At 60.2% G+C, this 57,671-nt stretch carries 48 protein-coding genes (1 of these 48 running past the window's edge); 21 read left to right on the forward strand and 27 right to left on the reverse strand.

The annotated features are described in order from the left end of the window. Nucleotides 1-26: 26 nt before the first annotated feature. Complete coding sequence (locus N645_RS0108910) at nucleotides 27-1,370, reverse strand: MFS transporter (protein ID WP_024461162.1); 1,344 nt, start codon at nucleotides 1,368-1,370, stop codon at nucleotides 27-29. Between the two features lie 114 nt (nucleotides 1,371-1,484). Between N645_RS0108910 and N645_RS0108915 the strand changes: the two genes are divergently transcribed. After that, a complete protein-coding gene (locus N645_RS0108915) occupies nucleotides 1,485-3,833 on the forward strand; it encodes a fatty acid cis/trans isomerase (RefSeq protein WP_036160728.1) in 2,349 nt (782 codons plus the stop codon). Between the two features lie 4 nt (nucleotides 3,834-3,837). Here the strand turns inward: N645_RS0108915 and N645_RS0108920 are convergent, their stop codons facing one another. From N645_RS0108920 to purE, 6 genes are all read right to left on the reverse strand, one after another. Continuing rightward, nucleotides 3,838-5,514 (reverse strand): bifunctional diguanylate cyclase/phosphodiesterase, encoded by a 1,677-nt coding sequence (locus N645_RS0108920; RefSeq protein WP_024461164.1) that lies wholly within the window; start codon nucleotides 5,512-5,514, stop codon nucleotides 3,838-3,840. 177 nt (nucleotides 5,515-5,691) lie between these two features. Continuing rightward, the gene (locus N645_RS0108925) at nucleotides 5,692-5,967 is read right to left on the reverse strand and encodes a helix-turn-helix domain-containing protein (RefSeq protein ID WP_024461165.1); all 276 of its coding nucleotides are present in this window, start codon (nucleotides 5,965-5,967) and stop codon (nucleotides 5,692-5,694) included. Nucleotides 5,968-6,144: 177 nt separating this feature from the next. Further along, a complete protein-coding gene (locus N645_RS0108930) occupies nucleotides 6,145-6,963 on the reverse strand; it encodes a zinc-dependent peptidase (protein WP_024461166.1) in 819 nt (272 codons plus the stop codon). A 46-nt stretch (nucleotides 6,964-7,009) separates the two neighbouring features. Then, nucleotides 7,010-8,401, reverse strand: coding sequence for an oxygen-independent coproporphyrinogen III oxidase (hemN, locus tag N645_RS0108935; protein WP_024461167.1), 1,392 nt, complete (start codon nucleotides 8,399-8,401; stop codon nucleotides 7,010-7,012). Between the two features lie 322 nt (nucleotides 8,402-8,723). Continuing rightward, nucleotides 8,724-9,788 (reverse strand): 5-(carboxyamino)imidazole ribonucleotide synthase, encoded by a 1,065-nt coding sequence (gene purK / locus N645_RS0108940; RefSeq protein ID WP_024461168.1) that lies wholly within the window; start codon nucleotides 9,786-9,788, stop codon nucleotides 8,724-8,726. 5 nt (nucleotides 9,789-9,793) lie between these two features. Next, nucleotides 9,794-10,303 carry a 5-(carboxyamino)imidazole ribonucleotide mutase gene (gene purE, locus N645_RS0108945; protein ID WP_024461169.1) on the reverse strand — a complete coding sequence of 170 codons (510 nt, stop codon included), beginning with the start codon at nucleotides 10,301-10,303 and terminating at the stop codon, nucleotides 9,794-9,796. Between the two features lie 194 nt (nucleotides 10,304-10,497). On the opposite strand from purE, the gene senA reads away from it, so the two are divergent. The 3 genes from senA to selD all read left to right on the forward strand — a co-directional run bounded on the left by senA (nucleotide 10,498) and on the right by selD (nucleotide 15,204). Then, on the forward strand, nucleotides 10,498-11,835 hold the full coding sequence (gene senA, locus N645_RS0108950) for a selenoneine synthase SenA (protein WP_024461170.1): 1,338 nt from the start codon (nucleotides 10,498-10,500) through the stop codon (nucleotides 11,833-11,835). A gap of 20 nt (nucleotides 11,836-11,855) precedes the next feature. Beyond that, nucleotides 11,856-12,602, forward strand: a complete 747-nt coding sequence (locus N645_RS0108955) for a putative 4-mercaptohistidine N1-methyltransferase (protein ID WP_024461171.1) — start codon at nucleotides 11,856-11,858, stop codon at nucleotides 12,600-12,602. A 325-nt stretch (nucleotides 12,603-12,927) separates the two neighbouring features. Next, entirely contained in the window at nucleotides 12,928-15,204 is a 2,277-nt protein-coding gene (selD, locus tag N645_RS0108960; protein WP_024461172.1) for a selenide, water dikinase SelD, read from the forward strand. Between the two features lie 123 nt (nucleotides 15,205-15,327). On the opposite strand, the gene N645_RS0108965 is transcribed toward selD, so the two are convergent. The 3 genes from N645_RS0108965 to N645_RS0108975 form a co-directional block, all read right to left on the reverse strand. Further along, complete coding sequence (locus N645_RS0108965) at nucleotides 15,328-15,765, reverse strand: hypothetical protein (protein ID WP_024461173.1); 438 nt, start codon at nucleotides 15,763-15,765, stop codon at nucleotides 15,328-15,330. Nucleotides 15,766-15,790: 25 nt separating this feature from the next. Continuing rightward, nucleotides 15,791-16,675: a hypothetical protein gene (locus N645_RS16840; protein WP_024461174.1), complete on the reverse strand. Its 885-nt coding sequence runs from the start codon at nucleotides 16,673-16,675 to the stop codon at nucleotides 15,791-15,793. Nucleotides 16,676-17,151: 476 nt separating this feature from the next. After that, nucleotides 17,152-17,694, reverse strand: a complete 543-nt coding sequence (locus tag N645_RS0108975; RefSeq protein ID WP_024461175.1) for a bacterioferritin — start codon at nucleotides 17,692-17,694, stop codon at nucleotides 17,152-17,154. Between the two features lie 265 nt (nucleotides 17,695-17,959). Here N645_RS0108975 and N645_RS0108980 point away from each other — a divergent pair, with 265 nt between their 5' ends. The 3 genes from N645_RS0108980 to N645_RS0108990 are packed head-to-tail and all read left to right on the forward strand — an operon-like array spanning nucleotide 17,960 to nucleotide 22,040. Continuing rightward, on the forward strand, nucleotides 17,960-19,240 hold the full coding sequence (locus N645_RS0108980) for a cytochrome c (protein ID WP_024461176.1): 1,281 nt from the start codon (nucleotides 17,960-17,962) through the stop codon (nucleotides 19,238-19,240). Between the two features lie 6 nt (nucleotides 19,241-19,246). Continuing rightward, nucleotides 19,247-19,741 carry a (2Fe-2S)-binding protein gene (locus tag N645_RS0108985; protein ID WP_024461177.1) on the forward strand — a complete coding sequence of 165 codons (495 nt, stop codon included), beginning with the start codon at nucleotides 19,247-19,249 and terminating at the stop codon, nucleotides 19,739-19,741. Then, nucleotides 19,734-22,040 carry a molybdopterin cofactor-binding domain-containing protein gene (locus N645_RS0108990; protein WP_024461178.1) on the forward strand — a complete coding sequence of 769 codons (2,307 nt, stop codon included), beginning with the start codon at nucleotides 19,734-19,736 and terminating at the stop codon, nucleotides 22,038-22,040. Before N645_RS0108985 ends, N645_RS0108990 begins: the two co-directional genes overlap by 8 nt. 385 nt (nucleotides 22,041-22,425) lie before the next feature. Here N645_RS0108990 and N645_RS0108995 read toward each other — a convergent pair whose 3' ends face one another. Then, the gene (locus tag N645_RS0108995) at nucleotides 22,426-23,019 is read right to left on the reverse strand and encodes an NTP transferase domain-containing protein (RefSeq protein ID WP_024461179.1); all 594 of its coding nucleotides are present in this window, start codon (nucleotides 23,017-23,019) and stop codon (nucleotides 22,426-22,428) included. Beyond that, entirely contained in the window at nucleotides 23,009-23,977 is a 969-nt protein-coding gene (locus N645_RS0109000) for an XdhC family protein (RefSeq protein WP_024461180.1), read from the reverse strand. The genes N645_RS0108995 and N645_RS0109000 overlap by 11 nt, the downstream gene beginning before the upstream one ends. Nucleotides 23,978-24,231: 254 nt before the next feature. Between N645_RS0109000 and N645_RS0109005 the strand changes: the two genes are divergently transcribed. Then, nucleotides 24,232-25,143, forward strand: coding sequence for a histone deacetylase (locus N645_RS0109005; protein ID WP_024461181.1), 912 nt, complete (start codon nucleotides 24,232-24,234; stop codon nucleotides 25,141-25,143). Nucleotides 25,144-25,357: 214 nt separating this feature from the next. Then, entirely contained in the window at nucleotides 25,358-26,323 is a 966-nt protein-coding gene (locus tag N645_RS0109010) for a pectinesterase family protein (protein WP_024461182.1), read from the forward strand. 21 nt (nucleotides 26,324-26,344) lie between these two features. Here N645_RS0109010 and N645_RS0109015 read toward each other — a convergent pair whose 3' ends face one another. The 5 genes from N645_RS0109015 to senB all read right to left on the reverse strand — a co-directional run bounded on the left by N645_RS0109015 (nucleotide 26,345) and on the right by senB (nucleotide 31,314). Beyond that, nucleotides 26,345-27,268: a metal ABC transporter permease gene (locus N645_RS0109015; protein WP_024461183.1), complete on the reverse strand. Its 924-nt coding sequence runs from the start codon at nucleotides 27,266-27,268 to the stop codon at nucleotides 26,345-26,347. Next, nucleotides 27,265-28,476: a metal ABC transporter permease gene (locus N645_RS0109020; RefSeq protein ID WP_202960782.1), complete on the reverse strand. Its 1,212-nt coding sequence runs from the start codon at nucleotides 28,474-28,476 to the stop codon at nucleotides 27,265-27,267. Before N645_RS0109020 ends, N645_RS0109015 begins: the two co-directional genes overlap by 4 nt. Next, nucleotides 28,473-29,267 carry a metal ABC transporter ATP-binding protein gene (locus N645_RS0109025; protein ID WP_024461185.1) on the reverse strand — a complete coding sequence of 265 codons (795 nt, stop codon included), beginning with the start codon at nucleotides 29,265-29,267 and terminating at the stop codon, nucleotides 28,473-28,475. The genes N645_RS0109020 and N645_RS0109025 overlap by 4 nt, the downstream gene beginning before the upstream one ends. Beyond that, nucleotides 29,264-30,241, reverse strand: coding sequence for a metal ABC transporter solute-binding protein, Zn/Mn family (locus tag N645_RS0109030; protein WP_024461186.1), 978 nt, complete (start codon nucleotides 30,239-30,241; stop codon nucleotides 29,264-29,266). The genes N645_RS0109025 and N645_RS0109030 overlap by 4 nt, the downstream gene beginning before the upstream one ends. Nucleotides 30,242-30,330: 89 nt before the next feature. After that, nucleotides 30,331-31,314, reverse strand: coding sequence for a selenoneine biosynthesis selenosugar synthase SenB (senB, locus tag N645_RS0109035; protein ID WP_024461187.1), 984 nt, complete (start codon nucleotides 31,312-31,314; stop codon nucleotides 30,331-30,333). Between the two features lie 281 nt (nucleotides 31,315-31,595). Here senB and N645_RS0109045 point away from each other — a divergent pair, with 281 nt between their 5' ends. Genes N645_RS0109045 through N645_RS0109055 form a run of 3 tightly spaced genes read left to right on the forward strand, consistent with a single transcriptional unit; the run spans nucleotide 31,596 to nucleotide 34,610 of the window. Next, a complete protein-coding gene (locus tag N645_RS0109045; protein WP_024461189.1) occupies nucleotides 31,596-32,465 on the forward strand; it encodes a putative selenate ABC transporter substrate-binding protein in 870 nt (289 codons plus the stop codon). Continuing rightward, nucleotides 32,465-33,118 (forward strand): ATP-binding cassette domain-containing protein, encoded by a 654-nt coding sequence (locus N645_RS0109050; protein WP_024461190.1) that lies wholly within the window; start codon nucleotides 32,465-32,467, stop codon nucleotides 33,116-33,118. Before N645_RS0109045 ends, N645_RS0109050 begins: the two co-directional genes overlap by 1 nt. 19 nt (nucleotides 33,119-33,137) lie before the next feature. Then, nucleotides 33,138-34,610: an ABC transporter permease gene (locus N645_RS0109055; RefSeq protein ID WP_024461191.1), complete on the forward strand. Its 1,473-nt coding sequence runs from the start codon at nucleotides 33,138-33,140 to the stop codon at nucleotides 34,608-34,610. 134 nt (nucleotides 34,611-34,744) lie between these two features. On the opposite strand, the gene N645_RS0109060 is transcribed toward N645_RS0109055, so the two are convergent. The 5 genes from N645_RS0109060 to N645_RS0109080 form a co-directional block, all read right to left on the reverse strand. Further along, nucleotides 34,745-35,512, reverse strand: a complete 768-nt coding sequence (locus N645_RS0109060; protein WP_024461192.1) for a peptidylprolyl isomerase — start codon at nucleotides 35,510-35,512, stop codon at nucleotides 34,745-34,747. 174 nt (nucleotides 35,513-35,686) lie between these two features. Beyond that, the gene (gene narI / locus N645_RS0109065) at nucleotides 35,687-36,382 is read right to left on the reverse strand and encodes a respiratory nitrate reductase subunit gamma (protein ID WP_024461193.1); all 696 of its coding nucleotides are present in this window, start codon (nucleotides 36,380-36,382) and stop codon (nucleotides 35,687-35,689) included. Next, nucleotides 36,382-37,107 (reverse strand): nitrate reductase molybdenum cofactor assembly chaperone, encoded by a 726-nt coding sequence (gene narJ, locus N645_RS0109070; RefSeq protein ID WP_024461194.1) that lies wholly within the window; start codon nucleotides 37,105-37,107, stop codon nucleotides 36,382-36,384. The genes narI and narJ overlap by 1 nt, the downstream gene beginning before the upstream one ends. Before the next feature lie 11 nt (nucleotides 37,108-37,118). Next, complete coding sequence (gene narH / locus N645_RS0109075; RefSeq protein WP_024461195.1) at nucleotides 37,119-38,651, reverse strand: nitrate reductase subunit beta; 1,533 nt, start codon at nucleotides 38,649-38,651, stop codon at nucleotides 37,119-37,121. 9 nt (nucleotides 38,652-38,660) lie between these two features. After that, nucleotides 38,661-42,398: a nitrate reductase subunit alpha gene (locus N645_RS0109080; RefSeq protein ID WP_024461196.1), complete on the reverse strand. Its 3,738-nt coding sequence runs from the start codon at nucleotides 42,396-42,398 to the stop codon at nucleotides 38,661-38,663. A 359-nt stretch (nucleotides 42,399-42,757) separates the two neighbouring features. Between N645_RS0109080 and N645_RS0109085 the strand changes: the two genes are divergently transcribed. The 6 genes from N645_RS0109085 (at nucleotide 42,758) to gloA (ending at nucleotide 49,551) form a co-directional block, all read left to right on the forward strand. Further along, nucleotides 42,758-44,035, forward strand: a complete 1,278-nt coding sequence (locus N645_RS0109085; RefSeq protein WP_024461197.1) for an O-acetylhomoserine aminocarboxypropyltransferase/cysteine synthase family protein — start codon at nucleotides 42,758-42,760, stop codon at nucleotides 44,033-44,035. Nucleotides 44,036-44,097: 62 nt separating this feature from the next. Beyond that, nucleotides 44,098-45,918 (forward strand): histidine kinase, encoded by a 1,821-nt coding sequence (locus tag N645_RS0109090; protein WP_024461198.1) that lies wholly within the window; start codon nucleotides 44,098-44,100, stop codon nucleotides 45,916-45,918. Between the two features lie 21 nt (nucleotides 45,919-45,939). Then, complete coding sequence (gene chrA, locus N645_RS0109095; protein ID WP_024461199.1) at nucleotides 45,940-47,154, forward strand: chromate efflux transporter; 1,215 nt, start codon at nucleotides 45,940-45,942, stop codon at nucleotides 47,152-47,154. Between the two features lie 122 nt (nucleotides 47,155-47,276). Beyond that, entirely contained in the window at nucleotides 47,277-48,392 is a 1,116-nt protein-coding gene (locus tag N645_RS0109100; RefSeq protein ID WP_024461200.1) for an FAD-dependent oxidoreductase, read from the forward strand. 72 nt (nucleotides 48,393-48,464) lie between these two features. After that, nucleotides 48,465-48,983, forward strand: a complete 519-nt coding sequence (locus tag N645_RS0109105) for a beta-lactamase hydrolase domain-containing protein (RefSeq protein WP_024461201.1) — start codon at nucleotides 48,465-48,467, stop codon at nucleotides 48,981-48,983. A 37-nt stretch (nucleotides 48,984-49,020) separates the two neighbouring features. Next, a complete protein-coding gene (gloA, locus tag N645_RS0109110; RefSeq protein ID WP_024461202.1) occupies nucleotides 49,021-49,551 on the forward strand; it encodes a lactoylglutathione lyase in 531 nt (176 codons plus the stop codon). A 15-nt stretch (nucleotides 49,552-49,566) separates the two neighbouring features. On the opposite strand, the gene N645_RS0109115 is transcribed toward gloA, so the two are convergent. The 5 genes from N645_RS0109115 to N645_RS0109135 form a co-directional block, all read right to left on the reverse strand. After that, a complete protein-coding gene (locus N645_RS0109115; protein ID WP_036160735.1) occupies nucleotides 49,567-51,834 on the reverse strand; it encodes a molybdopterin cofactor-binding domain-containing protein in 2,268 nt (755 codons plus the stop codon). Nucleotides 51,835-51,845: 11 nt separating this feature from the next. After that, nucleotides 51,846-52,301 (reverse strand): (2Fe-2S)-binding protein, encoded by a 456-nt coding sequence (locus tag N645_RS0109120; RefSeq protein WP_024461204.1) that lies wholly within the window; start codon nucleotides 52,299-52,301, stop codon nucleotides 51,846-51,848. 58 nt (nucleotides 52,302-52,359) lie between these two features. Beyond that, complete coding sequence (locus tag N645_RS0109125; protein ID WP_024461205.1) at nucleotides 52,360-53,334, reverse strand: AraC family transcriptional regulator; 975 nt, start codon at nucleotides 53,332-53,334, stop codon at nucleotides 52,360-52,362. A gap of 175 nt (nucleotides 53,335-53,509) precedes the next feature. Continuing rightward, entirely contained in the window at nucleotides 53,510-53,968 is a 459-nt protein-coding gene (locus tag N645_RS0109130; RefSeq protein WP_024461206.1) for a nuclear transport factor 2 family protein, read from the reverse strand. A gap of 98 nt (nucleotides 53,969-54,066) precedes the next feature. After that, the gene (locus tag N645_RS0109135; RefSeq protein WP_024461207.1) at nucleotides 54,067-54,969 is read right to left on the reverse strand and encodes a LysR family transcriptional regulator; all 903 of its coding nucleotides are present in this window, start codon (nucleotides 54,967-54,969) and stop codon (nucleotides 54,067-54,069) included. A gap of 289 nt (nucleotides 54,970-55,258) precedes the next feature. Here N645_RS0109135 and N645_RS0109140 point away from each other — a divergent pair, with 289 nt between their 5' ends. The 3 genes in view from N645_RS0109140 to N645_RS0109150 are tightly spaced (at most 22 nt apart) and all read left to right on the forward strand, a layout consistent with a single transcriptional unit that may run on beyond the window. After that, nucleotides 55,259-56,401 (forward strand): carboxymuconolactone decarboxylase family protein, encoded by a 1,143-nt coding sequence (locus N645_RS0109140; protein WP_024461208.1) that lies wholly within the window; start codon nucleotides 55,259-55,261, stop codon nucleotides 56,399-56,401. A gap of 22 nt (nucleotides 56,402-56,423) precedes the next feature. Next, on the forward strand, nucleotides 56,424-56,912 hold the full coding sequence (locus tag N645_RS0109145; RefSeq protein ID WP_024461209.1) for a (2Fe-2S)-binding protein: 489 nt from the start codon (nucleotides 56,424-56,426) through the stop codon (nucleotides 56,910-56,912). Then, nucleotides 56,899-57,671, forward strand: the start of a protein-coding gene (locus N645_RS0109150; RefSeq protein ID WP_024461210.1) for a molybdopterin cofactor-binding domain-containing protein. 1,429 nt of this gene lie beyond the right edge of the window; the window shows 773 of its 2,202 coding nt (coding positions 1-773); its start codon is at nucleotides 56,899-56,901; its stop codon lies off the right edge, out of view. Before N645_RS0109145 ends, N645_RS0109150 begins: the two co-directional genes overlap by 14 nt.

The following is a 57,671-nucleotide window of genomic DNA, read 5'->3' on the forward strand; positions in this document are numbered from 1 at the left end:
TGCCTCTACAACAGGGGATCAGCGGTTCAGCCGCTGATCTCTTTCAAATTGAGTCCATACAGGGCGGCGATCAGGGATATCCCGCCCAGCAATGCAATCACACCCGCGACACCGATCCACGCGGTCAGCAGCCCTACGCTACCGAGGGCGAGCAGTGCCAGCCCGATCAGGGTGTTGCTGACCGCCACATATTGCGCGCGGGTCTGCGCGGTGGCCATATCGACAAGATAGACCTTGCGGGCCAAGCGTGCCCCGCCGTGACAGATACTGATACCAAAGAACAACAGTGCATGCACCCAGGGCGAGGTGAGCAGCGTCAGCTCCAGCCACGCCAGCAGTGCCGTCACGGCACAGAGTATCGCACCCCCAAAGGCCGCCAGCGCCATGGTCCAACGGCTGGAGCGGTCACTCAGTCGGCCCCACACCGGCGAGCTCAGACTGGCCGCCAGGCCACTGGCAATGATCATCAGCCCCAGCCCCGCCGCGCTGCTGCCGGCGTGCTCCTGAGCGAGCAACACAAAAAACGGCGGAACCAGCGCGATACTCAGCAACAGCCCCCGGGCGAGCACAAAGCGCCGAAAGTCCCGGTCGGTCAACACGATACCCAGACTGCGTAGGGCAACGCTGGCCGCATTTCCGCCGCCCTCCGTCGCCCCCGGCGCTTCCTGAATCTGGCTGAACGCGAGCAGAGACAGCAACCATAACGCCGCCGCGCCTCCGAGAAACAGGGTCAGATTGACCGGCTCGGCCCCCGTACCAAATTCCGCATACAGGCCCACCAGCAAGGTGGCCACCCCGGCCACGCTGGCCGAGTAGCCCATCAGCGCACCGCGCCGGGTTTTCGAGACAGTTTTTCCGAGCACATCTTTGGCGGCAACCGAGCAGAGTCCCCTAGCCAGGCTGTACACCACCAGGGCGCCGACGACGGCCCAGCCCACCTCGGAGCCCTGCAGCGTCCCGGCGGCCAGGGCCATGGCCGCCAGCGCCAGCATGGACAGAAAAGCACCCAACAGCCAGACCACTTTGCGCCGGGCCAGGCGCCGGATAAAAGCCGCGACCATCAGCTGCGGAATCAACACCCCCGCCTCGCGGATCGGCACCAGAAAGCCGGCGAACCCCGATGAGGCCCCGGCCGCGCCGAGCAGCCAGGGCAGGATCAGTCGGGCACTGGAGAGCTCATCCGCCACTTTACTGAAGGTGTTGGCGACCAGGTAGGCAAAAAAGTTGCGCGGTTGATGTCGGCAGGCGTCCTCGGGAATATCCTTACAGACCCGTGCATCCTCATCGTCGTTCAATTGTTCGTAAACCCGGCTCAGGCGAGGGTAATCGGGGTACAGAACCTCGGGCTTGGCAGGCTGGTGGTCACTCACAGGCACTTTCTCTCCGGTCTGGTGTAGGCCGCCGCTCAGTATCGGTGCTTATCCGAATGATGTAAACCACGGCCTGTTATACTCCCGGGATAATGCACGACCAAGGATCTTCCCATGGCAACCGGACACTGGCTGACCCGGGGCTCACTGGTGACGCTCATACTGATCGTCATTGGCTGCAGCGCGATCGGCCACCAACTGTGGAATCAACGCTATGGCGCCCCCACCCCGCGGGAGCCACTGCGCAATGCGTCGGAGGACGACCGGTTCCAGGAACATATCAAACCGCTGCTCGAGCACCGCTGTACCGTCTGTCACGGCTGTTACGACGCGCCCTGTCAACTGAAAATGGAAGCGCGGGAAGGCCTGTTCCGGGGCGCCCACGAGGACAAGGTGTACGACGGTACCCGCCTGATCGGTGCCAAGCTCACCCGGCTGTTTGAAGATGCGGACAGCACCGCGCAGTGGCGCGAGAAAGGTTTCTTTCCGGTCATCAACGAGCGCGCGGACAGTGCCGAAGCCAATCTGCGGGGCAGCGTGCTCGCGCGCATGCTCCAGCTCAAACAGCAGCACCCCTTGCCCACCCAGGCCGTCCTGCCCGACAGTTTCGATTTTTCCCTCAACCGAGACTGGCACTGTCCCAAGGCCGAGACCTTCGACAGCTATGCCGCGGACTACCCGCTGTGGGGCATGCCCTACGGGCTACCGGGGCTGTCCGAGCGCGAGCACAACCGCCTCATCCACTGGCTGGAAGATGGCGCCCCCGCCGGTGCCCCCAAAGCCATTGGCCCCGAGCTGCAACAGACCGTTCAGCAGTGGGAGCAATTTTTTAATGCCGATTCCCTCAAAGCGCGGTTAACCAACCGCTACCTGTACGAGCACCTCTTTCTGGCCAATCTGCATTTTGAGCCGAACCCGAAGGTGTTTTTCAAACTGGTCCGCTCCAGCACGCCCCCCGGTGAGCCCATCGAGCGCATCAGCACCCGCCGCCCCTTCGATGACCCGGGGGTGGACCGGGTGTATTACCGTCTCTGGCGGGACCCGAGCAGCATTGTGGTGAAAAACCACCTGCCCTACGCCCTGACGCCTGAGCGCATGGCCCGATGGCAAGAATGGTTTCTGAACGCGGATTACGCGGTCACCGAACTGCCGGGTTACCAGCCCGAACAGGCGGCCAATCCCTTTGCGACCTTTGTGGATCTGCCAGTAAAGGCCCGCTACCAGTTTTTGCTGGATGAAGCCGAGTTCACCATCATGAATTTCATCAAGGGCCCGGTGTGTCGGGGTCAGGTGGCGCTCAATGTGATTCAGGATCACTTCTGGGTGAGCTTTGTCGACCCGGCGTTTACCGCCGACAAATGGGACGGCGAGTTTCTGGCCAACAACAGCGATCACCTGCAACTGCCCGCCGGGGTCGGCAACACCCTGCTGCCGATGACCAACTGGCGGCGCTACTCACAGTTACAGAAAGATTACCTGGCCGCCAAAGCCACCCACCTGTCCAACAAGTTTGGCGAGCATGAACCGCTCACCATGGACATGATCTGGAATGGCGAAGGCCAAAACACCAACGCCGCGCTGACCATTTTCCGACACACCGACAGTGCCAGTGTGCACCGCGGTTTTATCGGGCCCGAGCCGAAAACCAGCTGGGTGATCGACTACCCCCTGTTGGAGCGGATTCACTACCTGCTGGTGGCGGGCTTTGATGTCTACGGGAACACCTCCCACCAACTGCTGAGCCGGCTGTATATGGACTTCCTGCGCATGGAGGGTGAGATGAACTTCATCAACTTCCTGCCCGAGTCAGTCCAGGAGCCGACCATTGCCCACTGGTATCGGGACGCCGAAGAAGACCTCAAGGAATACCTGGACGTTTACCAGAACAACCTCCAGGTAGAGACCGCTCTTGAATACCCGTCGGGCCAGGACCATCAACGGCGACTCTACCAGTTACTGACCAGGCGGCTTGAGCCGGTCCTCTCCGGAGAGCACCAGTTGGACGAACTGGCGCTGAATGAGCGCACCAGAGAAGGGCTGCAGACACTGCACTCATTGGAGGGAGAGGCCCTGCGGGTACTGCCTCCGACAACGGTCATCTATGTGCCCGATAGCGCGCTGTTCACACTGATTCACCACAACGCCTACAGCAACCTGTCATCGCTGTTTATGGAGCAGGAGCGGCGCCTGCCGCAGGAAGACACACTGAGTGTGGCGGCGGGCATCATCGGGAGTTACCCGAACAGCTTTATGATGATGGATGAGCGGGACATTCCGGCCTTCGTGAATCAGGTGCGTGCCATGAGCGAAGAGCGGGATTACCGGAAACTGAAGGATCGCTACGGGGTGCGCCGGAGCGATCCAAACTTCTGGGAGATCAGTGACGACATCCACGCGCTATATCGTGAGCGCGCGGGGGTACGGGCAGGACTACTGGATTACAACCGGTTGGAAAACCGATAGGGCATCAGTCATACACCGGACGATAGTGCTCACACCAGGCAGCAAACTGCCGACCCGGTAAGGCGGGCGTAAAGAAAAACCCCTGCACCTGATCGCAACCCATCGACCGGAGCAGCCGGTACTGCTCGGCATTTTCAACCCCCTCGGCGGTGACCACCAGATCGAGGGCGTGCCCCATATCCACCAGGCTGGCCATAAGTTTGCGGGAGCGTTCCTGGCTCTCCAGAGGTTGAACAAACGCCCGGTCAATCTTGATCCCGGTGATCGGTAGGTGCTGCAGATACTCAAACGAGGCAAAGCCGGTACCGAAGTCATCGATACTGACTGAAAATCCCATGGCTCTGAGCCGCTCAATTGCAACTCGAGCCGCTTGCAAATTCTGAATCAGAGCGCTTTCGGTTACCTCGACTTCAATGTGCGCCGGCGCCACCCCCAGGCGACGGACCTGCTGCTCGAGATAAGCCGGCATGCGCTCATCCATCAGATTACGGGCAGAAAAATTGATGCTGACCGGGTGGGACTGCCAGGCCACAAATTCACAGGCCGCCCGACTGACAAATTCGGTCACCGGCGCAATCAAGGTCGTATCCTCCACCTTGGGCATAAACTGGCCGGGGGGAATCAATTGACGTTCGCTGTCACGCCAGCGGATCAGCGCTTCACTGCCCACCAGCGCACCGTCACGCAGACGTACCTTGGGCTGGTAGTGCAGCTCGAACTCGCCGCGTTCCAGCCCGCGCCGGACGTTGGAAATCAGAGTAATATGGGACAGCTTTTTCTTGGACAAGTCGGAATCGTAAGGGCAGTAGCTCACGCCTTTACGAATGGCCGAGAAGAGTGCAATCCTCGCTTCACTGATCAGCTCATCCGTCGCCGACCCCAGCCCCGATTTGAAAGCACTGCCCAGGACCAGCTGCACCCGGACCGGCACCGATTGAACGACCAGGTTATCTTCCCCGGCCTCGATGATGCGCCGGGCCATTGCCTGAAGTAACACCTCATCGGCCCCGGGCAACAGCACAATGAGCTCCGAAACACTGAACCGGTACACACTGGAGTCACCACCAACCAGGTGGCGCAGACGCTCGCCCACGAGCCCCGCCAGCTCATCCGACGCATCCGCCCCCATGGCCTCCAGCACGTCGGTAATGTCGGTCAGGCGAACAATGATCAGCCCAACGGGTGCCTCTCGCCACCCCTCACTGTTCTTCCAGGCGTGAAGATCCTGATCAAGGGCCACCTGATTGGGCAGGCCCGAGCGAGGATCGGTGCGCACCAGCGCCTCCCGTTCGCGATAGGCGCCCCGCAGGCTTTGAAACAGGCCGCCGGCGACGCCGCCCAGCAAAAGGTACAGCCCCATGCGCAGCAGCCAGTTGACCGGCTCCTGCATCACCGCCTGCTCCACATTCAGCGGCATCACCGCCATCAGGGAGCTGGCCAGAAGCGCAGAGAAAAGTCCGCCGGCGAGCCCGTACCAGGCCGAGGCGAACAAAACAGGGATCAACATCAGGTAGGGGTAGGCGTACGCGGTACCGCCGGTCTGATAGACCGTCAAAGTCCCGAGCGCCAGCAGCGCCAGGATAAAAAGAAGACAATATAAATGACGTATGGCCTGCGGACCGGCCAGAATATTGACCGTCGCCAGATGGCTGCGCTTCCGTAAACCCTCTGCAATATCCATTCTCTCCCCTCCCAAGTCCGCCCCCTGGCGGGAGACGGATGACCATCCACTACAAGCTTAGAACAAAAAAGCGTTATGAGATTTCTGGCCGCATAAAAGCCGAACGAGTGGGCCATTCAAGGGAGAGTGTAGTATCTACTATTCAGATATACAAATAGGGAGAGAAGCCCCGGTCAGCTACTCCTCTTCATCCACCGGGGCCAGGTCGTGCCTTGCCAGGTGTGCTTCAAAGCGGCGTATCAAGGTGCGCAGACTGACCCCGAACACCCGACACAAGTCCAGTAGCTGGATCAGGTCGAGGCGACGAACACCGCGCTCCACATCACTTATGAAAGACTGAGGTCGACCCAGTGCCTGTGAACATTGTGTCTGTGTCAAGCCAGCCTCAGAGCGCAATTCTCTCAGCACTTCCAGCAACACTTTTGTTTCCGTTCTGTACAGCGATTTAGACATGGTTTCCTACCAAACTCGTGAGCAAGACTGCAATTTATCGTCACAGAGCTGATATCTGATTAATAGATACAAATCAGATGAAACTTTTAGCCATTCAAAACCCGACTACTGTTAACTGTAGCAGTTATAACGGAAAGCAGACGTCAAAATATTGTCAGAAAACGGAGGCTCGACGGGTCAGCGGACCCACAGAAAAGGGTCCAGATGGAACAACTGTTTTAACTCACGGTACACCAGGGGATAGGCGTAATACAAAGTCTCCGGACGCACGAAAAATGTTTCGCAGACCACCGAGAAAAATTCTTCCGGATTGGTTGCGGCGTATGAATCAATCATTTGCGCCGATTCAGAATTCGACTGACTCACATCATCGAAGGCCGCGGACATGATGTCAGCCCATCGCTGAACACTCTGGGGATCGCGCAACGGTGGCGTACCGTCCATCACGCCGTCGTAACCATCCAACTGATGGGCGTATTCGTGAATCACCAGGCAGTGACTGTCTTCGCCGCGCAGGTCCTGCTCAATGTCCGCCCAGGAGAGCACCACTTTGCCCTGCTCCCAGGACTCCCCCAGCAGCTCCTGACGCTCATAGGCGACCAACCCCAATTCATCAGCCACCTCACCCTCGCGCACGAATGCCTCGGGATACAGCAGCACCACCGGAAACCCCGACCATTGCATGCGACCTTCACCGGCATTCATCAACGCCGCCTGAGCGAGGGTCAGCACGCGCATAGGCTCAGTCACGGTAAGGCCATTACAGCCGTAAAAACGGGTATGGGCGAGCATCACCTGCAACTGACGATGCAGGTTGAGGCGCACCGGCTCGGGAAGGTAGGGGTACAACCACCAGCGGTCCTGCAGCCACTGCTGCCAACTGGCCGGCAGGGGTTGCTCGGCCAGTGCACGGCTATGTCGATAGCGACGAATCGGGGCGTACACCAGCGCCGCCACCAGAACCCCGGTGAGTAAAAACAGCCAGAACAGTGCCACCACACGCCTCCCGATCAGTACTGGGAAGCATTGTACACGGATTGGCTCAGATCACTTTCGAATAGCGAATCTGGTTGCCAGTATCCAGGTATTGATCGAAGACCATGCACACGCGACGAATCAAAAGCCGCCCCTTGTTCAGCACGGTAATACCAGCCGGGGTAACCTCGATCAATCCGTCTTCCACCATGGGCGCCAACTGGGCCAGTTCATCCCGAAAATACTGATTGGGGTTGATGCCAAAGCGTTCGTAGAGTTGGCCAAAGCTGAGCTTGAAGTGACAGATCAACTGGTTGATCACCGCGCGGCGCAAATGATCTTCGGGCTGCAGGCGCACGCCTTTGATCAACGCGGGGCGCCCTTCATCGATGCGCGTCTGATACTCCTCAACTTTCTTGGCATTCTGGATGTAGGTGCTACCGTAATAACTGATCGCCGACACGCCAAAGGCGATCAGATCACACTCGGCGTGAGTCGAGTAACCCTGAAAGTTGCGTTGCAGTCGGCCTTCCTGCTGCGCCTTGACCAGGCTGTCGTCCGGCTTGGCGAAGTGATCCATGCCGATATACACATAACCCGCCGCCTGCAGACGCTCAATGGCTTCGTGCAGAATGGCGAGTTTGTCCTGAGGCGATGGCAGATCCGATTCGTGAATCAAGCGCTGGCTTTTGAACAGGTGCGGCAAGTGGGCATAGTTGAACAGCGACAACCGATCCGGGCCCAGGTCAATCACCTGATCCAGGGTTTCTTTCACACTGGCACGGGTCTGCAGCGGCAGGCCGTAAATCAGATCCATGCTGATGGACTGATAACCTTGATCCCGCGCCACATTCACCAGCTCGCGTACCTGCTCGACACTGTTATAACGGTTGACCGCACGCTGCACCTCGGGATTGAAATCCTGCACCCCCATGCTGACCCGGTTGAACCCCAGCTGACGCATGTGAACCAGTTTGCCCACCGACATTCGCCCCGGGTGTACCTCCACGGAGTACTCCCCTTCGTCGTTATCCAGCAGTTGGAAATGCCGGCGGGTTGCATCCATCAACCAGGTCATCTCGTCTTCACTGATGTAGGTCGGTGTGCCACCGCCCCAGTGCAACTGGCTGACCGGGCGATCGGTATCGAACACCTCGGCCTGCAGGGCCATCTCCCGATCCACACGCTCCAGGTAGGGCATGGCGCGGCTGCGCTTGTGGGTCACGATTTTGTTGCAGGCGCAGTAAAAGCAGAGGGTGTCGCAGAAGGGAATATGAAAGTACAGAGACAGAGGCTTGCCGCTGCGATTGCTGCGCTCCACGGCCTCGAGCCATTGCTGGCGGGAGAAGTCGTCCCGGAACTGCGGCGCGGTGGGATAAGACGTGTAGCGCGGTCCGCTCAGGTCGTAGCGGTCGATGACGGACTGATCCCAGGCGAGAGGCTCTTGGTATAAGGACATGGTGTGGCTCGGTTTGTTGACGTGGGCGTTAGTCTAGGGCGGCGGGAACGACGTTGCGTTGACCTTGGTCAAGCCGGTGTCATTACGTCACCCCCGGCTACGGCGGATGCGGCCTTTGGCCTTATCCGCCCTACGCGAACCACGGCAGGCTGTGTAGGGCGGATAAGGGCGAAGCCCGCATCCGCCGTAACCAACACACAACCCCGCCGCTCCCATACCCCCAATCTACTGCCCAAGGACCGGCCAAACCATACCGCTCTTGGGGTATACCATTGATTCATTGGTGGATAAGGCCCGAAAGGCCGTCATCCACCATCACGCTTTATAACTGCGCCAAGGCCCAATCAAACACACACTGATCCTCGGCATCCACCTGCCCCTGCATCTGTTTGAGGCTGTCCATCAAGGCCTCCACATTGGGCCGGTGCAGATTCACATGCCCCACCTTGCGCCCGGGGCGAATTTCCTTCGCGTACCAATGCACATGGGTACCGGTCACCCCGAGCCACTCGGTGCGCCAATCCCGCCCGAGCAGGTTGTACATCATGGTCACGCCATAGACCTCCGGGGTGATCAGCGGCAGGTCAGCCACCGCGCGCAGGTGCAGCTCAAACTGGCTGATATCCGCCCCCGCCTGAGTCCAGTGGCCGGAGTTGTGGACCCGGGGTGCCAGTTCATTGACCAACAGGTGCCCCTCTTCCACAAAGCACTCCATGGCCATCACACCGACATAGCCCTGATCATCCATAATACGACCGAGCCATTCCTCGGCCAGTTGCTGCTGCTCGGCGGGCACGTCCAGATTGCCCACGCTCGCCCGCAATATGCCGCTCTCGTGCCAATTACGGGTGAGCGGATAGAAAACCTTCTCGCCGGCACGATTGCGCGCGCCCACCAGAGAAACCTCGTGACTGAAGGGAATCATCGCCTCGGCGATACACTCATTGGCCCACTCGGCCAGCACCGGCTCGCCCGGCTGCCAGCGCCATTGGCCACGACCGTCGTAGCCCCCGCGGCGGCGCTTGATCACCGCCGGGCGGCCAAGGTCATCGAGCTGTGCGGCAATGCCCGCCTCGTCCCCCAGGGACACCCAGGGGGCGGTCGGTACATTGAGCCGATCCAGCAGGCTTTTCTGCCGCTCCCGGTCGATCACCGAGTGCAGCGCCGTGGCGTTGAGAAAATTCGGGTGTTCTTTCAGTTGCACACCGCGCGGAGAGTCCGGCCAGTGCTCCAGCTCGACGGTAATCACATCGCTGTCGCGTAGCTCCAGCCGGTCATCACTGGCGGGATTGACCGGCATCACCTCGATCTGCATGGGCGCGGCGGCCTGCTGCAGCATCTGGCCCAACTGGCCGTTACCGGCCACGATAATACGCGGAACACTCATGAGGCTTATTCGCTCCTCGGATCGGGATTGTCCAGTACGGTCTGCGACTGCTGCTGGCGCCAGGCGGCGATCCGTCCGGCCAGTTCGGCATCGTCGGTGGCCAGAATCTGGGCCGCCATCAGGCCGGCATTGAAGGCACCGGCACCACCGATGGCCAGAGTACCCACGGCAACGCCCCGGGGCATCTGCACGATGGACAGCAGGCTGTCCTGGCCACTAAGGGCCTTGCTCTGCACCGGTACGCCCAGCACCGGCAGAATGGTTTTGGCGGCAATCATCCCCGGCAGGTGGGCGGCGCCGCCGGCACCGGCCACAATCACCTTGTAGCCCTGGTCTGCCGCAGTTTCGGCAAACTGGAACATTTTGTCCGGAGTGCGGTGAGCCGACACCACCTCGGCGTGGTAAGCCACCCCGAGGGTATCCAGAATCTGGGCCGCTTCGGCCATGGTGGGCCAGTCGGACTTTGACCCCATTACAATGGCCACTTTCGTTGCTGCCGCCACATTGCCTGCCATAGTGATCTCCAATAAACACTGCCGGACGGTGGTCAAGCCACCCCCGGCCAGAGGCCCCGGCACAGACCGGGAAATGGAAAAAGGGCGGGATTATAGCAAGGGATCCCCGAAATTGCCTGTTTTTCCGCCCAACGGGGCGCCTATTCAGGCAATGTGTTATCGTCTTCCGGTCATGCCATTTTGAGGAGTTCGCGATGGACGACCGAGACAGTCTGCTGCAGGCGCTGGACGACACCCATCATCGGATGCACGAATTGGTGGAAGCCCTGGGCGATGACCGCCTTCAGGTGCCCTACCACCCCGGCGTCAATCCGCCGCTGTGGGAGTTCGGTCATTGCGCCTTCTTTTACGAAGTCTTTGTGCGCAAGGCGCTGGACGGCGTGGCCTCCTACGACCCCTCAATGGACGAAATCTGGGACTCCTTCCACCTGGACCACGAAGACCGCTGGCGGGCCGACCTGTTTCCCGGCAAGGCGGACACCCTGCGCTACGTGGACGTCATTCACCAGGCCATGCGCCAGCGTATCCTGGAGCAGCCCCTCACGGATCAGGTCCACTACCTGACCAAATACGCCATCTTCCACCAGAACATGCACCTGGAGTCAATGATCTGGTGCCGCCAGACCGAGGGTTACCCGGTGCCGCCGGGCAGCCGCCCCGAACTGACCGCGAGCGCTGATCCCGCAGTTCTGGGCGATGCGGACATCCCCGCCGGGCGCTACACCATCGGTATGCCGGCCCACTCCCCCGAGTACGCCCGGCGCGATTTTGCCTTCGATAATGAAAAGCCCGGCTTTGACGTGGACGTCCCGGCCTTTCGTATTGCCCGAACCCTGGTCAGCAACGGCGACTTCCGGCGCTTTGTGGAGGACGGCGGCTACCAGCGGCCCGAGCTCTGGACCCAAGGCGGGCGCAAATGGCTGGCTACCGAACAGGACCTGAATTTCGGCAGCGGCGAACCCCAGCGTGGCACCCCAGCCCACCCCTATTATTGGCGCAAGACTGAAAACCGCTGGGAAGAGCGGCATTTCGATCAATGGCGCCCCCTCCACGACGACTACCCGGTCAAGCATGTGACCTACTGGGAGGCCGAGGCCTACTGCCGCTGGGCAGGCCGTCGCCTGCCCACAGAAGTCGAATGGGAAGTGGCCGCCCTGGGCAACCGTCCCGGCGAGCCGCATCGGCGCTACCCCTGGGGGGATACGCTGGATTCAAGCCGGGTGGATATGGACGGTACCGGTCTGGCCAGCCAGCCAGTCACCGCCCTGCCCGGGGGTGACAGCCCCTTCGGCTGCCGCCAGATGCTGGGCACTCTCTGGGAGTGGACCAGCGACCAGTTTTTCCCCTATGACGGCTTTGCCATCGATATGTACCCTTTCATGTCCACCCTGCAGTTTGGCGACCACAAGGTCACCAAAGGCGGCTCCTGCGGCACCTCATCGCGGTTGATCCGGGGCAGCTACCGCCAGGCCTACCTGCCCAATCGACACGATGTGTTTGTGGGCTTTCGCACCTGCGCCCTCGACAACTAATCCATAACCGACCAGAGCCCATGACCAACAAGAACCCCTACGAAACCGACGAACTGCTCGGCCAATACCTGGATTTCCACTACGGCCCCAGTCACTTTGACGTACCCAACTACCCGAAGGCCTGTATCGAGCAGGCCCTGGCCCACCACACCGGCACAACCGCGCGGGCACTGGACCTGGGCTGCGCCGTGGGCCGCAGCAGCTTTGAACTGGCCCGTCGGTTCGACGAGGTCATCGGCATCGACCTGTCCCGACGCTTTATCGACAGCGCCACCCGATTGGCCGAGCAGGGCCAGATTCAATATCAGGTCACCCTCGAGGGCGAGCTTATCGAACGCCGAACGGCGGATCTCGCAGCGCTGGAACTGAGCAACACCGCCGGGCGCACCCGCTTTCAGGTCGGCGATGCCTGCGCACTGGATGACACCCTGGGCCGCTTCGATCTGATCTTCGCCGGCAACCTGATCGATCGTCTGCCCGATCCGGCCGCGTTTCTGGCGCAATTGCCCGCACTGATCCAACCCGGCGGCCTGCTGATGATCACCTCCCCCTATACCCTGCTACCGGAGTTCACCCCTCGGGAACGCTGGATCGGCGGGCTCGAAAAAAAAGGGCAACCGGTCCGCATGCTCGACGGCCTGCGCCACCACCTGGAGCCGGACTTTGCGCTGCTGGAACCCACCCGGGATATCCCCTTTGTGATCCGGGAAACCGCCCGCAAGTACCAGCATACTGTGGCCGAAGCAAGCCTGTGGAGAAGAAGTTGAGCGCTCTCAGTCGACCGATACACCTGCCCCTAAAGTCACGCTTGAGAGGCAACTACTAAGGATTTCTCAGTCGTTCGCCAACAGGGGCGAAGCAGGTCTGGTACCGGATCAAAAAGAGCTACCGTTCCAGGCGGTGACCCTGACTACCGCGCTTGCTGTCGGATTACGCCTGCGGCTGATCCGACCTACGGGAAGTCTCGCAGCGAGCGCCAAGTAGGTCGAATTAGCGAAGCGTAATCCGACACCCGCACCGTAGATGAGCGAACACTCAGCATAGTGTATGCTGGAAGTCTTTGACCCCGTTGCAGCGAACCGAGGCCCGCTCATGCATCAACCCGAACAACCCATCCTGCGCGATATCGTGTTAATTGGTGGTGGCCACAGCCATGTGGGGGTACTCAAACGCTTCGCCATGAAACCCGAGCCCGGGGTGCGGCTGACGGTGATCTGCCGGGATACGCACACGCCCTACTCCGGCATGCTGCCCGGCTATATTGCCGGACACTACAGCTACGATGAAGTGCACATTGATCTGCGCCGGTTGGCGGAGTTTGCCGGCGCGCGGTTTTTCAGTGATGAAGCGGTCAATATTGATCGGGCCAATCAGAAAGTCATCTGCCGCGGTCGGCCGCCGGTGCCCTACGATCTGCTCTCCATCAATATCGGCTCCACCCCTCAGGTCAGCCGGGTGCCCGGCGCGGAGCAGCACGCGGTACCGGTCAAACCCATCTATCAGTTCAATGACCGCTGGCAGCAATTGCTCGACCGGGTGATCCATCATTCCGGCACCACCCGGGTGGCTGTGGTGGGCGGTGGCGCGGGCGGCGTGGAGCTGGTGCTTGCCATGCAATATCGCCTGACCCGGGAGCTTCAGGCCATGGGGCGCAACCCTGAAGAACTGGTATTCGACCTTTACACCCGCGATGAAAAAATTCTGCCCACTCACAACCAGAAGGTGCGCAATCACTTTCATCAGGCCCTGGCGATGGGCGAGATCAACCTCTACACCAACGCCGAAGTGACCGCCGTGGATGCGGGGCGACTGCACACCGAAGACGGTTACTGGCACGAGGCGGACGAGGTGGTCTGGGTGACCAGTGCCGGCGGTGCCCCCTGGCTGAAGGAGACCGGTCTGGAACTGGACGACAACGGCTTTATGCAGGTGCGCGACACGCTGCAATCCATGAATGACCCCAAGATTTTTGCCGCCGGGGATATCGCCACCCAGGTGAATCATCCCCGCGAGAAAGCCGGCGTGTTTGCCGTGCGCCAGGGACGCCCGCTGGCGGATAACCTGCGCCGGGCCGTGCTGGGTCAACCACTCAAGCCCTATCGTCCCCAGAAAAAATGGCTGGCTCTGATCAGCACCGGCAACCAGCACGCAGTCGCGTCCCGCGGTGGTTTTTACGCGGCGGGCGATTGGGTATGGCGTTGGAAGGATTCGATTGACCGGCGCTTCATGGCCAAGTTCAACGAACTGCCGCCGATAGACGAGCAGGCCATGGCACCGACCAAGCCGAGCCGCGTGCCACTGGAAAAAGACGAACAGGACCAGGCCATCTCCGCCATCGCCATGCGCTGCGGCGGCTGCGGAGCCAAGGTGGGGGCGACGGTGCTGTCCCGCGCCCTCTCCACCCTCAAGCCCGTGGAGCGGGACGAAGTGCTGGTGGGCCTGCACGCGCCGGACGATGCCGCTGTGGTGAAAATTCCCGCCGGCAAAGCGGCGGTCCACACCATCGATTTTTTCCGCGCCTTTGTTGACGACCCCTATGTGTTCGGCAAAATTGCCGCCAATCACGCCCTGGGGGATGTGTTCGCCATGGGCGCCGAAGCTCAGACCGCCACCGCGGTGGCCACAGTGCCTCAGGGGCTGGAATCGAAAGTGGAAGACACGGTGTACCAGATGATGACCGGCGCGCTGGAGGTGTTGAACGATGCCAACTGTACCTTGGTGGGCGGTCACACCGGCGAGGGCAAAGAGCTGGCACTGGGTTTTGCGGTCAACGGACTGATTGATGAAAACGACACGGCGCTGACCAAAGGTGGCCTGCAGCCGGGACAAGTGCTGTTGCTCACCAAACCCATCGGCACCGGCACCCTGTTTGCGGCCCTGCCGCAACTGAAAATCAAAGGCCGCTGGATCGACGCGGCGCTCGCCAGCATGTGCGTTTCCAACCGACTGGCGGCCCAATGCCTGCGCGAATATGGATCAACGGCCTGCACCGATCTGACCGGCTTCGGCCTGCTCGGCCACCTGGTGGAAATGACCCGCGCCTCGGGCGTGGACGCCGAACTGAAGTTGGAAGTACTGCCGCTGCTGGAAGGCGCCGAAGAGACCGTCGCCGCTGGCGTACTCAGCTCCCTGCAACCGGCCAACGTCCGCCTGCGCCGCGCCATCAAGGATCAGGACCGGTGGGTCGACCATCCCCGTTACCCGCTGCTGTTTGACCCCCAGACCGCCGGCGGCCTGCTCGCCTCGGTGCCTGCCGACCAGGCCGACGCCTGTGTGGCGGCGCTACATTCTCTGGGCTACCCTCACACCCGGATCATCGGGCGGATCCTGCCCGAAGGCGATACGCTGGAGCCGATTCATTTGCGGTAGTCGTCGAGTAGCGGTTCGACTCGGCACGGACCGTAGGGTGGATCGGTCCGACGTATCGGAGGCCTAAGGCCGCCATCCACCATTCTAGGCCCGGCCTGCAGAGCATACAGGGGGGGGCGTACATCACTCTGTACGGCACTCTGGTGGCGCTATTTTTCCGTCCACGACGGGGATGACACATTCGATTCGCTCCTTACCGCCACGTTGGTGAAAGTATTCAAGCACCAAGGTGGCGCCCTTGCTGTTTACTCCCATTGATTCAACAAAAACCCCTGCTGACTCGGCGAAGTTCAGCGTTTCCCCGTTCAGGGTGACAGAGGTGAGCTCTCGCCGGTCCACCCCTTTTGGTTCATCCGGCTCAATCAGCTCCAACTCAAAGCGAGGCTCAAGCTCCATGTTGTGTTTTATCAGCCGTAGCAAATACTCTTCCACCCGGTAGGTTTCCACCTGGTCAATGGAAAGCGGGAGAAAGGCCTGATCGGCGTTGGACTTCTCCGCTACGCTGCAAGATAAGAGAAATAATGCCGGTATCAGAAAAAGCAATGGCTTAAGGTTATTCATCATACACCTGAGTGAAAACGTAGGGTTATTGGGGAGCGGTACAGTTCACAAACGACACTCGGCGTTGAAACCGGTCGGACGGAACACCAGGCCACCGAGAAGAATCTTTAATATGTCCAGAAAAAGCTGCCAAATTGTTATCAGCGATGCTTTTTTGCAGAAACCGCCGGGAGGCTCCGGTATAGTCACCACGAAATTTGAGATCAATGGTGACGTCACGAATTACGGCATTTAACGAGTTCCAGTCCGTCTCACCATATAGTTTTACAACATCCTGCTTTGCGCAGATTCGCTGCACTTCGGCCGCCTCGGCCTGATAACTCACATTAAAAATCGCCTTTTGTTGCTCAGGGGTTACCTGAAAGTCCAGAAGGTCGTTATCAATAATAAACTCTTCTGCACCCCTCCCAGACAGGCCTGAGGCCCGAGCAAAGACCGCAGCATCACTCCCGGCTACGCCACAACCAACCAGGTCGCGGGTAATTTGGCGAGCTGACTTTCGGCGGCAATCGTAACCACGACCAATGGTAAGGCCGGATGATGCTGAGGGGACATGCAATTTTCGGCTGTGGAATGGACCGCCCTCGTTTCCCTCTGCGCTCCAGGTGAGCAACCCCTTGCTCGGTGGCGAGACGGCCAGAGGTTTGAAACAATCAGACAGAATCTGATTGAGCCCCCTTATTGTCCGCCCATTCGGATCAACGCGAGAATCCACCAACCGTCCGAGCTTCAGATAATCCGATTGAAAGTGAGCTATTTGCTGCTCCAATGACTCGGAGCTGAGCCCATTGATCCTGACTTCTGTGCGATTCACCACGCGACAGTACACGTTAATCAAGGCTTGAACCGTCTTGACATCCCGGCTGAGATTTCGACCAAACTTACCAACGGACGCGTTAATTCGATACACTTGAATCTCCTTTTCAATCACGGTTAGTGATAATTGCGCTGAGGTTCGAAGTATCTATTGATCGGCTTGGCACAGCAAGAGGGGATTTGTGACGCTTATCACATTACATCCGTTGGCTACGCAAAATCCTGATTATCCGGCTGGGCGTACTGATTGGCAGCGACTCAGTCGCCGATAAGGCTCGAGTTTTTAAAGTCGCGGAATCTGCTCGTCCATGCTGGCACCAATAAGCAGGAACACCGCTCGGGTTATGGCGTTTACCCAAATACCGCTTTTCCATTGCTGACTTCATCCTAGGCTTTAGCCGAAGACGCGGTACGGGAAGTTGGGTTACGGCGGATGCGGCCTTTGCCTTATGCCGCCCTACGCGGGTGTTGTGGCATACGCAGGGTTGTGGCGGATGCGGCCTTCGGCCTTATGCCGCCCTACGCGGGTGTTGTGGCATGCGTCGGGCCGATCCACCGTTATTTGCAAGGTTACTTGCCGTCGAGGCCTTCCAGCAGGCCGGCCATGTCGTCGGCGTGCTCTTCTTCCTGGGCGAGGATGTCTTCAATGATGCGGCGGGAGGTGGGGTCCTGGTCGCCGAGGTAGGCGGCGATTTCCCGGTAGCTGTCGATAGCGATGCGTTCGGCCACCAGGTCTTCCACGACCATTTCCCGCAGGGTATCGCCTTCCACAAATTCCGCGTGTGAGCGGGTCTGCAGCCCTTCCGGGGAAAAGTTAGGCTTGCCGCCCAGTTGCACGATGCGCTCGGCGAGCCAGTCAGCGTGCTGCTCTTCCTGCTGGGCGTGCTCCAGAAACTCCTGGGCCGCCACTTCGGCGTTGATGCCCTCGGCGCGATAGTAGTGGCTCTTGTAGCGCAGGGTGCAGACGATCTCGGTGGCCAGGGCCTCGTTGAGAATCTTTATCACATTGTCCCGGTTGGCCTTGTAGCCCTCGGTGACAGCCCCCTGCTCAATGTGCTTCCTGGCGCGTTCGCGCAGGGTTTTCACATCGGTCAGAAACGGTTGATCGGTCATAACTACCTCTCTTTCAGAATGGATAGGTTCAGCATAGCAGCTCGGTCAAGCCGGCGTTTCCGAACCACCTACCCTTCCTACGACAATGTCGACCCGGCAGACGTGCCCTGATCGCTGGGGCGCGCAAATCCGTACCCATGGTCTACACTGAAACGATAACAAGCAGTACCGGTAATACCGTGGTTTCCAGACCTGTCCTCAGCGATACCCCTGCCGCGACTGGCGCTCCCTGCGCAGAGCGGTAGGCCAACGAAGGAGATGCAAGGTGATCAAACGCATAGCGGTCGGCATTGTCGGCTTAATCATCCTGGGTTTTATTGTTCTGTTATTGCTCGCTTGGGAGGGCAGTATCGAGCCCCAGTCGCCGCCCTCGGCGGATAGCTTCTCGCAGGAGCAGATTGACCGGGGCCAGGTCATGGCGGGCATCGGCAACTGCCAGAGCTGTCACACCACCGACCCCGATCAGCCCTATGCGGGCGGCCTCGCCTTTGAGACGGAGTTCGGCACCCTCTATTCCACCAATATCACCCCCGACCCGGACACCGGGATCGGCCAGTGGTCCCAGGAGGCGTTCAATCGGGCCATGCGCGAAGGGGTCTCCCGGGATGGATCGCACCTGTTCCCCGCCTTTCCTTATACCCACTTTGCCAATGTCAGCGACGGGGATCTGGAAGACCTCTACGCCTACATGATGACCCGCGAGGCCATCAACGCGGAGCCGCCGGAAAACACCCTGCGCTTCCCGTTCAGCATTCGTATGCTGCAGGCGGGCTGGAAGCTGCTCTACTTCGACGGCACGACGCTCGAAGAGAATGCCAGCCGCGGAGAGTACCTGGCCGAAGGCCTGGGGCACTGCTCCGCCTGCCATACGCCCCGCAATTCTGTTGGCGCAGCGGCCGACGGGCAAGACTACGACGGAGCCTTGGTAAACGGCTGGTTCGCGCCGGCGCTGAGCGACAACCACAGCACCCCGGTCGGCTGGACTGAAGACGAACTGTTCCTGTATCTGCGCAACGGCGTATCCATCTATCACGGGGTCGCCGCCGGCTCCATGGCCGATGTGGTGCATCAGGGGCTGGTTGAGGCCAGCGATGACGATATTCGGGCCCTGGCCCGCTATTTCCATACGATTGCCGGTGGCAGCGACGCGGCCCAGGCGGGCAGCCAGGCCGCCCGGGCGATTCGCACCGCCCAGGAGCGCAGCGCCGGCACCCTGAGCCGAGGGGAGGAGCTGTTCACCTACGGCTGTGCCAGTTGTCACTACAACAACCCGGATGAGCCCAGCATCATGCGCCCGGACATGAGCCTGAACAGCGCCGTGACCGCCGATGACCCGACCAACCTGATCCGCTTCACGCTGGAAGGCATCTCCGACGAGGCCGGTATTCAGGGCGTCGTGATGCCGGGCTACACGGACTGGAGCAATGACGATCTGGTGGCCCTGTTCACATTCCTGCGCGACACCCACACCGATCGCCCCACCTGGGACAATCTCGAACAACGTATTCAAGCGCTGCGCGATAACGCCGGCAACGGGAAGGAGTAACAGACCATGAGCACCACATTCACCCTCAATGGGCAAAAGGTCACTCTGGAGGTGACCGACGACACCCCGCTGCTCTGGGGCATTCGCGATGACGCCGGCATGACCGGCACCAAGTTCGGCTGCGGCATCGGCCTGTGCGGGGCCTGCACCGTGCTGGTCAACGGCCGGGCCACCCGCTCCTGCATTACGCCGGTCAGTCAGGTGGCCGGGGCCGAGGTCACCACCATCGAGGGGCTGGACGAGAACGGCCAGCACCCTCTGCAGAAAGCCTGGGTGGAAACCCAGACGCCGCAATGCGGCTACTGCCAGTCTGGCCAGATCATGCAGGCCGCGGCCATGCTCAAGGATTTTCCCAACCCCACCGATGAGCAGATCGACCAGGTGATGAGCGGCAACCTGTGCCGCTGCATGGCCTATGTGCGCATTCGGGAAGCCATCAAAATCGCCGCCACCGAAATGCGCGGCGGTGTCCAGATCCAGGAGGGTGCCTCCAATGAATAAGCTATTTCGCTCCTTGCTCAACCCCGATGTGGGCGCGGTCAATCACGGCCCCAGCCTGAGCCGCCGCGGCTTTCTGATCGGCGCCGCCGGTGCCGGCATCACCCTCGCCTTTTACCGCCCCGGGTTGAGTTTTGCCCAGCCGGAAGAGGTGATTGAAAACCAGACCTTTGAGCCGACCATCTGGTACCAGATCGAAAATGACGGGCGCATCATCGTCAATATTGCCGAGGCCGAAATGGGCCAGCATGTGGGCACCGCCCTGGCCCGCATTGTCGCGGACGAACTGGAAGCGGACTGGTCCAAGGTCGAGCTGCACCATGTCGACAGCGATCCCAAATGGGGCCTGATGGTCACCGGTGGCAGTTGGTCGGTGTGGCAGAACTTCATGCCCCTCAGTCGCGCCGGTGCCGCCGGTCGGCAAGTGTTAATTGAAGAAGGCGCCAAACTGCTCGGCGTCAACGCCAGCCAGTGCCGCGCGCGCAACAGCGAAGTGATCGCGGGCAACCGCTCCATCAGCTACGCCGAGATCGTTCAACGTGGCAACATGTCCCGCTCCTTCAGCGAAGACGAACTGGAAAAAATCCAGGTCAAAAAACCCGAAGACCGCCGCCTGATCGGTCAGGAAGCCCAGGCGCTGGATATCCCCGATAAAACCGATGGTTCCAGTGTGTACGGCATCGATGCCAACGTCGAAAACATGGTGTACGGTCGGCCTCTGATTCCGCCCACCCGCTACGGTGCGAAGATCAACAGCATCGATGACAGCGAGGCGAAAAACGTCGAGGGTTACCTGCAGACCATTCAACTGAATGACCCGACCGACACCGTGCCCGGTTGGGCGGTGGTCATTGCCACCTCGTTTTACGCGGCGAGCAAAGCGGCCAGTAAAATCAAAGTGGACTGGACGCCGGGGGAAACCGCCAACGTCAGCGAGCAGGATATTCTCGATCGCGGCTTGGAATTGATTGAGAAAGGCGATGGCGGTGCACTGGTGGTGAATGAAGAAGGCGTGGACGAGGCCTTCAGCAACGCCGATTCGGTGCTGGAAGAAGATTACATCGCCCACACCGTGTTGCACTTTCAACTGGAGCCGGTCAATGCCCTCGCCTATCAGAAAGACGGTATCTGGGAAATTCACACCGGCAACCAGTGGCAGTCCCTGATTCTGCCGACGCTGGCCAACGCGCTGGATGTACCGGAAAACAAAGTCATCATGCGTACCTATATGCTCGGCGGTGGTTTTGGTCGCCGGCTCAATGGCGACTACGCGGTGCCCGCCGCTCTGGCCTCAAAAGCGCTGAACCGCCCGGTGAAACTGGTATTCACCCGGGAAGACGACGCGCGCTTTGACTCGGTGCGCTCCCCCGCCTACCAGCGGGTACGCATGGCCTTTGATGCCGAGGGCAACCCCACCGGCATGGAGCACCACGCCACCGCCGGCTGGCCCACACAGGTGATGGTGCCGGGCTTTATGCCCGCGGCCACCAACGGTGAGAAGTACGACCCCTTCGCCATTCAGGGCGCCGCTCACTGGTATTCGGTGGGGGCGCATCGGTTGCGGGCCATTTCCAACGACCTGGCCAATAAAACCTTCCGCCCCGGCTGGCTGCGCTCGGTGGGCTCGGGCTGGGTGAACTGGGCCTTGGAATCCTTTATGGACCAGGCGGCCCGCAAGGCCGGGAAAGACCCGATTGAGTTCCGTCTGGCCCTGCTGAAAGCGGAAGGCAAAAACGCCGGCGAAGCCCCCAACTCGGTGGGCGGCGCCAGCCGTCAGGCGAATGTGCTGCGCCGGGTACGGGAAATTTCCGAGTGGGGTCAGGAGATGCCGGCGGATACCGGCCTCGGTGTGGCCACCACTTACGGCCAGGAGCGCAATATGCCAACCTGGACGGCCTGTGTCGCCAAGGTGCATGTGGATCGCAACACTGGCAAGGTAACGCTGCAGAAGCTGACGCTGGTGACCGATGCTGGCACGGTGGTGCATCCGGACGGCGCCCGGGCGCAGGTGGAAGGCGCGGCTTTGTGGGGTGCCAGTATGGCGCTGCATGAGGGTACGGTGTTTGAGAAGGGTGAGGTGAAGGATCAGAACCTGAATACTTATTCACCGATGCGGATTCGCGATGTGCCGGAGATTGAGATGGAGTTTGTGGACAGTACGGAGTTGTCGGTAGGCTTGGGTGAGCCGGCAACCACGGTGGTCGGTCCGGCGATTGGCAACGCGATTTTCGCGGCGGTCGGGGTACGGATGACGGAGATTCCGATTCGGCGCGAAGCGGTGTTGGCGGCTTTGAAAGCTTGAGACTTTTGTTGGCTGTGGAACGACCGGTGCGATATGGGGCGTGTTGTTTCCAGACACGCCGTAAACCCATCCCTGGGGGCTCGACGCGCGGAGTCCCTCCGCTTACGGTCTGGAAACAACACGCCCCATACCGCACCTAAGTGCCACAAAACAGCCTTCGTTGGCCGGTTATATCACTCTCCAATTGCGTTGGGTGGCCGAAAAACCCAAGGTATTGTGAACCTCGTAGGTCGGAGGAGGGGAAACCCTTTCAAGACCGTAGAGCGGGAGACCCGCGATCCGAGCCCCCAGGGATGGGTTTACGGCGTGTCTTGAAAGGGTTTCCCCTCCTCCGACCGGAAGTTACTACGCAGTCGCTCCCCTCCAACAGCACCATGTGGGTGCCCTACCGAATTAGATCCTTGGGTCGATCCACATCCCGCAACACCCCCACATCCGAAACAGGAATCAGATGGCAGCAGCTGTGGTGTTTTCTGATGATGGTGCGTGCACCCAGATCGCCGTGGAGGTTGGCCAGCTCGGGCCAGAAGTCGCGGCCGAATAGTACCGGGTGGCCCGCATTGCCATCGTAGACCGGGCGGATGATCGTGTCTTCCGTTGCGTGGTTCAACAGGGCGCTGAACGCATCCGGTTTGATCCAGGGCATATCACCCAGAAGAACCGCCGCTGAAGTGGCGTCTTTGTTATTTACCTGTAAGTGATGAAACGCGGCGGCGATGCTGGTGCCCAGACCGATGGGTTCTTCGGGAGCGTAAATGACCGGCTCCGTCCCGAGCCCCAGATCGCGCTCTTCATCGTCGGAGCGGAGTACCACATAGAACGCTTTAAACACCGACCGGGTCATGGCAACTGTGGCCTGAAGTAGTGTCTGGCCTTCCGTGAGCTGGGCCCGGCGTTTGTCCGCGCCGAATCGGGTGGAGTAGCCGGCGGCCATGATCAGGCCGACGACATCGGTGGAGGGGGTGAGGCTAGAGGGCATGGCGCGGCTGGCCCCGGTGCACGCGGATGATGTCCGCCATGACGGCCAGGGCGATTTCGGCGGGGGTTTTACTGCCGATGGCCAGGCCGATCGGCATGTGCAGACGCTCGATGTCCGCGTCGTTCAGGCCACCGGAGCGGCGCAGGCGTTCGGCGCGGTTGGCGGAGGTTTTGCGCGAGCCCATGACGCCGATATAAAACGCCTCGGTGCGCACCGCTTCCATCATCGCCAGGTCATCGATTCTGGGATCGTGGGTCAGTGCCACCACCGCCGTGGCGGCATGGGCATGCTGCTCAATGTAAAGCGATGGCAGGACCGCCTCGACATTGACCCCCGGCACGTTAAAAGTGGCTACTTCGTCATCGCGCGGATCGCACACAATCACATCAAACCCCAGCGCCTGGGCAAACTCAGCGCAGGCGGCGGACACCGGGCTGATACCGGCGATGATCAAGCGCAGCGTGGGGCCGACCCGGATGCGCACGGCCTGTTCATCACGCTCCACTCGCGGGCCGAGGGCCGAGCCCTCGACAAAGGTCGATTCACCATTGTCCAGCAGCACCGAGCGGATCAACGACTGCCGGCCCTGCATCGCCTCGCGTAACGTCTGAAGATGCGCGCGGTGTTCTTCCGTCGGGGTCAGGCGCTCTATCAGAACGTCCAGCACCCCACCGCAGGGAAGCGTGACTTTGGGGCCGGAGACTTCATCGTTGCCATAGCGGATCTGGGACAGCGGCTGGTGAAAATCACCGGCGCGCAGCCGGGCCAGAAAGTCTTCCTCGACGCAACCACCGGACAGTGAACCCACGTGTTGGCCGTCCGAGCGGGCCACCATCATGGAGCCGGGTTCGCGCGGGGAGGAGCCGAAGGTGGCGAGAACGGTGCACAGCCAGATGGGCTGGCCATTGTCCAGCCATTGTAGGGCCCGTTCGATGACTTGTAAGTCCAAGTGTTGCATAGGGTATTCGCTTTATCTCCGGTTTGGTTACAGCATAGCGGAGTTGTGGCGCATTGTCGTGGTTGTGGCGTATGGCGGAAGGTTTGGTAACGGCGGATGCGGGCTTGCGCCCTTATCCGCCCTACGCGTACCACGGCAGTCTGCGTAGGGCGGATAAGCCAAAGGCGCATCCGCCGTAACCCAAGCCCCAGAGTGTTATTCGCTGGCACCATACTTTAAGATGACTCACTCAATTAACGCATCTTATTCGCCCTATGCCCTCATCCATACCCCTGGTTTATCACCCGGCCTACAGCTTCCCTTTCCCGGAGCGACACCGGTTTCCGATGGCGAAGTTTGGCCTACTGGCCGAGCACCTGCGCCGCATCGGTCTGCTGCGCCCGGAGAACAGCTTTCGGCCCGGGCCCTGCAAGCCGCTGTGGTTGGAGCAGACCCACTGCCCGGACTACCTGCAGCGCTTTATCTCTAAGGCCCAGTCACCTCGGGAACTTCGGCAGATGAACCTGCCCTGGAGCGAGGGGTTGGTCAAGCGCACGCTGATTGCGCCCTCGGGCACGGTGCTGGCCGCACAGCTGGCACTTCATACCGGCCTGGCCTGCCATCTGGCCGGCGGCACTCACCACGCACACTATGACTACGCCTCGGGCTTCTGCATTCTGAACGATCTGGCGATAGCCTCAAAGGTGCTGATTCGCCAGAGCGGCGTCGGGCGGGTGCTGATTTTTGACTGCGACGTCCACCAGGGGGACGGCACCGCCGCGCTGCTGGCGGATGAGCCCAACGCCTTTACCTGTTCGCTGCACTGCGACAACAATTTTCCGTTCGACAAACAGCGCAGTGATCTCGATGTGCCGCTGCCCGACGGCATGGGGGATGAGGATTATCTGCGGGTGGTGATGGACACTCTCGAACAGGTACTTACGGATTTTCAGCCCGATATCGTCCTCTATGATGCGGGCGTGGATGTGTACCAAGGCGACCCGCTCGGGCGGTTGAACATTTCCGAGGCGGGCATTCGTGAGCGGGATCGGCGGGTGTTGAGTGAGCTGCTTAAGCGGGATATTCCTGTGGCGACGGTGATTGGGGGCGGATACGATGATGACCGACATGCGTTAGCACGCCGACACGCGATTGTGGTGGAGGAGGCGGCGAAGTTACGGGGATGATGTTGTTGCAGTGAGTCGGTTGCGGCGGATGCTGGAAAGTGTGGGAACGGCGGATGCGGGCATACGCCCTTATCCGCCCTACGGATAGCTCGGCAGTCGGCGTAGGGCGGATAAGCCGAAGGCGCATCCGCCGTTACCCAAGTGTGAAAAACACCAATGGTTTACAATAATACGTCAAACCAAAAAACAATGAACTGAGAGAGAACCATCAACCATGAAGATCGGATACCGTATCGTTGTATTGTTTCTGCTATCACTGCTGGAGACCCTGCCTGTGCGGGCGGATATCGTCTATGAGATGACTGTCGCCCAGGACGGCAGTGGTGATTACGACACCATTCAGGCCGCGATCGATAACACCAAAGCCTTTCCCGACAAGCGCATCACCATCCACATCAAGAACGGCACTTATCGGGAGAAGGTCCGTGTGTATGAGTGGAACCCGATGGTGTCCCTGATTGGCGAGGACGCCGGCAAGACCATCATCACCTGGGGCGATCATTTCAAGCAGATCGACAAGGGCCGCAATAGCACCTTCCACACCCCCACCCTGCAGGTAGATGGCGATGACTTCCATGGTGAAAATCTGACCATTGAAAATACCGCCGGCCCGGTGGGCCAGGCGGTCGCACTGGCGGTCAATGCCGATCGGGTGAGTTTTTACAACAGCCGCTTTCTGGGCCATCAGGATACGCTCTACCTGACCGGGGAAGGCAAACGGCAGTACTTCCGGAACTGTTATGTCGAAGGCACCACGGATTTTATTTTCGGTCGCGCCACGGCGGTGTTTGACCAGTGCCAGATCCACTCGAAAAGCGACTCTTATATCACGGCGGCCTCAACGCCGGAGGGCATTCCCCACGGTTTTGTGTTTCTGAACGCTACGCTCACTGCCGACAAGGATGTGGATGAAGTCTACCTCGGACGTCCCTGGCGAGACTTTGCCCGCACGGTGTTTATCAACACCGACATGGGGGCGCACATCAAGCCCGAGGGCTGGCATAACTGGTCCAAACCGGAGGCGGAGCACACCGTGCTTTACGGTGAGTACAACAGCCGCGGACCGGGCGCGCAGCCCCACAAGCGAGTGCAGTGGCAAACCACCTTGAGTGAAGAACAGGCCGACGATTACACGCTGGAAACCATTCTCGGTGAGGATGGCTGGTATCGCGCACGATAAGCCGACGATCCGAAGCGGTGCTTAGGCGTTCGCAAGCACCGCACGACCGCGTCGCTGCGGGCCCCAGAGGCAGGTCAACAGCAGAATAAGCCCGGCCACGGTGGCGATCATGCCGGCGGCGCTCAGCGACATATCCAGCCCCAGCGCGATCAGGCCGTAGCCCGCCAACCAGTAGCCCACGACGGCGGATATCAGGGCAAAGAGCTGACTCCAGGCGAGCTGTTTGCCCAGGTGATTGGTCATCAGGCGGGCTGCCGCCGCCGGGCAGATGAACATGGCGATCACGATGATGGAGCCCACCGCTTCAAAAGCCGCGATGGCCGCCACCGCCACCATGGTGACCAACAGAAGATCCACCAGCGCCGGGCGGGCGCGGATGCTGGCGGCGAATTCCGAATCAAAACTTCCCAGAATCAAGTGACGGCGGAACACCACCACGAACACCAGTACCACCAGTGCCACCACCCCGACCCGAGCCAGTTGCGGTGGCAGAGTGGCCAGCGCCGCCGGATCAACCAGGGATGAAAGACCGACGCCCTCAAACCAGATCAGACTTTCCAGATTTCCGTACAGGGCGTGCTGCACATCAATGTGTACGCCACTGGCCTGACTCACTTCCAGCAACAGCACCCCCAGGGCGAACAGGCTGGTAAAGGTCACCCCCATGGCCGCACTGATTTCCACTCGCCCGAACCGGCGTATGGCGTCGATCATGGCCACCGTCACCAGCGCCGAGACCCCAGCACCCAGCATCATGGCCGTGGAGGCAATGGTGCCGGTAAGCAGAAAGCTGGCCACAATGCCCGGCAGGGCGACGTGACTGATGGCATCGCTGATCAGACTCTGCCGGCGCAATACCAGGAAGTTGCCCAACAGCGCACAGGTCATGCTGATAATGATGGCCACGGTCATGGGCGCCAGGCTGAACATCATGAAATCGCTCATGCCGGCCCCCTACTCGCGAGCAGCCGCTGCTCAAGCTCATCGATGGCATCCGGTGGCAAGACCCGTGCAATCGGATCCAGCCCCGCGTGCTCGCGGTGCAGGGCGTCGCCGGGATAGAGCCGGCGGTACAGGGCCCAGAGCCGTTCTTCATGCTCCGCCTCTCGGGCCGCCGTGCGCCCCTGGGCCGTGGCGACTCCATCGCGCCGGATGTGGCCCGCCCGACGTAACAACCGCAACGTGAGGCCATCAAAAATCGGCTCGCTGCGTGACATCGACAGCAGCCCCTGGCGCAAATGAACCCGCCGACGAAACCGCTGGTGGGCAAGCAAAGAGGCGAACACACCGCGACGCGGCGCGGCGAGGAACGACATTAGAAAAATTGCAAACGCCGACAAGACAATCAATGAGCCGGTGGGAAGACTCGCGCGCGCGCTCGACAGGGTAACGCCCAGATAAGCCGCCAAGGCGCCCAGCACCGCCGCCAGCGCCACCATGCGCGGCGGCCGGTTGGTCCAGAAGCGCGCGCTGACCGGTGGAGTGATGGTGAGTGCCACCACCAGAATCAACCCGGTCACCTTCAGGCCGATGACCACCACCGCCATCAACAACAGCAGCAGTAACAGGTCTACCCGCCCGGTATTGACCCCCTGGGTTTGCGCAAACTCCGGATCAAAGCAGACCAACAAAAATTCCCGGCGCAAAATAAAGACCGCCAACAGCAGCCCGAGCGCACAGGAGGCGATCAGCTTCGCCTCGACGGCCAACATTCCGGCAGTAGAACCCACCAGGTAGCCAGTCAGGCCCGATTGGCCGGTGACGTTCATGGATTGAATGACCGTAATGAGGACCACACCGAAGGCAAAAAACGTGGACAGGACCGCCCCAATCGCTGCGTCTTCACCCAGGCGGGTGCGGGCGCTGATCCACTGCACCAGCCAGAGCCCCAGGGCGGCGCTCAGCGCGGCGCCCAATAGCAGTCCGGGCAGCCAGCGGCCATCGCCCTGAATCGTACCAATCAGCACAAAGGCCAGGGCCAACCCGGGGAGAGTGGCATGGGTGATGGCGTCGCTGACCAGGGAGCGTTTGCGCAACAGGACAAACGCACCGATCATGCCCGCCCCGGCGCCCAACAGCATGGCTCCCAGAGTCACCAGCGTGGTGTTATAGCCCGCCGAGAAAATCAGTGCCGGCCACCAGGCGTCCATCATGACTCCTCCGAGACCGCCGGCACCAACCGCTCCAACTGCACCGGATTGAGGCGCCCGCCATAGGTGGCCTGAAGGTTCTCCGCCGTGAATACCTGATCGACCGGGCCGGCGGCCACGCGCCGCACATTGAGCAGCAACACGTCATCAAAATAATCTCGCACCGTGGACAGGTCGTGGTGAACACACAAGAGAGTTTTCCCCTCTTCGCGCAACTGCTTCAAGACCTCGACAATGGCCCGCTCGGTGGCCGCGTCCACTCCGGCAAAGGGCTCATCGAGAATGGTCAGCGCCGCGTTCTGAACCAGCGCCCGCGCCAGAAAAACCCGCTGCTGCTGACCACCGGACAGTTCGCCGATCTGTCGATCAGCGAAGGCTTCCATCCCCACCCGCGTGAGACTTTCCATGGCCTTATCGGTATGGCGCCGACGGGTCAGTTGCCACCAACGCAGTTTGCGAAACAATCCCATGGTGACCACATCGAGCACGGTGGCCGGGAAGTCCCAATCAACGCTGTTGCGTTGCGGTACATAGGCAATGTCTTCGCTCATCTGCGCCAGCGGCCGGCCAAAAACCCGAACATCCCCGGTCAGGCTACGGGTGATACCGAGCGCGGCTTTGAGCAGGGTGGATTTGCCCGCGCCATTGGGACCCACAATCGCGGTCATACGGCCTGGCTTCAGCAACAGGTCCACGGAGTAAACCACGGGCCGGTGGTCATAACTGACGGTCAGCCCCTGAATCGATAATGGACTGGCGGTCACGGCTTCACTGAGTTGACCTTTGGCGTTCATTCCCTGGCCCCGGCCTGTTGCAGTTTCCCCAGCCGGCCACCGGACGGGACTTCACCGCCCAGCGCACGGGCAATGGTACTGACGTTGTGATCGATCATTCCCAGCCAGGTACCTTCGTAGGTGCCGGCGGGTCCCATGGCATCGGAGTACAGTTCACCGCCAATGCGCACCGAGTGACCGCGCGCGGCGGCGCCCTCAATCAGCGCCCGGACGTTCCGATCCGACACCGATGATTCGACAAAAATCGCCCCGATTTCGCGCTCGACCAACAGATCAACCAGCGCTTCGATTCGCGACAGACCGGCCTCGCTTTCCGTCGAGAAGCCCTGAATCCCCAACACCTCGAACCCGTAGGCATCCCCAAAGTAGCCGAAGGCATCGTGCGCGGTAACCAACACCCGCTGACCTTCCGGGACGCTGCCCAACACTCCCCGTGCGTAGTCATCGAGTTTTTCCAGCTTGCTCAGGTAGGCCTCAGCGCGCTGCTCAAAATAGGCTTTCTGGTCCGGGCGAAGCTCCACCAGTGCATTGCGCACCGCTTCAACTCCATAGCGCCAGCGGCCCGGGTCCATCCAGACGTGGGGGTCCGACTGGCTTCGGTATTCTTCATCCGACAGACGCAGGCGCTCCGGCACCCCTTCCGCTACCGCGAACACCGGACGGCGCTGGGCCAGACGCTCCAGGAACTCTTCCAACTGGGCCTCCAGGTAGAGGCCGTTCCAGAAAACGGCATCGGCCCGGCTGAGCGCGGTAATGTCGCGGCGGGTCTGGCGGTACAGATGCGGGTCCACCCCCGGCCCCATCAGCCCTTCGACACGCACCTGATCACCGCCGACTTCACGCACGACATCCGCCACCATGCCGGTGGTCGCCACGACTTGTAGCCGTGACTCCGCCGCAACGGTCAGCATTGTCCCGAACAGGCCGGTCATTAACAGTGCCGCCGAAAGGGCAACACGCTTGGTCAGCGTCACAAAAACTCCTCAGATCATCCAATAAGTGGCAATAGGCTAGTCCTTTCACAGCCATTTGTTAATTTATCATACTTTATAGACACCATAGCTCAGGCAGAGAGGACGCGCTCAATGATCTGTCCCAGAGCGCGCTGCTCCGCCTCGGGCCGGAACAGGGGCGCTCGCGCCAGAACCTGGTCCCGGAGCCGGTGCCACCAGACCGGGTCACGTTCGATACGCAACAGACACTCCCGCAGAGCAGTGGTGTTGCCCATCGGGTAATAGCCCACGTAGTCTTCCCCGAGCAGGCCCCGGTTGCCAGCAATATCCGACGCAATGATTGGCAACCCGGCGACACAGGCCTCACTGACCACATTGGCGCCGCCCTCCATTCGGGAGCTGATCACCATGGCCCGCGCCCGCCCCATCCACTGCCGGACCCGCCAGCGGGGCTGATCTCCCAGCCAGCGGTAACGCGGATTGCGACGCGTTTCATCTTCGGCGGCTTCGGCCCAGTCCTCCGAGTGCGCACTGCCCAGCTGCACGACTCGCAGCCGCGAATCCAGCGGCAGATCCCGCACGGCCATGGCCGCCCGCAGGGAGTCCTTCTCTTCCCGCAGGTGTCCCGCGACAAGAATGTCCACCGTGCGCCGAACCGCTTGAGGGACTCCGGGCGGCAGCGGCTCGGCGGACTGATGCACCACATGCAACTTCGGCCAGTAACGCTCGGGCAGGTCCTCCTCCAGGCAATCGTGCAAGCCGATCAGGGCATCCGCCGCATCCAGGCTGGTATACACTGTCTCGGGCTCGCTGAACTGAAACCGGTAGACGTCCGTCCCGGTCAGCACCACAATCAGCGGGCAGTCCGGGTGGGCCCGCTTCCAGGCACGGACGGCATCGTGACTGCGCCAGGCGTGCAGGGCCAGAATCAGGTCCGGGGCTCGGCCGGTCGGTGCCTCCTCCGGCACATGAATCGAGACCCGATAGCCCAGGGGTCTCAACAGTCCAGCCCAGCGGCTGGCCGTCGCACGGTTGCCGGCCCTGGAGCCCGGCGCGGCCGGCGTAATCAATGCAATGTGTACCCGTTGTTTCACCTTCACCACCTTTACCGACGGTTTGCTGACCGAAGATTAACATGACCGTTCAACGCCGCTTCCCATCATACGCAGCCGACTATACCGCGGACACGTCTATTTCCAGCGCCCACGCGTACTGGATAGCGGCGTAGGGCACCCATGTGGTGCCACTCGTATCCATCGATCGGAACGCCGCGCGACCGCTATACTCACCAAGGCACCCCGGACAGATCATCGGGATTCCGGTACCATACCGATTGAATGCCCATTCAGTTTTACTCACACCAGAGGATTTGACCATGTTAGGACGCAACCTCCTTCGCTTTGCCTTCACCGCTGTGGTGCTGGGCTTGACCTCCTTGAGTGCCACTGCCCAGACCTTTGTGTTCACCGCCATTCCCGATGAGGATGAAACCCGGCTTCAGGAGCGATTTCAGGCCGTGGCGGACTATCTGGAAGAGGAACTTGAGGTAGATGTGCGCTTTGTACCGGTCAAATCTTACGCGGCGGCGGTGAGCGCCTTCCGCAACGACCAGGTGCAACTGGCCTGGTTCGGCGCCCTGTCCGGGGTTCAGGCCCGGGAACGGGTACCCGGCTCCCGGGCTTTAGCCCAAGGGACCGAAGATCAGGCGTTTTACACCTATATTGTGGCCCACAAAAGCACCGGGCTTGAACCCAACTCTGGGCTGACCGAGGCCATGCGGGGCATGACCTTCACCTTTGGCTCCAAAGGCTCCACCTCCGGCCGTCTGGTGCCGGAGTATTATATTCGCGAGGCCTTTGGCGAGGCGCCCGATGAGGTGTTCTCACGGGTCGGCTACAGCGGTAATCACAGTCGCACCGCTTCCATGGTGGCCTCTGGCGCTTATCAGTTGGGCGCCGTGAATTACACCGTGTGGGAAACCGAGATTGAAGCGGGTAATGTCGATCCGGACGAGGCTTACGTGGTGTATAAAACCCCCAGCTACCCCAACTACCAGTGGAGCATTCGCGGTGACGTAGACGAACGCTTTGGCGAGGGTTTTACTGAGAAAGTACGGGCGGCGCTGATTGGCATGGACGACCCGGCGATGCTGGAAAGCTTCCCCCGCTCTGCGTTCGTGCCCGCGAGTAATGACAATTACGCGGTCATCCGTGACGTGGCCAAAGAAATCGGTCTGCTGGACTGATGACGGCACTGTCCCTGACCGATGTGGTCGCCGACTACGGCGACCTGCGCGTACTCGGCCCTCTCAGCCTTGATGTGGTGCGCGGTCAGACTGTGGCCCTGGTGGGCAAGAGTGGCGCGGGCAAGTCCACTCTGCTCAGTCTGATGTACCAGCAGTGGCGCCCCCTGGGCGCGGCGTTGATGCCCCAGGACCTCGGGCTGGTTCCGGCCCTGAGCGTGTTTCACAACGTCTACATGGGCGGGCTGAAGCGGCACTCCACCACCCACAATCTGTTGTCTCTGCTGCGCCCGTTTAAGCGGGATATCGAGCAGATTCGCCCGATCCTGGAAACCCTCGATATCGACCACAAATGCTGGACCGCAACCGGGGAGCTTTCCGGTGGTCAGCGCCAGCGCGTGGCGGCGGCGCGGGTCATTCACCAGAAAGGGGAAGTCCTGTTGGCGGATGAGCCGGCCTCGGCCCTCGATGGCCCCATGGCGGAACGGGTCCTGGCGGCACTCACCGACGCCTACCCCACGTCAGTTCTCGCCATGCACGATGTCGAACTGGCCCTGCACTTTGCCGATCGGGTGGTGGGTATCGCCGACGGCGGCATTGCCCTGGACGAACCCCGCGATCGACTGCAGGCCAGTGACCTGCTGACGCTGTACTGAGTCGGGTAACGGGCTGTTTATGTGGCGATCCGCAAGTGTAAGAACCAGTCTGGCTTTTGTCGCGCTGGCCCTGGCCTGTCTGTTTGTCGCCGACCTGGGCATCAGCGCCCACGATCCCTGGGGTGAGTTGGGCCGACTGTTTTCCGGGCTGATTCGCCCCGACTTCACCCAGACTGATTACCTCGGCGAGGCGCTGGTCCGAACCCTCGCCTTTGCTTTTGTCGGCGTGGGGCTGGGCGCGACCGCCGGGCTGCTGTTGGCTCTGGTATTTGGCTCAAAAATCGTGCGCACTTTTTGCGCCTTTATTCGGGCCATTCACGAACTTTTCTGGGCGCTGATCTTTCTGCAGTTTTTCGGCCTGCATCCGCTGACCGGGGTGCTCGCCATTGCCATTCCCTATGCGGGCGTGTTCGGTAAGGTCTACGCCGAAATACTGGAGGAAACTGATCCGCTACCGCACACCACCCTGCCCTTCGGCACGGGATCGGTCGTGGCCCTGGTGTACACCCGGTTCAGCCAGGCCTGGCCCCATCTGGTCACCTACACCGCCTACCGCCTGGAGTGCGGCATCCGCTCCAGTGCGGTGCTGGGTTTTGTGGGCATGCCGACGCTGGGCTTCTACCTGGAATCGGCGTTTGCCCAGGGGCACTACGCCGTGGTCGGCGCGCTACTGTTACTGTTCTATGTGCTGATCAGCACCCTGCGCCTGTGGGCCCGTCCGAAACTGATTCCCCTGTATCTGATCGCCGCACCGTTTCTGCTCGGCAGCGGCCTGCCGATCCGCTGGCAAAACGTCACCCGTTTTTTCACCGAGGACATAGTGCCCGCGCCCCTGCGCAACGGTGAAGGGCTGGAGGGATTGTGGCTTTGGCTGGCGGAACTGTTCAGCACCCAGGCACTGCCGGGTATCTGGAATACTCTGGTGCTCACCCAGATTGCCCTGGTACTGACCGGCATTCTGACCCTGCTGCTGTATCCGCTCGCCTCGCGGCACTTTACCAACCGCCTGACCGGCCCCATTGGCCATACGGTGCTGGTGGTGCTGCGCTCGACCCCGGAATATCTGCTGGCATTTATCCTGTTGCAGCTCTGGGGCCCCTCCATGCTGCCGGCGGTGATTGCCCTGGCGGTGCACAACAGTGGCATCATTGGCCACCTGATCGGCCGGCGCACCAACGAAATCACCCTGCGCCCGGACGCCCCCCGAGGGGTCGAGCGCTACGGCTATGAACTGACGCCACGGATTTATGGCCCCTTCCTGGCGTTTCTGTTTTACCGCTGGGAAATCATCATGCGCGAGACCGCCATTCTCGGGATTCTGGGTATTGCGACTCTCGGCTTTTATGTGGACAGCGCGATTCAGGAAATTCGCTTCGACCGGGCGATGGTGTTGATTTTGATTACCGCGCTGTTGAATATCGGGGTGGATATTCTGGCGCGGTGGTTGCGGGCCAGGTTGCGGTTAAGGCATACCGCGCAGAGTGAGCCTTGAGGTCTTTCAGCCGGTGGTAACGGCGGATGCGCCTTCGGCTTATCCGCCCTACGGGGGTCTATAACGCTGCGCTCGGCCGTAGGGCGGATAAGCCGAAGGCGCATCCGCCGTAACCCGACCCAACGCAAGACAACCTACTGCATCAACGGTGAACCATCTACCTGGAAATCGTACCCCTCGATTTTCGCCTCCGCGATCAATACCTGAATGTACTGGGCAATCGCTTTGCGCCGGACTTTTTCATTCAGATACTCGGCGATTTTTTCCCGGGCTTGCTCGAAGGTCAAAGGCTTCCCCGAAATCTTGCGCTCGATGTACACCAGGTGAAACCCGTAGCGGGATTCCACCGGGCGGGGCATCAGGCCCGGCTCGGCGACGAACACCTGCCGTTCGAACTCCGGAACCGTCTGGCCTTTGCTGAGCTGACCGAGGCTGCCACCGGTTTCTTTCGAAGGGCAGGAGGATTCCCGCTTGGCCAGTTTGCCAAAATCGGCACCGCCCTTGAGTATGTCCAATAGGGCATCGGCGCGCATTTTGGCTTCGGCCCGTCCGGCGTCGTCTTCTTTCGGCACTGCCAGCAGAATGTGCTTTACCTCCAGCAGCGGCGAGGTTTCGAATTTGCCCGGATTGGCCTCGAAGTATTGCCGGCAATCTTCCTCTGAAGCATCGGGTATGGCCACCTCCTGCTCGATCAGGGCTTCGATGAAATCTTCATCGGAGCTTTCCACGGTGTCATCACTGACCGGAATGCCAAGGGTTTTGGCGCGCTGTCGAAACAGCTCACCAATGATCAGGGATTCGGCCGCTTTGAACATGGCCTCCCGCCGGGATTCCGCCGGGTGGTATTGCATTTCCGCGAGGACTTTGTCTTCGGGGATTTGGGTTTGGTTGACGGTGATCATGTTTGTGAGCCCGTTTTAAGGTGGAGTCGGGGTTTTGGGTTTGGTAGAAAGATCGCGTTTGGGTTACGGCCGAGCGCAGCGGTATAGACCCGCGTAGGGCGGATCGGTCCGACGCATCGGAGCGAAGCGCATCCGCCGCAACCATACGCAACCGCCTCCGTAACCACACGTGACCTACATCGACGCTCTCGCCCGACGTCGAACCACCTGATAATTCCGACCCAGATACTTCACCGGCACACTCAACAGATGCACCAAACGGGTAAAAGGGAACAACAGGAAGATGGTCAGCCCCAACACCAGGTGCGCTTTGAAGATCCAGTGCACACCGACAATGTATTCCGCACCACTCAACCCGCGCAGCAGGAAGATGCTCTGGGCCCAATGCATCAATTGCATCATCACCGCACCGTCCAGGTGACCAACGGAGATGAAGATGGAGGCCAGGCCGAGCAGCAGCTGCGCCAGCAGCAGGAACAACACCACGATATCCATGGGCTTGCTGTTGGGGCGGATGCGCGGATGGAACAGGCGGCGCAGCGTCAGTACCACCAGACCGAACAGACACAGCACCCCAAACAGGCCGCCGGCCACCACGGCCAGGATCTGCTTGGCGCTGGCGCTCACACCCAACAGGTGCCACACCTCAACCGGGGTCAACAGCCCCACCAGGTGACCGAAGAAAATACCGATGATACCGATGTGAAACGGAATGCTACCGATGCGCAGCCACTTCTTCTCCAGCAACTGACTCGAGCTGGCCTTCCAGGTGTACTGCTCCCGGTCGTACCGGATCCAGGTACCGATAAACATCACCGCCAGTGCAATATAGGGGTAGATGCCAAACGCGAATAGATGAAAAGTGGACATCATGCCTCCTGACGATTTTTTACTGGTTGAGGTTCCATCAGGTTCAGTATCTGCTCCTGATCCCGACGCTGGCCGGACTCCGGTCGGTATTGAACATTGCAGCCTTCAGCCTGGGCGTCCGGGCCGAAGGTTACGGCTTCTTCTTCCCACACCTTATCCAGCGCCTCGGGGGTATCGTCCCGGGCTTCGCCGGCCACCTGTTCCCGGATCTGCTCTATGTTGACCCGATCGCCACACCAATGCAGCAACGCTTCGAACAGCGCGGCGTAGTTGGACTCACGTTCTTTCAACCGAGCGGCGAGCAGGCCGAGAATATGCTCCACCTCCTGCAATCCCGCGCGTGCGTTGTCCGGCCCCTGAGTGGACAGAAACTCCAGGTACAGAGGCAGATAGTCCGGCAGTTCGTTGGCGTCGATGGCCAGGCCCGCCTGCTGGTACTGGTTCATCAGGTCCACCATGGCCTGACCGCGATCCCGGGATTCGCCGTGCACATGCTCGAACAACAACAGTGACAGGGAACGACCGCGCTCGAACAGGGCGTCGTATTCGGACTGCCAGTCCATCAGGTCACCCCCGGTTCGCTGCTCGACAAAGGCCAACAGCGCATCGCGCTGCTTGCCTTTGAGGTTCATGCTGGCGACCAGAGCTTTGAGCTCGTCTTGAGCTTCCATCAACTCTGCCGTGGGGTACTCCATCAGCAGAGAAATAACGCGTAAACTTTTCATCGGTCTTTCTCCTAATCCTGCAAGATGGCAGGAATGATCTGGCGAACCCCGGCGCGATTGCCGCCGAACAGGCTGGTTTCGCTGGTGCCGTCCGCACAGCCATTACCGAAACTGAACCCGCAGTCGCCTTTCATGTCATAGGCGTCTTCGGCGTAGGCCCGGTGGCTGGTGGGAATCACGAAGCGGTCTTCATAGTTGGCAATGGCCATATAGCGGTACATGTCTTCCACCTGGGCCACACTCAGACCGACCTGCTTGAGCACCTCGAGATCTTCCACACCATCCACATGCTGGGAGCGCTTGTAGGCGCGCATGGCGATCATCCGCTCCAGCGCTTCCACCACTGGCTGTTCTTCCCCAGCGGTGAGCAGGTTGGCCAGGTAGCGAATCGGAATCCGCAGGGATTTCAGGTCGGGAATTTCACCATTCATGCCCACATGGCCCGCTTCGGCCGCGCTCTGAATAGGTGACAGCGGCGGCACATACCAGACCATGGGCAGGGTGCGGTATTCCGGGTGCAGCGGCAGCGCCACTTTCCACTCAACCGCCATCTTATAGGTCGGCGAGTTCTGAGCGGCGTCGATCCACCCCTGGGGAATGCCTTCTGCCTGAGCCGCGGCAATCACCGCCGGGTCGTTCGGGTCCAGGAAGATGTCCAGTTGCGCCTGATACAGGTCCGCCTCGTTGGCGACACTGGCGGCCTCTTCGATGCGGTCCGCGTCGTACAGCAGCACGCCCAGATAGCGAATGCGACCCACACAGGTTTCCGAGCAGACGGTGGGCTGGCCCACTTCAATACGCGGATAGCAGAAGGTACATTTTTCGGACTTACCGCTCTTCCAGTTGTAGTAGATCTTCTTGTACGGACAGGCCGAGACGCACATGCGCCAGCCACGGCACTTGTCCTGATCGATCAGCACAATGCCGTCTTCCTCACGCTTGTAAATCGCTCCGGACGGGCAGGAGGACACACAGGCCGGGTTCAGGCAGTGCTCGCACAACCGGGGCAGATACATCATGAAGGTGTTTTCGAACTGGCCGTAAATGTCCGCCTGCACCTGGTCGAAGTTCACATCCTTACGACGCTTTTCAAACTCGGTGCCGAGAATCTCCTCCCAGTTCGGACCCCACTCGATTTTCTCCATCCGCTGACCGGACACCAGCGAGCGCGGACGCGCGGTCGGCTGGTGCTTTTTATCACCGGCGGTGTGCAGGGTCTGATAGTCAAAATCGAACGGCTCGTAATAGTCGTCAATTTCCGGCAGATCCGGGTTGGCGAACAGGTTCGCCAATACCCGCAACTTGCCGCCGATACGCGGCTTGATCTTGCCTTTCTTGTCGCGCTTCCAGCCACCGTTCCACTTGTTCTGGTTTTCCCATTCTTTGGGATAGCCGACCCCGGGCTTGGTTTCGACGTTGTTAAACCAGGCGTACTCGACACCTTCGCGCGAGGTCCAGACGTTTTTGCAGGTCACTGAACAGGTGTGGCAACCAATGCACTTGTCCAGGTTCAGCACCATGCCGATTTGGGCTCTTACTTTCATTGCACTACCTCACTCAGTGTCCAGCCAGTCGACTTTGTCCATCTTGCGGACAATGACGAATTCGTCGCGGTTACAGCCTACGGTGCCGTAATAGTTGAAGCCGTAGGCCTGTTGGGCGTAGCCACCGATCATATGGGTGGGTTTCATCACCGCGCGGGTCACGGAGTTGTGAATCCCGCCGCGGGTTTTGGTCAGGTTCGATCCGGGCGTGTTGATGATCCGCTCCTGGGCGTGATACATCATGCTCATGCCCACGGGCACCCGTTGGGAGACGACCGCACGACAGGCGATGGCGCCGTTGACGTTGAACACGTCGATCCAGTCGTTATCCTCAATACCCGCTTCCTTCGCGTCCTTCTCGCTCAGCCACACGATCGGGCCACCGCGCGAGAGGGTCTGCATCAGCAGGTTGTCCGAGTAGGTGCTGTGTATGCCCCATTTCTGGTGTGGGGTAATCCAGTTGAGCACTAGCTCTTTGTTGCCGTTGCTGCGCTGGTTGAGAATCGGCTCGACGGTTTTCAGGTTTACCGGCGGTTTGTACAGGCAGTGCTGCTCACCGAAGTCGAGCATCCACTCGTGATCCTGATAGAACTGTTGACGACCGGTGATGGTGCGCCAGGGGATCAGTTCATGCACGTTGGTATAACCCGCGTTGTAGGACACATGCTCGTCTTCCAGCCCCGACCAGGTGGGCGAGGAAATGATCTTGCGCGGCTGGGCGACGATGTCCCGGAAGCGGATCTTTTCCTCTTCCTTGGGCAGCGCCAGATGCTTGTGATCCCGGCCGGTAATTTTGCCCAGAGCGTCCCAGGCTTTTACCGCCACATGGCCGTTGGTTTCAGGGGCCAGCGACAGAATCACTTCACAGGCATCAATGGCGGACTCGATCCGCGGGCGGCCCTGATTGGCGCCCTCTTCGTGATGCACGCGGTTGAGCTTACCGAGGAATTCAACTTCCTCTTTGGTATCCCAGTTGATGCCCTTGCCGCCATTGCCCAATTTGTCCATCAAGGGGCCCAGCGAGGTGAAGCGGTGATAGGTGTTGGGGTAGTCCCGCTCCACCACGTTGATGTTGGGCATGGTCACGCCGGGTACCGCTTCGCACTCGCCTTTCCACCAGGCTTTGACGCCGTAGGGCTGAGCCATTTCTCCCGGGGAGTCGTGCATGATGGGTGTGGTCACCACATCCTGCTCCACCCCCAGATGGCCGTTGCTCAACGCGGAGAATTTTTTGGCGATGCCTTTGAAAATATCCCAGTCGCTGCGCGACTCCCACACCGGGTCCACCGCTTCGGTGAGCGGGTGAATAAAGGGGTGCATATCCGAGGTGTTCATATCGTCCTTTTCGTACCAGGTAGCGGTCGGCAGAACGATATCGGAATACAGGCAAGTAGTGGACATACGGAAGTCCAGTGTCACCCACAGGTCCACTTTGCCCTCCGGTGCCTCGTCTCGCCAGGTGACATCTTCGGGCTTGGCTTCGCCGGTTTCGCCCAGGTCCTTGTTCATCAGGCCGTGCTTCGTGCCCAGCAGGTGGCGCAGCATGTACTCGTGGCCCTTGCCGCTGGAACCCAGCAGGTTGGAACGCCAGATGAACATGTTGCGCGGGTAGTTCTGCGGGCTGTCCGGGTCTTCACAGGCGAATTTCAGCTCGCCACTGACCAACTGATCGCGCACATAATCTTTGACGTCTTTACCGGCCGCCTTGGCGGCTTCGGCCAGCTTCAGCGGGTTGGTCGCCAACTGCGGGGCGGACGGCAACCAGCCCATGCGCTCGGCGCGAGTGTTGTAATCCAGAATACTGGACTGCCATTTGTCCTTGTTCGCCAGGGGCGAAACCAGGTCGCTCATGTTCAGTTTTTCGTAGCGCCACTGATCGGAATGCGCATAGAAAAAGGAGGTACCGTTCATCTGCCGGGGCGGACGCTGCCAGTCCAGACCAAAGGCCAGGGGCTGCCAGCCCGTCTGCGGGCGCAGTTTTTCCTGACCCACATAGTGCGCCCAACCGCCGCCGCTCTGACCGATGCAGCCACACATCATCAGCATGTTGATCAGGCCGCGGTAGTTCATGTCCATGTTGAACCAGTGGTTCATCCCGGCGCCCACAATGATCATGGAGCGGCCGTGGGTTTTATCGGCGGTGCGGGCAAACTCCCGGGCAACGCGGATCACATGCTCGGGTTTGACCCCGGTCACGCGCTCCTGCCACTTGGGCGTGTAGGGCTTGTCGTCATCAAAACTCTGGGCGCAGTTGGGATCGTCCAGACCATTGTCCACGCCATAGTTGGCCAGAGTGAGGTCGTACACGGTAGCGACCAACACCTCGCGGCCATCGGCCAGCTTGACGCGTTTGGCCGGCACCTTGCGCATCTGCACTTCGGCGTGTTCGGTGTGCTGGAAATAACCGTAGTCGTGCTCTTTACAACCGAAGTAGGGGAACGCGACTTCGGCCACCTCATCGCTGTTGCCTTTCAGGGACAGCTGCAGATCCACTTCATCGCCGGTTTTGCCATCGCGGTTCTCCAGGTTCCACCGGCCGGCTTGGCCCTCCGGGCGACCCCAGCGGTAACCGATGGAGCCGTTGGGGCTGACCAGGCGCTGGTCGTCGCTGTTAATGGCAATGGTTTTCCAGTCCGGGTTGGCTTCCTCGCCCAGGTTATCCACCAGATCCGCCGCGCGCAGAAAGCGACCCTGCTGCAGACGACCGCCTTCGTCATCAAGAATGACCAGGTTGGGCATATCGGTGTAGCGCTTCACATAATTTGTGAAGTACTCGCTCTGGGAGTCAACGTAGAACTCTTTCAGGATCACGTGACCGAAGGCCATGGCCAGGGCCGCATCGGTACCCTGGCGCGGTGCCAACCACTGGTCGGTCAGTTTGGCGACTTCGGAGTAGTCCGGCGTGATGCTGATGACCTTGGTGCCCTTGTAGCGCACTTCGGTCAGGAAGTGGGCATCCGGGGTCCGGGTCTGGGGTACGTTGGAACCCCAGCAGATGATGTAGGAGGAGTTGTACCAGTCGGCGGATTCCGGCACGTCGGTCTGCTCGCCCCAGACTTGTGGTGAGGCGGGAGGAAGGTCGCAGTACCAATCGTAAAAGCTCAGGCAGTTGCCGCCAATCAGGGACAGGTAACGGGCGCCGGAGGCGTAGGACACCATCGACATCGCGGGAATGGGCGAGAAGCCGGTGATCCGGTCCGGTCCATAGGTTTTTGCGGTGTAGACGTTCGAGGCGGCAATGATTTCATTCACCTCGTCCCAGTGTGCCCGCACAAAGCCACCGAGGCCGCGACGGGATTTGTAGCTTTTCGCCTTGGCCGGGTCTTCGACAATGGACGCCCAGGCGGCCACCGGGTCGGTGTGCTCCTGACGGGCTTCTCGCCAGAGCTTCATCAGAGACTGGCGCACCTTGGGGTATTTCAGGCGGTTGGCGCTGTAGATGTACCAGGAATAGCTGGCACCGCGCGGGCAGCCGCGAGGTTCGTGGTTGGGCAGATCGGGACGCGTGCGCGGATAATCAGTCTGCTGGGTTTCCCAGGTGACCAGACCGTTCTTCACGTAAATTTTCCAGCTGCAGGAACCGGTGCAGTTCACGCCATGGGTGGAGCGCACAATTTTGTCGTGCTGCCAGCGCTGGCGATAGCCGCGCTCCCATTGGCGATCTTCATCGGTGGTAACGCCGTGGCCTTCGGCAAAAGGTTCTCGCTGCGCCTGAAAGTAGCGCAGCTTGTCGAGAAGGTGACTCATTCGCGGACTCCTGAACAGAGGCTATGACAATGCCCGGATCAGGGCATCGCTCGGTATCAATTTCACCCGTTCATAGTGCGCAATAATCCGCGAGCCCGCCACTGCCCCCAACGCCCTTCAAATGCCCCCTTCTACCCCCTTGGAGGTATCGCACCGATCCCCTAACCCATTGATTTCGTTGACCTCATGGATTCCAACTGACAACAAAACCACGACTTGGGCGCCCTTCAATTCATCGGTGGTATCCCGTAAGAGACGTGGGGTTTTTGCGAGTCATTTTCATTCCTGGATGTGGTACAGTCTCCGATCCTTTAAAACAACAATCCCGCGCCACCGGCGCCCTGTTTGGAGAACCGACCATGAAGCTGGAATCACTGGCCCTACACTGCGGGTACGAGCCCGAGCCGACCACCCATGCGGCCACCACCCCCATCTATCAGACCACCTCCTACACCTTTGATGACACCCAACACGGTGCCGACCTGTTCGACCTGAAGGTGCAGGGCAACATCTACACGCGCATCATGAACCCCACCAACGCGGTACTGGAAGCGCGGGTCGCGGCGATGGAAGGGGGTATCGGTGCCCTGGCGTTGGCCTCGGGTATGGCCGCGATTACTTACTCCATTCAATGCATCGCCGATGCCGGCGACAATATCGTCAGCACCAGTCAGTTGTACGGCGGCACCTACAACCTGTTTGCCCACAGCTTCCCCCGTCAGGGCATCGATGTGCGCATGGCGTCCTTTGATGATCTGGAGAAAATGGAAAGCCTGATCGACGACAAAACCAAGGCGCTGTTTTGCGAGTCGATTGGCAATCCCGCCGGTAATATTGTGGACCTGCAAGCACTGGCGGACATCGCCCACCGCCATGGTATTCCGCTGATTGTGGACAACACCGTCGCCACCCCCTTCCTGTGCAAGCCGTTCGAGTTCGGCGCGGACATCGTGGTCCACTCCCTGACCAAATACATTGGTGGCCACGGCACCACTGTGGGCGGCGTTATTGTGGACTCGGGCAAATTCGATTGGGTCGCCAACAAAAAACGCTTCCCGATGCTGAATGAGCCGGACCCCTCCTACCACAATGTGATTTACACCGAAGCCCTGGGCGAGGCCGCTTACATTGGCCGCTGCCGCGTGGTACCGCTGCGCAACACCGGTTCGGCCCTGGCACCGCACAGCGCCTTCCTGATCATGCAGGGCTTGGAGACGTTGGGCATTCGCATGGAGCGTCACTGCGAGAACGCATTGAAGGTCGCCCAACACCTGAAGCAGCACCCCAAGGTCAACTGGGTGAACTACGCCGCCCTGCCGGACAGCCCCTACAATGGCCTGTGCCAGAAAATCAGCGGCGGACGCGCCTCGGGTATTCTGAGCTTCGGTATCAAGGGCGGTAAGGAAGCGGGGGCGCAGTTTATCGACGCGCTGCAGATGATTCTGCGCCTGGTGAACATCGGCGATGCCAAATCCCTGGCCTGCCACCCGGCCACCACCACCCACCGTCAGTTGAACGAGGAAGAGCTGAAATCCGCGGGTGTGTCGGCGGACTTGGTGCGACTGTCCATTGGTATTGAGCACATCGATGATATTATTGCCGATATCGATCAGGCCCTGGAGAAAGTCAGCAGCTGATCCCATCGGTCAAACGCCGGCCGGGACTCAAGTCCCGGCCGGCCCGTTCAGACGGCACCGCTATGCGCACCCAATCCCTGGTTCTCAGTATCAAGCTCGCCCTCGCGGGCATCGTCGCTCTGGCCGCCCTGACCATGGCCGCGTCCTACTGGTTATCCGACCGGGCCGACAGTGACGCCCACGCCATCAACCTGGCCGGCTCCCTGCGCATGCACACCTACCACTTGCTGGCATTGGAAGAGAGCCCCGCCGCCAGCACCGAGCGCCGCGAACAGGTCCTCGGTCAACTGGAAAGCACCTGGAATCACCCCCTTTTTGAGCTGTTGCGTCACCGCAGCCCGGCGCTCGAACAGCGGCTGGAAACCACCGAAGCCCAGTGGCGACAGCTGCGCACGCAACTCAACAACCTGAACGCCGACGAGCGCATTGCCGCCACCGAGGCCCTGGTCGAGCAGATCGACGCCACGGTCGGTGAACTGCAACGTCACGCCGAAACCAATGCCTCGCTGCTGCGCCTGGTTCAGGTGATTGCCCTGTTTACCATTCTGGCGCTGGCCGCCGTGGTGGTGTACTGGCTTCACCTGCGGGTGGAGCAGCCCCTGGCCGAGCTGCTGGGGGTCACCCGCCGGGTCAGCCAGGGCGACTACGAGCACCGACTGGCGCCGCGTTATATGGATGAGCTGGGCGAAGTGGCCGAGTCGTTCAACCAGATGAGCCGCGCCATCGCCTACGCCCATGGGGAAATGGAAGCCCAGATTGCCCAACAGACCCGGGAGCTGCAGCGCAGCAATACGACGCTGGAGTTTCTGTACCAGACCGCTCAGACGATCATCGAGCAGGAGCCCGAGGGCATCGACTTTCAGCCAATCATCACCCGTGCCGCCGAAGTCGCCCAAGTAGACGATCTGGAACTGTGCCTGATTACCTCCGCTGGCGATCATCCCTATCGTCAGGTCAAACCCGAGGACAGCGAGTACGATATCTGTATGACCCGTAACTGCGGTGATTGCCTGAGCGGCGAGTTGCTGAGCAATGCCCAGGGCACCGGTTTGCCGGATCCCGTCTATCGCTACAGTTTCCCCATGAACCGCGACCAGCAACACTACGGCGTACTGGTGTGTCGTATGGGCGACAGCGGCAGTCTCACCCCCTGGCAGCAGCAATTACTGCAGTCGGTGGCAGACCAGATCGCCATGGCACTGAGCCTGCAGGCGGAAGAAGACAACGCGCGGCGACTGTCCCTGGTCCACGAGCGCACGGTGATCGCCCGGGAGCTGCACGACTCCCTGGCCCAGGCACTGTCGTATCTGAAAATCCAGGTCACCCGCCTGAACCGGGCGCTGGCCAAGGACGACAAGCAAACGCTGGAAGACGTCTCCAAAGAATTGCAGGAGGGGCTGAGCTCCGCCTACCGGCAGCTACGCGAACTACTGACGACTTTCCGTCTGAAAGTGGACGGCCCCGGGCTGCTCGGCGCCCTGCAAACCAGCGTGAAGCAGCTCAGCGCCCAGACCGAGATGACCATCGAGCTGGATTACCAACTGGAAAGCCTGCCGCTAACGCCGAACGAAGAAATCCACCTACTGCAGATTGTGCGCGAGGCGACCCAGAACGCCCTGCACCACAGCCGGGGCCAGCGCGTCGATATCCAGATTGAGCGCCGGCACAATAAAGTGTCGGTGGTGATCGACGACGACGGGGTGGGCATTCCGGAGAACCCCGAAAAGCTGAATCATTACGGCATGGCGATCATGCAGGAGCGCAGCAAAAATCTCGGCGGCGAGGTGACCATCGGCAACCGCACCGAAGGCGGCACCCGGGTCCAGTTCCTGTTCACGCCGGACTGCCTGCGCCAGGCAGGCGTGTTTGCCCGCGAAGCTTAAAACCAACTACGGAGGAGAGCCGTGCCCCAGGCGAACACCCCCACCACCCACCCGCGAGGCTCAGCTCTCGAGGTCTTTCTGGCGTTCCTCAAACTCGGGCTGACTTCCTTCGGCGGCCCCGTCGCCCACCTGGGTTACTTCCGCGAAGAACTCATCAAACGCCGGCAGTGGCTGAGCGAACAGGGCTATGCCGACCTGATCGCGCTGTGCCAGTTCCTCCCTGGCCCGGCCAGCAGCCAGGTGGGTTTTGCCCTGGGCATGATACGCGGGGGGTTTATCGGCGCCCTGCTCGCCTGGGTCGCCTTTACCCTGCCCTCCGCCGCTCTGCTGTTCGGCTTCGCCTACCTGGCCGATGCCTTTGGCGGCCCCCTGGGGCAGAGCGCCATTGACGGTCTCAAGCTGGTGGCTGTCGCGGTGGTGGCCCACGCGGTCTGGGGCATGGCGCGCAACCTATGCCCGGACCGGACCCGGGCGCTGATTGCCCTGGGCGGTATCGCCGCAGTGGTCTTCATCCCGACGGCACTTGGACAGATTGGCGCCATCACCCTCGGGGCACTCGCCGGGTTGGTGTGGTGCCGAAGCCTCCAACGCCCTGAGGCTGGACCTATAGCGTTGCCTTTGTCGCGCCGGGCCGGTAGCGTTTTCCTGATGGCCTTCTTCGCCCTACTGGGCGGCCTCCCGCTGGCGGTGGTGCTCTGGCCCACCCACGCGCTGGAGTTGTTCGAAGCCTTCTATCGCTCCGGTGCCCTGGTCTTTGGCGGCGGCCATGTGGTGCTGCCCCTACTCGAATCCCGGGTGGTGGACACCGGCTGGGTCAGCGCCGATGCCTTCCTTTCGGGGTACGGCGCCGCCCAGGCGATCCCGGGCCCATTGTTCACCTTCTCGGCCTACCTGGGTGCGGTGGATGCCAATCTCGGCGGCCTGCTCGGAGCGAGCATTGCACTGCTGGGGATTTTCCTGCCCGGCATGCTTCTGCTGCTGGGCGTACTGCCCTTCTGGGATCAACTGCGCCAGAAGCGCTTCGCTTTTCCCCTGATGGCCGGCGCCAACGCCGCCGTGGTTGGGATACTGGCCGCCGCCCTCTACCAGCCGGTGTGGACCAGCGCCGTACTTACGCCCTCGGACTTTCTGATCGCCGCCGCGGGCTTTGTGTTGCTCTCAGTCTGGAAGCTGTCGCCGCTGAAGGTGGTGGTGGGCATCGTCGTGGCCAATACCCTACTCGGGCTTGCCAGTTGACCCCCAAAGGAAAGGCACCGAATGATCCCAGGCTCCCGCCTCGCCGTATCGCAATCGTCGAGGCATGAGGGATCAACTCTGCCCCATCGACAGCCTGGCCCATCAAACACAAGAGCTCGTTTATGCACAGTGCCTCAATAGCGATCATCGGCGGCGGCTTGAGCGGCCTGTACGCGGCTTACCGGCTGGAGCAGATGGGCCTTACCGACTATATGCTGATTGAAGCGCGCTCGCGCTTTGGCGGTCGTATCGAGTCCCCCACGTTCCCCGATATGACCGGCCCGCACAATCGGTTTGATCTGGGCCCATCCTGGTTCTGGCCTGAGCTCCAGCCGCAACTGATGCAACTCATCCAGGCAATGGATCTGGAGGTATTCGAGCAGTTCGAAACCGGCGCCATGGTGATTGAACGATCGCCCGATGATGCGCCCATTCGAACCAATGGCTATGTAAACTCGCCGCCCTCCATGCGGTTGGCGGGCGGCGTGGCCAGTCTGATAGAGGCACTGCACCGACGGCTGGATAAAACCCGGTTGATGACCGGAGAAACGGTCCAAAGCCTTCGCTACCGCGATGATCATATTGAGCTTGATAGCGTCGATATCGCCCATTCCGTCACCACCCGAAAGGTCCAGCGGGTGCTGCTGGCCATGCCTCCGCGGCTGGCGGAAAGCACCATCGCCTTTGATCCGCCGTTGCCCGAGCCACTGGCTCGGCAGTGGCGCTTCACGCCGACCTGGATGGCACCACACGCAAAGTACGTCGCGCTGTATGACACACCGTTCTGGCGGGAACAGGGGCTATCGGGTGAGGCTCGCAGCCTGCACGGCCCCATGAACGAAATTCACGATGCCTCCGTACCGGGCGGTGCGGCGGCGCTGTTCGGTTTCTTTGGTGTTCCGGCCCAGGTGCGCCAGACGGCGACCGAGGCGACGTTAAAGGCCCACTGCCGGTCGCAGCTCGGTCGGTTGTTTGGGCCACAGGCGGCCGAGCCCCGAGCAGAACTGTTTAAAGACTGGGCGCTTGACCCGCTCACCGCTACATCGGCTGACCGACGGGACGGCGGCGCCCATGTCGCGGCACCGGAAATCGAAGCGCCCTCTGGCCCCTGGCGAGGTCGCGTGACCGGTATTGGCAGCGAGTGGTCAAAACCGTTTCCAGGCTACCTGGCCGGCGCCATCGACGCTGTCACCCGAGTCGTGGAGCGGATCCCGTCAGAAACTCAGGGGTGGACGTAACCACAACGAAAAGCCCACGACGCCTTGACCGTGTTATCGTAATCACCTCATTTCAAGCAGGAGTGAATCACCATGAGTTCCATCGTCCGATGTGCCACTACCGCCCTGTTATTGCTCTGGGCCGTCAATTCTCTCGCCGGTGACTTGTCCGCCACCGCCGAGGCCCATGACTTTTACACACCGAGCGAGAACCTGGTAACCGGGGGCCAACCGTCGCGGGACGAGCTGGCCGCCCTCAAAGCGGCCGGGGTGACCAAAGTGATCAACCTGCGCGGACCGGAAGAAAAGGTCGCCTTTGACCCCAGGGCGGAATCCGAGGCACTGGGTATGGAGTATGTCTCACTGCCCATTTCCGGCGCCGGTGACGTGACCGCCGACAATGCGCGGAAACTGCACCAACTGCTGCAGCAGGAGGATGAACCAGTCTTCCTGCACTGTGCCTCAGGCAACCGGGTGGGCGCCCTGCTGGCCATTGCCGCGCACCAGATTGAAGGCAAACCTGTGGACGAGTCTCTGGCCCTGGGCCGTTCGGCCGGACTGGGCTCACTTGAAGGCAAAGTGCGCTCGGTACTCGACGAGTTCGACCGCTAATAAATCAATTCGTTACACATCAAACATTGGAATTCCCATGAGCTTTAACACAGAACAATACCCCGGTGTGGCCGACCAGGCCCCGGTGGAAACCGATGGCTTTCGCTTTAACCACACCATGCTGCGGGTCAAAGACCCGGAGCGCTCCCTGGCCTTTTACTCCCACGTGCTCGGCATGCGCGTGCTGCGCCGGCTGGACTTCGAAGAGATGGAGTTTTCCCTGTACTTCCTGGCCAAGCCCGATGCGGACGAGCCCCTACCCGAAGACGTACAAGAACGCACCCGCTGGACCTTCAGTGAGCGCGGCATTCTGGAGCTGACCCACAACTGGGGCACCGAGAAAGACCCGGACTTTGAGTACCACGACGGCAACAGCCAGCCCCAGGGCTTTGGCCACATCTGTTTTTCCGTGCCCAACCTGGAAAAGGCCGTCGCCTGGTTCGATGCCAATGATGTGAACTATGTAAAGCGCCCGGAAGACGGCAAGATGAAGCACATCGCCTTCATCAAGGACCCGGACGGCTACTGGATCGAGATTGTCCAGGCCGAGCGGATGGCGCCCTCCTGACGCCATCCCAACCCGCTAGCCTTTCTCCAGGGCTTTGATAAACGGCTGGTCATACAGCCTTGTTCCCGTAGCCCGGTACAAGGCGTTAGCCAGCGCTGGGAAGACCGGCGGAAACGGTGGTTCGCCCAGACCGGTGGGGTCTATGTCATTGTCGACAAAGTTCACATGAATCTGGCGGGGGATTTCATTCATGCGAATTATCCGGTAGCGATCAAAATTACGCTTATCCGGCTTACCGTCAGTGAACGTCATCTCGCCGTACATGGCATTACCGATGCCATCGATGACTGCACCCTCCACCATGTTGACCGCCGCATCGTGATTTACCACAACGCCACAATCCACCGCGCTGTGCACCTGGTCGACTTTGGGTAAGCTATCCCCCTCCTGGGTGACGGTTACCACCTGAGCCGCGTAGGAGTTATGACAGAAGTAGGCTGCTACGCCTTTCTTGACGTCCGAGGGCATGGAGTTCCAGCCCGACCGGTCGCGTACCAGTTTCAACACGCCCGCATAGCGACTCGGGTCGTAGTCATTGCTCTCGCCGACCGGATTGTTCTTCGCCCGCTCCAGCAAGCTCAAACGAAACGCAATCGGATCTTCTCCAGCCGCCTCGGCCACTTCATCCAGAAACGCCTGCTCGGCCAGCGCCATGAAGTTGGAGCGAGGTGCACGAAACGCCCCGGTGGTGATGTTGGAGGGAATCACCAACCCCTCCGCCAGGTAGTGATCCACGGCCCCGGCGGGAAAGCGATTCTCATGGACGCAATGCTCGGTCAACCCAACGCCGCGAACCTGATAAGCCACCAACTGTTTATTTTCATCCAGCGCTGCCTTGAGCTGAACAGTATAGGTGGGGCGATAGATCCCCATGGTCATGTCGTCTTCGCGGCTATAGATCAGTTTGACGGGCGCCTTGACCTGCTTCGAGATAACGGCCGCTTCCACCAGATAGTGGGAGTACGCGCGACGACCAAAGCCGCCTCCCATGCGGGTCATTTCAATGCGAACCTTATCGGTGGGCACATTGAGCCGGCTGGCCACAGTGCCTTCGATAAACGCCGGGGCCTGCAGCGGGCCCGCCACATGAACTTCGTCATCGGTGACATGAGCAAAAAAGTTCATGGGCTCCAGTGTGTTGTGCGCGAGTAACGGTGCCCGGTATGTCCTCTCGATCACCGTTCCGGCCTGCTCGAAAGCCGTTTTAGGGTCTCCGTCCCGGCGCAACACTTCCAGCTCGCCGTCCAGCGCATTGTCCATCGCCTTGCGGTGACCGTCGGTACTCTCCAGACCGCCGGGTACCTTCACCTCAATGGCAGTGCCAAAGCGATCAATGGTCTCGGTCCGGGCAGGCATGGCTTTCCACTTCGCCGACAGGGCTTTTTTCGCCTTCATCACCTGCCAGGTTTTATGCCCGACTATGGCGATAAGGCTGGGGAAGGCGGTGGTATCAAAATAGTTCTTTTGGTAGTCCGGTCGCATGGACTCAAAGACAAAGGCATCCACAATGCCTTTCATTTTTTTGATCTCATCCAGATCCGCCGAGTCAACCGTCTGCCCAAAGGCCGGAGGGTGCTCGATCATCGCCACCAGCATACCTTCGGCCTGATAGTCGAGGCCAAACATCGGTTGGCCGGTCACAATCTTCAGGCCTTCCAGGTTTTTCCGGGACTGTCCGATCAACTCAAACGCACTCTTGTTTTTCAAGGGTACTTGCTTGGGCATCGGGATCATGGCCGCTTCGGACGCCATCTCTCCGTAAGTGCTGGTTTTTCCGGAGGCGGCGTGCGACAGAACACTTTTTTGAGTTGATACCTCTTCAACCGGAACACTCCACTTCTTAGCCGCCGCCTGACGCAACATGTGTCGGGCGCTGGCGCCGGCCATGCGTAAACTCTGCCAAGCGAGTCGGATAGACTGACTGCCCCCGGTAAACTGGCGCTGATAGTCCTCGGGTTCAAACTCGGCCTGTTTGGCCGTGACCTTTTCCCAGTCGGCGTCCAGCTCCTCCGCCAGAATCATGGGCATGGAGGTCATCAGGTTCTGACCAAACTCCGGATTGGGAACCATGGCCGTAATATCGCCCGAAGGCGCAATCCGAAGATAGGCATTCAGTTCAAAGGCCTGATCGGTCGCGGCTTCACCCGAGGCAGCCGCCGCGCCGCTCAGCCAACTGAAGTTGATAAACAACCCGCCGCCAGCCGCCGCACTGGCCTTCAGGAAGGCCCGGCGGCCGATGGAGGTTTTCAACACAGTCGCTTCGCTTTCGGTTTCAGTGCTCATATCCATACCTCCTACGCCTTTGCGGCCGTTTTAATGGCTGTCTTGATCCGGCTATAGGTTCCACATCGGCACAAGTTACCGGACATGGCCTCCTCAATCGCCTCGTCGTCCGGACTGGCATTACGGGCCAGTAAGGCGGCCGCCGACATGATCTGTCCCGCCTGGCAGTAGCCGCACTGGGCCACGTCGTGTTCCAGCCACGCCTGCTGAACCGGGTGGCTGCCGTCCTCGGAGAGCCCTTCAATGGTGGTAATTTTGGCATCACCGATTGCGGACACCGGGAACGAACAGGATCGAATGGCATTGCCGTTCATGTGCACGGTGCAGGCGCCACATTGGGCGATACCGCAGCCAAACTTGGTGCCCGAAAGGTTCAATTCGTCTCTCAGCACCCACAGCAAAGGCGTGTCCTGATCGGCTTCGACTTCGTACTTCTGGTTGTTCACGGTAACGTTATAGGTAGGCATAGGACCCCCAGTTTGTGGTCTTGCAAAGTTCAATGAACTGTACATCGAGTGGTTTGAATCAGTGATCCCGGTAATGGCTTATATCCTTACTCGGCGCCCTTCCGAACATCCGGCTGTATTCACGACTGAACTGGGACACGCTGGCATAACCTACCCGGTGACAGGCCGTACTGATATCCACCGCCCGGGTCAGCAAGAGTTGTCTGGCCTCTTGTAACCTCATAGTCTTCTGAAACTGCAGGGGCGTCATCTTGGTTACCGACTTAAAGTGATGGTGGAACGATGACGAACTCATGTTGGCAAGCTCAGCCAAGTGGTCGATCTTGATCGGCTCCCGGAAATGTTCCTTGATCCAGGTGATTGCTTCGGCCACCTTGAAGGCGTGCGAGTCGGACAGGCCGATGTGCGCGATGGCCGCCCCGGCCGGACTGCGCAGCAGCCGGATAAGAATTTCGTCGATCATTAACGGAGCCAGAAGATCGGCATTGTCCTGGCTGAGAATCAGCTCAAGCATGCGAATGGCCGAGCGTACAATGTCGGGATTTGCTTCATCGAGGTAGATGGCTTCGTTATGCCGAGTCATGGGCAAGCCGTTCGGGTATGCCCGGAAGATCAGTTCCGAGAGCTTTTTCCGATCGATATGCACCACCAGGCACAGATAGGGCTCCGCCTTGGACGCCTCAATGAATTTAACGCCAAGCGGCACTTCCGCCGCATACACCGCCATGCGGGACTCGTTGTACTCGTAACGTCTGTCGGCCAGGTACACGCACTTGGTTCCCTGAGCCACCAGACACAGCCCAGGCTTACTCAGCGTATGCTGCAATTCGGAGGACGGCGAGGACTGACGCAGGACATGAAGCCCCGGAACGGGCAGGTCGAAGCGGCCATCGTGCGGAGCGAATCGTTCGATGAGGCGCGCCAGGACACCCAGCTCCTGCGGGGCAGGCGCTGATTTTTGCTTATCGGCCGACTTGTTCGACTGGACCGACTTGCCCGATTGGAAGGGAACGACATTCTGCTGCTCAGTCATAAACGAGACCCACTGGCCAAAATGTGTACAGATCCGCTAAGTATATTCCCTGCTAACACCCACCATTTGCCCATAGCCACGAACCTTTTGCCTGATCCTGCAGGCTATCGGTTCCCTGCGCTAGGCTTCTGGTACCGGTAAGCCCACCATCATCAAGCGCCGAAGCTCAGCGGGACTAATGTTCAATCTCGTGGGTGTCTCTCACACTACTGAAAGTAAGATCGAGCATTTGCCAGTCACCATCCAGCTTCTTATACACTTCAGTCACGGTAAATTCGTTGGAGACCTCGTTTCCACGCACCACCGCTACCAGTGTGATGCGGTTCCACGCGATGGCGGTGTCACCGATCACCTCTACCGCCACATCATGAACCTCAGCGTCTTTGTACCAGATGCTGCCGGACTCAATAATTTCCAGTTCCCGCTCTTTTTTCCAAGAACCACTCATATGCACGAATTTGGACTGCTCATGGAAAAGCGCTTCCAGCTTTTCAACGTCTTTATCCGCCATCCACTGCCACTTGGCGGCGGAAATTTCCCGGATCTCACGTTCGCTCACGGAGCTATCGGCAAAACTCAGCTGTGATGCCAAAAGCAGTGCCAATAGGCCAAACAAGGATTGTCGTACGGTCATAAGATCTCTCCTGCCGATTGATTCAGTCATTCGATAGTAGGAGAGCGAGAAGCGCTAAACAAGATCAAAAATCAGGATGCTTTATTGAATTTTATTCATCAATCGGCGGGAGCCGGCTCGCGCAACGCCTCAAGAACGACCGCAAAGGCGCCTGATGCTGGCTTTCGGCTTGGGTAATAAAGGTGGTAGCCGGTGTAGGGCTGACACCACTCATCCAATACTCTGATCAGCCGCCCAGCGGCCAAATGCTCGGTGGCCACATCCTCCGGCAGGTAGGCCAACCCCTGGCCGGCCAACGCCGCTCGAAGAATGGGGGAGACACTATTGAATATCCAGGAGCCGGTCACCTTGACGGTCAGTTCCCGTTTACCTTTCTCAAACTCCCAGGGCAGCAGCCCTCCATGGGTGGGCAGACGCAGGTTGATGCAGTTGTGCTCCGCCAGTTCCTGGGGTGAGCGGGGCTTCGGGTGATGGGCGAAGTAATCGGGAGACCCCACCACGGCAATGCGGGCATCCGGGCCGATGCGTACGGCGATCATGTCATTGGCCAGCTCTCCTCCGAGACGAACGCCCGCGTCGTAACGCTCAGCAACAATGTCGGTGCGAGCGTAGTTGACCGTGACCTCGACGGTGATATCCGGGTATTGGGGGAGCACCTTGGCCAGCTTGGGCCAAATCAGGGTGTTGGCGGCATGCTCCGCGGTGGTAATCCGAACCGTGCCAGCGGGCCGACTGCGCTGATCCCGCACGGCGGCCAGCTCGCTATCGATCCCCTCAAAGTGTGGGGCTATACGCTCAAACAAACGCTCCCCCGCCTCGGTGGTGGACACGCTGCGCGTGGTTCGAGTCAGAAGACGGACCTCCAGACGAGACTCCAGGGCCCGGATGGCATGACTGAGCGCAGAGGTCGAAATGCCCATCTGCGCCGCCGCCCGGGTAAAACTGCCCTCCCTCGCCACATGGATAAAGGCAAGCAGCTCGCTGTAATTATTTCGTGCCATTATTGAATCCGACTAAACAAACCACCGTAACCTTGAAGTCTAGTCAAAAAAATGCCTTTGTGACAGACGTCGTTTTAGAGGGGCCTGTAGATTTGTCGCTTCAGAGTATGTAAACCGCCTGGAGAAACAGGCAAACATCGGAGAAGATCTTGTTACCGCCCCAACAGCGACCATGTCTACACTGAAGCGATGCCCATCGCGGCTGCATAAGCACCACACCTGAGGAGCTATCCTTAAGCAGCGAATCAGGCAAACAAACCCGCAGGATTGCCGAACGGATGAGTAAACAATGAGCAAGCCCCTGATAGCCACAATGATTTTGACGCTTTTGTCTGCCACCATACTGGCCGATGAGAGAACCCGCCAACAGGTAGTCAAAGCGCCTGAACATGAAATCAACCAAGCGCCCGCCAGTCGCTTCTCAGGCGACGCCCAGTTTTCACGCTTTCCGACCATGTCCTCCCCCGGTGATGTCGCGCCCGCCACGGTGACGTTTGAGGCCGGAACCATCACCAACTGGCATATCCATCCCCACGGTCAGTACCTGATTGTGACTGACGGTGAAGGCCGAACCCAGGAGTGGGGAAAGCCCATACAGACACTGCAAGAGGGCGATGTGGTGATATGCCCGCCGGGCGTCAAGCATTGGCATGGTGCCAGTGAGCACCGTTCGATGACCCATATTGCCATCAGCCCGGTATCCCCAGACGGACAAGGCGTCACCTGGTTAGAGGAAGTGGAACTTCCCGATCCCAAATCAACGACACCCGACCAACCCGAAGCGCCCACCCCGGTGACGCTCACGGAAAAACAACTGAGCCTGATCCCCATTGCGGCCTTCTCTGCGATCGGAGATACAGAGAAACTCAAGCCAGCTCTCGTTCAAGGCCTGGAAAGTGGCTTGACCGTGAACGAAATCAAAGAGGCCTTTGCGCACCAATACGCCTATGCCGGCTTTCCGAGAGCCTTAACCGGCATGCTGACATTCAGAAGCCTACTGGAGGAGCGCAGGGAGAACGGTATTGAAGACGTTCAAGGTAAAGAGCCGAGCCAATTGCCCGATAGCACGGATTACTACCAGCTTGGTTCAGAAACCTTGGAGTACTTAACGGATCGAACCATGGAAGAAGCGTCACAACCCCTGTTTGGTAATTTCTCCCCCACCATGGACCATGCGTTGAAAGCCCATCTGTTCGGCTATTTGTTCAGCCGGAACAATCTGGGGTACCTTGAGCGGGAACTCGTTGTGGTGGGTACGCTTTCAGCCATCGGGGATGTAAACCCTCAGCTTCACTCCCATTTAACGATTACTCAGAATCTGGTGGTTGATCCTGAGCAGATGGAGAGGATAATGGCAACGTTGGAGAAGAACGTCGGAAAGAATGTGGCCCGCAATGCACGAGGTGTTTTACGGGACATTCAATTGCCATAGCGCTTTAGCCCGGAGGCACACCATGAAACTCACCATCAACGGCCAGACCAAAGAGGTCGACGTCGAGGACGATACCCCACTGCTGTGGGTGCTGCGCGAGCAGCTCGGCCTGACCGGCACCAAATACGGCTGCGGTATCGCTCTGTGCGGGGCCTGCACCGTCCATATTGACGGCGTGGCGCAGCGCTCCTGTGTGCTGCCGGTCAGCGCGGTTCGGGAGAATCAGAAGATCACCACCATCGAGGGCCTCGGGGTACAGCAGTTTGACCCGGTACAGGAGGCCTGGGCGGAGATTGATGTGGCCCAGTGTGGTTACTGTCAGCCGGGCATGATCATGGCCGCGGCCTCGCTGCTGGCGCAGAACCCGGAGCCCACCGACGAGGAAATCCGGAGCGAGATCACCAACATCTGCCGCTGCGGGACTTACCCGAGGGTGCTGGAAGGCGTAAAGCGTGCCGCCCAGCGCATGGCGTCCACTCAGAAGGCCGGAGGTTCCAATGAACAAGCCTGAAGCTCAAACGCCCGCTAGCGGCGGCATCAACCTGTCCCGCCGGGGGTTTCTCAAAGGTAGTGGCGCTGCGGCCGGCGCCTTTGTATTCGGTTTTTCCGTGCCCTTCAGCCAATCCGCACGGGCGCAATCCGAGTCGCCCGAGGTGAACGCCTGGGTGGTAGTTAAGCCCGATGAGACGGTGCTGATCCGCATCGCCCGTCAGGAAATGGGGCAAGGCTCGTTGACCGGCCTGGCGCAGTTGGTGGCCGAGGATCTGGAGTGTGACTGGGACAAGGTGGACTTCGACCTGGTCAAACCGGGCCGGAACCGCGAGCGCGACAATGTCTGGGGGAGTCAATTCACTGCCGGCTCGACGGCGATTCGTGGCTCCCATGAGTATCTGCGTCAGGGCGGCGCCGCTGCCCGTATGATGCTGACTGAAGCTGCCGCCCGGCAGTGGCAGGTGCCCGCCAGTGAGTGCACCGTTTCCGAGGGGGTGATTACCCACGAGCCCAGCGGGCGCACCACCACCTTCGGCGCCGTGGCCCAGGCGGCCAATGACATCGAACCGCCCAAAACCGAGTCCATCCGCCTCAAAGACCCGAAAGACTGGCGCATTGCCGGTAAAGACAAGGCGCGGCTGGACACCCTGGACAAGCTCGACGGCTCCCTGGTGTACGGCGCCGACTTCTCCATGCCCGGTATGCTGGTGGCGGTGCCCAAGGCCTGCCCCGTGCACGGCGGTAAGCTGAAGAGTTTTGACGCTGAGAAGGTCAAGAA

Origin of the sequence: Marinimicrobium sp. LS-A18 (assembly GCF_000463525.1) — a bacterium.
GTDB lineage: Bacteria > Pseudomonadota > Gammaproteobacteria > Pseudomonadales > Cellvibrionaceae > Marinimicrobium > Marinimicrobium koreense.

What these genes read in the sequence shown, in the direction of transcription:
- N645_RS0108915 (WP_036160728.1), top strand. Translation starts at nt 1,485, where the DNA reads ATGGCAACCGGACACTGGCTGACCCGGGGCTCACTGGTGACGCTCATA.
- N645_RS0108920 (WP_024461164.1), bottom strand. Translation starts at nt 5,514, where the DNA reads ATGGATATTGCAGAGGGTTTACGGAAGCGCAGCCATCTGGCGACGGTC.
- N645_RS0108925 (WP_024461165.1), bottom strand. Translation starts at nt 5,967, where the DNA reads ATGTCTAAATCGCTGTACAGAACGGAAACAAAAGTGTTGCTGGAAGTG.
- hemN (WP_024461167.1), bottom strand. Translation starts at nt 8,401, where the DNA reads ATGTCCTTATACCAAGAGCCTCTCGCCTGGGATCAGTCCGTCATCGAC.
- purK (WP_024461168.1), bottom strand. Translation starts at nt 9,788, where the DNA reads ATGAGTGTTCCGCGTATTATCGTGGCCGGTAACGGCCAGTTGGGCCAG.
- purE (WP_024461169.1), bottom strand. Translation starts at nt 10,303, where the DNA reads ATGGCAGGCAATGTGGCGGCAGCAACGAAAGTGGCCATTGTAATGGGG.
- senA (WP_024461170.1), top strand. Translation starts at nt 10,498, where the DNA reads ATGGACGACCGAGACAGTCTGCTGCAGGCGCTGGACGACACCCATCAT.
- N645_RS0108955 (WP_024461171.1), top strand. Translation starts at nt 11,856, where the DNA reads ATGACCAACAAGAACCCCTACGAAACCGACGAACTGCTCGGCCAATAC.
- selD (WP_024461172.1), top strand. Translation starts at nt 12,928, where the DNA reads ATGCATCAACCCGAACAACCCATCCTGCGCGATATCGTGTTAATTGGT.
- N645_RS0108965 (WP_024461173.1), bottom strand. Translation starts at nt 15,765, where the DNA reads ATGAATAACCTTAAGCCATTGCTTTTTCTGATACCGGCATTATTTCTC.
- N645_RS0108975 (WP_024461175.1), bottom strand. Translation starts at nt 17,694, where the DNA reads ATGACCGATCAACCGTTTCTGACCGATGTGAAAACCCTGCGCGAACGC.
- N645_RS0108985 (WP_024461177.1), top strand. Translation starts at nt 19,247, where the DNA reads ATGAGCACCACATTCACCCTCAATGGGCAAAAGGTCACTCTGGAGGTG.
- N645_RS0108990 (WP_024461178.1), top strand. Translation starts at nt 19,734, where the DNA reads ATGAATAAGCTATTTCGCTCCTTGCTCAACCCCGATGTGGGCGCGGTC.
- N645_RS0108995 (WP_024461179.1), bottom strand. Translation starts at nt 23,019, where the DNA reads ATGCCCTCTAGCCTCACCCCCTCCACCGATGTCGTCGGCCTGATCATG.
- N645_RS0109000 (WP_024461180.1), bottom strand. Translation starts at nt 23,977, where the DNA reads ATGCAACACTTGGACTTACAAGTCATCGAACGGGCCCTACAATGGCTG.
- N645_RS0109005 (WP_024461181.1), top strand. Translation starts at nt 24,232, where the DNA reads ATGCCCTCATCCATACCCCTGGTTTATCACCCGGCCTACAGCTTCCCT.
- N645_RS0109010 (WP_024461182.1), top strand. Translation starts at nt 25,358, where the DNA reads ATGAAGATCGGATACCGTATCGTTGTATTGTTTCTGCTATCACTGCTG.
- N645_RS0109015 (WP_024461183.1), bottom strand. Translation starts at nt 27,268, where the DNA reads ATGAGCGATTTCATGATGTTCAGCCTGGCGCCCATGACCGTGGCCATC.
- N645_RS0109020 (WP_202960782.1), bottom strand. Translation starts at nt 28,476, where the DNA reads ATGATGGACGCCTGGTGGCCGGCACTGATTTTCTCGGCGGGCTATAAC.
- N645_RS0109025 (WP_024461185.1), bottom strand. Translation starts at nt 29,267, where the DNA reads ATGAACGCCAAAGGTCAACTCAGTGAAGCCGTGACCGCCAGTCCATTA.
- N645_RS0109045 (WP_024461189.1), top strand. Translation starts at nt 31,596, where the DNA reads ATGTTAGGACGCAACCTCCTTCGCTTTGCCTTCACCGCTGTGGTGCTG.
- N645_RS0109050 (WP_024461190.1), top strand. Translation starts at nt 32,465, where the DNA reads ATGACGGCACTGTCCCTGACCGATGTGGTCGCCGACTACGGCGACCTG.
- N645_RS0109055 (WP_024461191.1), top strand. Translation starts at nt 33,138, where the DNA reads ATGTGGCGATCCGCAAGTGTAAGAACCAGTCTGGCTTTTGTCGCGCTG.
- N645_RS0109060 (WP_024461192.1), bottom strand. Translation starts at nt 35,512, where the DNA reads ATGATCACCGTCAACCAAACCCAAATCCCCGAAGACAAAGTCCTCGCG.
- narI (WP_024461193.1), bottom strand. Translation starts at nt 36,382, where the DNA reads ATGTCCACTTTTCATCTATTCGCGTTTGGCATCTACCCCTATATTGCA.
- narJ (WP_024461194.1), bottom strand. Translation starts at nt 37,107, where the DNA reads ATGAAAAGTTTACGCGTTATTTCTCTGCTGATGGAGTACCCCACGGCA.
- narH (WP_024461195.1), bottom strand. Translation starts at nt 38,651, where the DNA reads ATGAAAGTAAGAGCCCAAATCGGCATGGTGCTGAACCTGGACAAGTGC.
- N645_RS0109080 (WP_024461196.1), bottom strand. Translation starts at nt 42,398, where the DNA reads ATGAGTCACCTTCTCGACAAGCTGCGCTACTTTCAGGCGCAGCGAGAA.
- N645_RS0109085 (WP_024461197.1), top strand. Translation starts at nt 42,758, where the DNA reads ATGAAGCTGGAATCACTGGCCCTACACTGCGGGTACGAGCCCGAGCCG.
- N645_RS0109090 (WP_024461198.1), top strand. Translation starts at nt 44,098, where the DNA reads ATGCGCACCCAATCCCTGGTTCTCAGTATCAAGCTCGCCCTCGCGGGC.
- N645_RS0109100 (WP_024461200.1), top strand. Translation starts at nt 47,277, where the DNA reads ATGCACAGTGCCTCAATAGCGATCATCGGCGGCGGCTTGAGCGGCCTG.
- N645_RS0109105 (WP_024461201.1), top strand. Translation starts at nt 48,465, where the DNA reads ATGAGTTCCATCGTCCGATGTGCCACTACCGCCCTGTTATTGCTCTGG.
- gloA (WP_024461202.1), top strand. Translation starts at nt 49,021, where the DNA reads ATGAGCTTTAACACAGAACAATACCCCGGTGTGGCCGACCAGGCCCCG.
- N645_RS0109115 (WP_036160735.1), bottom strand. Translation starts at nt 51,834, where the DNA reads ATGAGCACTGAAACCGAAAGCGAAGCGACTGTGTTGAAAACCTCCATC.
- N645_RS0109120 (WP_024461204.1), bottom strand. Translation starts at nt 52,301, where the DNA reads ATGCCTACCTATAACGTTACCGTGAACAACCAGAAGTACGAAGTCGAA.
- N645_RS0109125 (WP_024461205.1), bottom strand. Translation starts at nt 53,334, where the DNA reads ATGACTGAGCAGCAGAATGTCGTTCCCTTCCAATCGGGCAAGTCGGTC.
- N645_RS0109130 (WP_024461206.1), bottom strand. Translation starts at nt 53,968, where the DNA reads ATGACCGTACGACAATCCTTGTTTGGCCTATTGGCACTGCTTTTGGCA.
- N645_RS0109135 (WP_024461207.1), bottom strand. Translation starts at nt 54,969, where the DNA reads ATGGCACGAAATAATTACAGCGAGCTGCTTGCCTTTATCCATGTGGCG.
- N645_RS0109140 (WP_024461208.1), top strand. Translation starts at nt 55,259, where the DNA reads ATGAGCAAGCCCCTGATAGCCACAATGATTTTGACGCTTTTGTCTGCC.
- N645_RS0109145 (WP_024461209.1), top strand. Translation starts at nt 56,424, where the DNA reads ATGAAACTCACCATCAACGGCCAGACCAAAGAGGTCGACGTCGAGGAC.